The sequence below is a fragment of the Streptomyces sp. ASQP_92 genome, assembly GCF_025399895.1.
Lineage (GTDB): Bacteria > Actinomycetota > Actinomycetes > Streptomycetales > Streptomycetaceae > Streptomyces.
This window is the reverse complement of the sequence record NZ_JAODUA010000008.1, coordinates 1-55,415: the sequence shown is the minus strand read 5'-3', so window position 1 is coordinate 55,415 and position 55,415 is coordinate 1. Positions and strand designations below refer to the sequence as shown.

Sequence of the window (55,415 nt, the reverse complement as noted above, 5' to 3'; positions counted from 1 at the left end):
GCCTCGGTCTGACCCTCGCCTGGGCCGTCGGCGCGCTCGCCGGGGTGCCGCTCGGACAGCTCGCGGACCGGCGCGGACCGCGCACCGTGGCCGTCCTGCTCGCCACCGCCACCGGCGCCTCGGTCGCGGCCTTCCTCGTCGTCCGGGGCTTCCTCCCCTTCGTGCTCGCCGCCTGCTGCTACGCGACCGCCCAGACCGGCCTCGCCGCCGCCCGCCAGGCGCTCCTGGCCGCCCTCGTGGACCGCACCGACCGCACCCATGTCCTCGCGCACCTCCAGTCCACGCTGAACGCCGGACTCGCCGTCGGCGCCGCGTTCGGCGGGGTCGCGCTGCACTACGGCACCCGGACCGCCTACCTCACGGTGTTCGCCCTGGACGCGGCCGCCTTCCTGCTCTGCGCGCTCGTCCTGCTCCGGTTGCCCGTGGTGCCGCCGAGGGCGGCGACCCCGAACCGGGGCCCTCGGTTCGCGGTGCTGCGCGACCGGCCCTACGCCCTGGTCACCCTCCTCAACACGCTGCTCCTGCTGCGGATGCCGCTGATCAGCCTCGCCATCCCGCTGTGGACCGTGACCCGCACCGACGCGCCCGGCTGGCTGGTGTCCGCCCTGCTGGTGCTCAACACCGGCGCCGTGATGCTCTTCCAGGTCCGTACCGCGTCGGCCGTACGCGACCTGCCCAGCGCGGCGCGGACCGTGGCGCGTGGCGGGGTCCTGATGCTCGCCTCCTGCGCGGTGTTCGCGCTGAGCGCGGTCGGGGCGCCCGGCTGGGTCGCCGTCCTGGTGCTGCTCGTCGCGGGCGGGCTCCAGGTGGCGGGCGAGATGATGCAGTCTGCGGGCGCCTGGCAGATCGGCTTCGACCTCGCCCCGGCCGACCAGCAGGGCCAGTACCAGGGCTTCTTCGGCATGGGCGTGCCGCTGGCCAGGATGCTCGGCCCGCTGCTGCTCACCGCGCTCGTCATCGACTGGGGCGTCCCCGGCTGGCTCTTGCTGGGCGCCCTGTTCCTCGCCGCGGGCCTCGCCCTCGGTCCCGCGGTCCGCTGGGCCGAGCGCGACAACTCGGCCGTGCTGACCGTCAGTTGAGGGCTCGCTCAGGCGGGCACGATGCGATCGACGATGAGACGTACGAGCCGGGTGGTCTCGGGGTCGACCACCTCGACACTCACCAACTCGCCCTCCGACAGGCCCTGTTCGTCCCCCTCCGCTCCCACCGCGCCGAACATTCCCGGCAGCGTGAAGGTCTCGACGAGCAGCCCGTTCACGGCGAGGTACAGCAGCCGGACGGTGTCGGCGTCGCCCGGCAGGCCGGACTCCACATGGAACTTGATGTTGGCCTCCAGGTCCGCGCGCAGGGCGCGGGTCAGCTCCGCCCGCAACGCGGGCCGACGAGTGGCCTCCAGGCGCAGCTCCAGCATGGCCAGACAGCCGGTGCGCTCGGCGGTCATGCGCCGCACCACCCAGTGCGTCAGCGAGGCGACCAGCTCGCGCGAGGGCCCCGGCCGCATCACCTCGGCCACCTCGGCCGGATCCGGCGCCATGCGGACGTGGATGTGCCGGCCGGCCTGGGTGAACAGGTCGTCCCGGCTGCTGAAGTAGTTGGACGAGGTGCCCGCCGGGACGCCCGCCTCCGCGTCGACGGCGCGAAAGGTGAGGCCACGCGCTCCTTCGCGTGCGAGCACTTCGATCGCCGCGTCCACGAGGGCCGTTCGCCGTTCGGGGTTTCTGACCACGCCGGAACTCCTCTGCCGGAAAAGGGGGTTGCGCAACCACTACACCTGAAGCACTATAACTGTCGTGGTCAGCGGTGAAGGCCACGCCCCCGAGCCCAAGAGGTCAGTTTGCGCAAGCTCTCGTATTTCATCGGCATGTCCCTCGACGGCTTCATCGCGGGCCCCGATGGCGAGATCCAGTTCCTGTTGGACCAGCTGTCCCCGGCGTACCTGGAGTACCTGAAGGCCGCATGGCCGGAGACGCTCGCCACGCCCGGCCGGCGGTACTTCGGCTGCGACGACGCCGAGAACACCCACTACGACACCGTCCTGATGGGCCGGGCCACCTACGCTCTGGGGCTCAAGGACGGCCTGTCCAATCCGTACGCCCATCTCGCGACATATGTCTTCTCCCGGAGCCTCACTCAACCCCCGCACCCGGACGTCGAGTTGGTGGCCGGCGATCCCGTGGCCAAGGTGCGCGAGCTGAAGCGACAGGACGGCCTCGGCATCTGGCTGTGCGGCGGCGGCGACCTCGCCGGTCAGCTCGCCGAGGAGATCGACGAGCTGGTCATCAAGACCTATCCGGTGCTGGCGGGCGCCGGAATCCGGATGGTGTCGGGTGAATTCGCCGCCCGGCAGTTCGAGTTGACCGAGTCGCGATCGTTCGACAACGGGGCGCTCGTGGCGAAGTACGCAAGGAAGCGGTAACACCCATTTCGGTCACCCCCTGTGACGAACAGCAGGGTGCGCCGCTAATCTCCGCCCATGACACCACAGTCATGGGCGGGTTGGTATCGGGACCGCCTAGGATCAGAAGCGCTGACGATCACCACTGACGGGACGCAACTGCGGACCCGGATCAGGGGGGTCGACTTCGCCGGAGCGAGCTTCGACTCGCTCGGCCCGGTACCGGGGATACCGGCGGAGAGCGGCACGTTCGCGCTCGACGGCGGGAACCTCCGTGACTTCGTACTCGAATGGGACATGCCCGTGCCCATCGCCTCCGACGACGGCGCGGTCCAGCAGGCCACCCTCAGCTGCCTGCTCTCCCTGAAACCGCCGGAGCCCGACCTCGGGGTCGCCCTGCACTACGGGGGAGCGGTGTACGCCAGCGGGCGCGCCGAGCTGGACTTCGGGTCCGTACTCGACGACATCCGGCGCCAACTCCCTTCCGGCTCACGCCTCCAGCCGTCCCTCCTGGACGCCATCTGACCTTCACCGTCCCCGTTGTGTTCCTCCCGCGGCCGTCGTGCGGCGGGGAGTCCTCAGGGCTCCCCGCCGCACGACGGCCGCTCTGCGTCCCCCGGGCTTTCGGGGCCGGCCCCTAGTACGTCTGGAGCTCCACCAGATTCCCGTCCGGGTCCAGGATGTGCGCGGCCCGCAGTCCGGGGCCCCACTCGGGCAGGTCCCGCGCGGGTTCGGCCACGGTGCCGCCCGCCTTCACGCAGAGCGGGACCGCGGCGTCCAGGGCCTCCCGGGTGGCCAGGTGGATCACGAGGGACGCGCCCCCGCTCGGCACCCGCTCCCGGCCGAGCGCGGAGACCATCGCGGCCCGGGTGAACAGCGCGAGCGCGGTCCGGCCGTCAGGGGCGTCCCAACTGGCGTATCCGGACGTGGAGTTGCCGCGTGCGAGGGTGCAGCCGGTGAGCCCGGGCAGTATGGCCTCGTAGAAGCGGAACGCCGCTTCGTAGCGGTCGGCGAGAAGCCGGGGGTACGGAGGCTCCAGAGATTCCATGCCCTCGAAGCTAACCCGGAAGGCGACCGTCCGAGGCGTCCCCTCCGTCACGCCTCCCGACCACGAGCCCCGCGTACGTGCTGCGCGTACCGCTCGGCGATCAGCAGGGCACAGGCCATGGGCTCTCTGGCGGCCGAGTCGACCTCCATGTCGTAGCCCACCCCGAGGTGGACGGACTCGGCCTGGGCGCGGGCCATGCCGGGGACCCGGTCGCCGCGCGCGGCCTCGCGGCCGGCCGCGGTGTCGGGGTCGCAGCGGACGCCGACCCAGAGCGCGTCGAGCCCGTCGAGCGCGTGCAGCCAGCGCTTCTGCCCGCCGGCGCCGTCGAGGAAGACCTCGTCGAGCACCACGTGGGCGCCGGCCCGCACCATCGCGGCGACGCCGAGCGCCCAGGCGTCCGAGAGCCGGCGGTACTCGGGGCCGACGCCCACCGACCCGTCGGGCCGTATGTCGAGACCGCCGTCGCCCTCGCGCAGCGCAGCGGGCATGGCCGCGTCCAGCGAGTCCACGCCGAAGGTGAGCCAGGCCCCCGGCAGCACGTCCTGGAGGCACCGGGCGATCCCGGACTTGCCGGAACTCGACCCTCCGTTGAGCACGATCACCCGGCAGCGGGGCGTACGCATCCGATCCGTCACGGACGCCACCGTAGAACGGGCGCCCCCGCCCGGCCAACCGGATTCCCGCGCCCGTACGGCGACAGCGAGAAGGGCCCGGCCGGCGAACCGGTCGGGCCCTTCTCGCTGTGCCGGGACCGAGGCGATCGGGGATCGCGCACGGCCACGCGGACTCGGCCCGGGTCAGGCCTTCTTGGTCTCCCAGAAAATGCGGTCGATCTCGGCGATGAGGTCGAGCGCCTTCTGGCCGGTCGCCGGGTCGGTCGACGCCTTGGCGGCCGAGAGGGCCTTCAGGGTGTCGTTGACCAGCTGGTGCAGCTCCGGGTACTTCTCGAAGTGCGGGGGCTTGAAGTAGTCGCTCCACAGCACCGAAACGTGGTGCTTGGCGAGCTCGGCGCGCTGTTCCTTGATGACCACGGCACGGGCACGGAAGTGCGCGTCCTCGTTGGCCTGGAACTTCTCCTGCACGGCCTTGACCGACTCCGCCTCGATGCGGGCCTGGGCCGGGTCGTACACGCCGCAGGGCAGGTCGCAGTGCGCGCTGACCTTCACCTTGGGGGCAAACAGGCGGGAAAGCATTGAGCTGTCCTTCCTCGTGATCGTCTTCTCAGGTGGGACATTACTCGGTGAGAGACGGGATTTCGCGGGTGCCCCCATGGGCTTAGGTCAAAAGTCCAGGGTCGTCCTCGGACCCGTGGCGGAACGTACCGTGGGAGTGGCGGCGGGGTGCCGGTGGCCGGGAGGTGGGTGACGTATGACGGATGAGGGGCGGGAGCCGAGCGCGCTGTTGGGGATCGCCGAGGTCCTGGGGACCTCGATGGTTCCCACGCTGCTGCACGGGGACCAGCTACTGGTGCACTACGGGGCCGAGTTGCGGGCCGGGGACGTGGCGGTGCTGCGCCACCCCCTGCAACAGGACCTGCTCATCGTCAAGCGCCTGATGGAGCTGCGCGAGGGCGGCTGGTGGGTGCTCGGGGACAACACCGACGACGAGGCCGTGGACAGCAGGGCGTTCGGCACGGTGCCGTTCGACCTGGTGCTCGGCCGGGTGCGCGGACGGTTCCGGCCGATGACGGCCGGACGCCGGCGCACCCTCGGCTACGTGGCGTCCTGGGCGCTCTCCTCGGTGCGGCCGGTGCTCTCCGACCGGTCGGTCTCCAGGCGTTTGCGGGCCCGGTAGGCGGCCACATTGGCCCGGGTCGCACAGCGGTCCGAGCAGTAGCGGCGCGAGCGGTTGGTCGAGGTGTCCAGGTAGGCGTTGCGGCACGGCGCCGCCTGGCACAGGCCGAGCCGGTCGACCCCGTACTCCGTGAGGTGGAAGGCGAGCCCCATGGAGGCGATCGCCGCGTAGCCCGCCGTGGCGTTCGAGGGGTGGTCGGCGAGGTGCATGTGCCACAGGGGGCGGTCGTCCTCGTCGCGGTGCTCGTGGCCCGAGACCTGCGGGCTGACGGGGAATTCGAGGAGCAGCGAGTTGAGCAGGTCCACCGCCTGGACCTCCTCGCCCCGGTCGGCCGCCTCGAAGACCGCCCGCAGCCGGGCCCGGACCGAACGGAAGCGCGTCACATCCGCGTCCGTGGCCCGGCGGGCCGCCGACTTGTTGCCGCCGAACAGTTCGCGCACCGCGTCGACCGAGGTCAGGGCGTCCTTGTTGCGGGCCGGCTCCTCGGTGTTGACCAGACGCACGGCATAGTCCGAGTAATAGGCCAGTTCCACTTGTAGTCCTTACGGCGGCGGTCTAGGGTCTGGAGTGTTCGCAGGTAACGGCTGTATGCCCTTTGAGGGTATTACAGGTGGCTTTCTTGGGAGGGATCACGGTGTCGGAGACTGGGGCGGAAGCCGGGACGAGCACCGACTGGCGGGGCTGGCAGGACAGCTGGGACCGCCAGCAGGAGTGGTACATGCCGGACCGGGAGGAGCGCTTCCGGATCATGCTCGACATGGTCGAGGCCTGCGTCGGTCCCGCGCCGCGCGTGCTCGACCTCGCGTGCGGTACGGGGAGTATTACGGACCGGCTCCTCAAGAGGTTCCCGGACGCCGTCAGCACCGGGGTGGATCTGGACCCCGCGCTCCTCGCCATCGCCGAGGGCACCTTCGCCGGGGACGACCGGGTCACCTTCGTGACGGCCGACCTCAAGGACCCGCACTGGGCCCGGTCGCTCCCGTACGACTCCTACGACGCCGTGCTCACCGCGACCGCCCTGCACTGGCTGCACAGCGCTCCGCTCGCCGCGCTGTACGGACAGATCGCCGAACTCGTCCGCGACGGCGGTGTGTTCATGAACGCCGACCACATGATCGACCCCGCGACCCCGCGCATCAACGCGGCCGAACGCGCCCACCGCCACGCCCGGATGGACCGCGCCCAGGCCGACGGCGCCCTCGACTGGGCCCAGTGGTGGGCGCTGGCCGCGAAGGACCCGGCCCTCGCCGAGCCCACCGCCCGGCGGTACGAGATCTACGGGGAGCACGCCGACGGCGACATGCCCTCGGCGGGCTGGCACGCCGAGGCGCTGCGCGCGGCCGGATTCGCCGAGGCCCGCCCGGTATGGGCCTCGCCCTCCGACACCCTGCTCCTCGCCCTCAAGTAGCCCATGGAAAAAGGGGGGTTACAGGCCAGAGCCCGTAACCCCCCTTCCGTCGGGGCGAGTTACAGCACCTTCGACAGGAACGACTTCGTGCGGTCGTGCTGAGGGTTCGTCAGAACGTCGCGCGGGTTGCCGGCTTCGACCACCACGCCGTCGTCCATGAAGACCAGCGAGTCGCCGACCTCACGCGCGAAGCCCATCTCGTGGGTGACCACGATCATCGTCATGCCGTCCTCGGCGAGACCCCGCATGACGTCCAGGACGTCACCCACCAGCTCGGGGTCGAGCGCGGACGTCGGCTCGTCGAAGAGCATCAGCTTCGGCTGCATCGCAAGCGCACGGGCGATCGCCACGCGCTGCTGCTGGCCGCCGGAGAGCTGCGAGGGGTAGTTGCCCGCCTTGTCGGCGAGGCCCACCCGGTCGAGCAGCTTCAGGGCCCGCTCACGGGCCACCGCCTTGGACTCCCGCTTGACCTGGACCGGCGCCTCCATGACGTTCTCGACGGCCGTCATGTGCGGGAACAGGTTGAAGCGCTGGAAGACCATGCCGATGTCCCGCCGCTTCAGGGCGACTTCGCTGTCCTTGAGCTCGTACAGCTTGTCTCCCTTCTGGCGGTACCCGACCAGATCGCCGTCGACGTAGAGCCGCCCGGCGTTGATCTGCTCCAGGTGGTTGATGCACCGCAGGAAGGTCGACTTCCCGGAACCCGAGGGGCCGATGAGGCAGAACACCTCGCCCTCGGCCACCTCCAGGTCGATGCCCTTGAGGATGTGGGCGGGGCCGAACGACTTGTGGACGCCCTCCGCCTTGACCATCGGTTGTGCAGTCATGGGGTCACCGCCGCCACTGGGAGAGGGAGAGCAGGTTCGACTTGATGCGCTCCAGCGGCGTGGGCGGCAGGGCGCGCAGCGAACCGCGGGCGAATCGGCGCTCCAGGTAGTACTGGCCGACGCTGAACACACTGGTCAGAGCCAGGTACCAGATCGAGGCGACGAAGAGCATCTCCATCACCGCGAACGAGGTCGCGGCGACGTCCTGGGCGCTGCGCAGCAGATCCTGGTACTGGACGGCGACGACGAGCGACGACGTCTTGAGCATGTTGATGAACTCGTTGCCCGTCGGCGGGATGATCACCCGCATCGACTGGGGGAGCACCACGCGGCGCATGGTCTGCATCTGCGTCATGCCGAGCGCGTGCGAGGCCTCGGTCTGGCCCTCGTCCACCGACTGGATGCCGGCCCGGACGATCTCCGCCATGTACGCGCCCTCGTTGAGGCCGAGGCCGAGCAGGGCGGCGAGGAACGGAGTCATGACCGCGGTCATGTAGTCCTTGTAGAACCCCAGGTTCAGGATCGGGAAGATCAGCGCCAGGTTGAACCAGATGAGGAGCTGTACATAGACCGGGGTGCCGCGGAAGAACCAGATGTACAGCCAGGCGACCGAGCTGGTCACCGGGTTCTTCGAGAGCCGCATCACGGCGAACAGCACGCCGAGGATCAGACCCACGGCCATCGAGACGACGCTGATGAGCACGGTGTGCCACAGGCCGGTCAGGATGCTGGTGTCGAACAGCTTGTCCGTCACGGTGGCCCAGCGCACATTGCCCTGGGCGAACGCGTACCCGAGCGCGCCGAGCACGGCGACGACGACCACGGCGCTGATCCAGCGGCCGTAGTGGCGCACCGGGATGGCCCGGATGACGTCCGGGGGGACCTGCTCCGGCGCGGCGTCCGCCGGGCCGGAGGGGGTCTTGTCGAGCTTGTCAGTCACAGCGACTGCCCTTCAGTGGTGCGCGGGTCAGGAGCCGCCGTTGATGGCTGCCTTGGTGACGGCGCCCTGTGCGCCGCCCCACTTGTCGATGGCCGTCTTGTAGGTGCCGTCCGCGATGATCGCGTCCAGCGCCGCCGAGAGGGCGTCCCGCAGCTGGGTGTTCTTCTTGTCGACCGCGATGCCGAAGGGGCCCGCGTCCGACTTGTTGGCGACCGCCTCGAAGTCGGCGCCGCCGCCCGCGGTCTTCGCGATGTACGCGGCCACCGGGGAGTCGTTCAGGTCGGCCACCGCGCCGCCGGCCTTGACACGGGTCTGCGCCTCGGCGTCGGTGGCGTACGGCTCGAAGGCCAGCTCGCCCTTGCCGTCCGTCTTGCACTTGGCGGCGAGGTCCTTGGCGGCCTGCTCGTAGGTGGTGCCGCGCTGCACGGCGATCTTCTTGCCGCACAGGTCCTCGGTGGACTTGATGCCCTCCGGGTTGCCCTTCTTGACCAGGATGCCGGTGCTCGCGGTGTAGTAGTCGACGAAGTCGACGCCCGTACCGGTCTTCTTGCCGTCCTTGTCAAGGCCCTGCTGGCGGGCCTTGGTGTCGCTCACCGAGGACATGACCGCGTCGTAGCGGCCGGTCGGCAGCGCGCCGAGCAGGGTGTCGAAGGTGCCGCTGGTGAACTCGAACTTCACACCGAGCTGCTTGCCGAGGGCCGCGGCGATGTCGGGGTCGATGCCGACGATCTTCTCGCCCTCCTTGAACTCCATGGGGGCGTACGTGGCGTCCGTACCGATCTTGATGACGCCGGCCTTCTGGATGTTCGCGGGGAGCTTGGAGAAGAGCGGGGCGGACTTCGAGGCGCCGCCCGAGGACTCGGGGGCGGAGCCCTTCTTGGTCTGGTCACCGCAGCCGGTGACCAGCAGGGCGCCCGCGACCGCGATCGCGCCGACCGCGGCAATCCGGGACTTGGAGGCGGTCGTACGGCGGGTGGTGCTTGCGGTCATGGTCGGGTTCCTCCGGCAGATGTTGAGTGGAGTGGCCATGGAGTGCGTGCGGCGACGAACGCACAGGTCCTGGCGGTGGTCGTGCACGCATCCTCGGGTGTCGCGACCGCGGTGTGAACCGCGTGTGAAGTCGCATCTTGCCATTCGGACCTCGGAAATCGGCGTCGCAGCCATGTCAAAATCGGATAACGGGTCACCCCCCGAACCCGACAGGCCGAGATACCAAGGCCCCACGGGCCGGACCATGTGCGGGAACCGCCCCCGGCGGCCGGAAAATCTCCGGTTCATCTCGCGTTGTGGACACGTTTCACGCCGCGTATCGGAAGTGTCGTGACATCACGCCAAGAGTCGTGTCACGGTACGGAGGCCGCTTGCGACGGAGCGTCGGCGCTGGGCCAATATGGACTCGTCGGCGGACGTCACTGTCCGGTAAGAAGGATCCTTACACCCCTCATCCGGGGCTCAGGGCGCGTGTGCGGCGCGCCCGCGCGTACGTACCTCCTCCCCGCGGGGCGGGCCAACCGCCCTCAGCGGGGCACGTACGCGGGTCCGCCCACCCCTCCTCAACAAGGAGTGGCCACCCTCAACTGATGAAGACTTAAGGGGTACAACAACATGGCAGCGGAGATCGTCAATCCTCGCAGCGACAGCAGCCCGGAGGCCTACGGAGATTCCGTCGACGCCTTCGATCCGGCCTTCGCGCTCCACCGCGGCGGCAAGATGGCCGTGCAGGCCACCGTGCCGATCCGCGACAAGGACGACCTGTCCCTCGCCTACACGCCGGGCGTCGCCAAGGTGTGCAGCGCGATCGCGGAGAACCCGGAGCTGGTCCACGACTACACCTGGAAGTCGCAGGTCGTCGCCGTCGTGACGGACGGCACCGCGGTGCTCGGGCTCGGTGACATCGGCCCGGAGGCGTCCCTCCCGGTCATGGAGGGCAAGGCGATCCTCTTCAAGCAGTTCGGCGGCGTCGACGCGGTTCCGATCGCGCTCGCGACCACGGACACGGACGAGATCATCGAGACCGTGGTCCGGCTCGCCCCGTCCTTCGGTGGGGTGAACCTGGAGGACATCTCCGCCCCCCGCTGCTTCGAGATCGAGCGCCGGCTCCAGGAGGCCCTGGACATCCCGGTCTTCCACGACGACCAGCACGGCACGGCCGTCGTCACCCTGGCCGCCCTGCGCAACGCGGCGAAGCTCACCGGACGCACCCTCGGCGATCTGCGCGCGGTGATCTCCGGCGCCGGCGCGGCCGGTGTCGCCATCGCCAAGTTCCTGCTCGAAGCGGGCCTCGGTGATGTGGCGGTCGCGGACCGCAAGGGCATCGTCAGCAGCGACCGCACCGACCTCACGGACGTCAAGCGCGAGCTCGCCGAGCTCACCAACAAGGCGGGCCTGAGCGGCTCCCTGGAGACGGCGCTGGCCGGCGCCGACGTCTTCATCGGCGTCTCCGGCGGTACGGTCCCCGAGCCCGCGGTCGCCTCCATGGCGCCGGGCGCCTTCGTCTTCGCGATGGCCAACCCGAACCCCGAGGTGCACCCCGACATCGCGCACAAGTACGCCTCGGTCGTGGCCACGGGTCGCTCGGACTACCCGAACCAGATCAACAACGTCCTCGCCTTCCCCGGCATCTTCGCGGGCGCCCTCCAGGTCCGGGCCTCCCGGATCACCGAGGGCATGAAGATCGCCGCGGCGAACGCGCTGGCCGACGTCGTGGGCGACCAGCTCGCCGCGGACTACGTCATCCCGTCCCCGTTCGACGAGCGGGTCGCCCCCGCGGTCACGGCGGCGGTGGCGGCCGCGGCCCGCGCCGAGGGTGTGGCGCGGCGGTAGCGGTACGGGTTCCGCCGGTAGCCGGTAGCCGGTAGCCGGACGTGCCGGGCTTCCCTTGCGGGGAGCCCGGCACGGCTGTTTTCGGGGCGGGGGTTCCTCGTGCCACCGCGGCGTGCGGGGCGTCACAGCCGTGGGAGGTTCCGGCGGCCGGGCCGCGCACCCTAGGGTCAGGGCCATGTTCGCCGCATACGCCGCCCGCATCGACCGTGACCAGCCGCTCAGCGGCCTTGAGTTGGGGGAGCGCCCGGCCCCCGAGGTACGCCCCGGCTGGAGCCTGATCGACGTACGGGCCGCCTCCCTCAACCACCACGACGTCTGGTCGCTGCGCGGGGTCGGCCTCAGCGGGGACAAGCTGCCGATGATCCTCGGCTGCGACGCGGCCGGAGTCGACCAGGACGGCAACGAGGTCGTCCTGCACTCGGTGATCGGCCAGAGCGGCCACGGAGTCGGCCCCACCGAGGGCCGCTCGATCCTCACCGAGAAGTACCAGGGCACCTTCGCCGAGCAGGTCACCGTGCCGACCTGGAACGTCCTGCCCAAGCCGAAGGGGCTGAGCTTCGCGGAGGCCGCCTGTCTGCCGACCGCGTGGCTGACGGCGTACCGGATGCTGTTCACCAACGCCGGTGTCCGGCCCGGGGATTCGGTCCTGGTGCAGGGGGCGGGCGGCGGCGTCGCCACGGCCGCGATCGTGCTGGGCAAGGCCGCGGGCCTGCGGGTCTTCGCCACCAGCCGCGACGAGAACAAGCGCAAGCGGGCCGTGGAGCTGGGCGCGGTCGAGGCGTACGAGTCCGGTGCGCGGCTGCCGCAGCGCGTGGACGCGGTGATCGAGACGGTGGGGGCCGCGACCTGGTCCCACTCGGTCAAGTCGCTGCGCCCCGGCGGCACTCTGGTCATCTCGGGCGCCACCAGTGGCGACCGCCCCGCGCACGCCGAACTGACCCGCATCTTCTTCCTCGAACTCAAGGTCGTCGGCTCGACGATGGGCACCAAGGACGAGCTGGAGGACCTGCTGGCCTTCTGCTCGGCGACGGGAGTACGCCCCGTGATCGACGAGGTGCTCCCGCTGGACCGGGCGCGGGAGGGCTTCGAGAAGGTGGCGGCGGGGGACGTGTTCGGGAAGGTGGTCCTCACCACGGGCTGAGACCGGTTCCCCGAAGTTCCGTGGCCGCGGCCCCGCGTGTACGAAGACGCGGGGCCGCGGCCTTTCGCTTGGGAACCTTTGCCCCGCCCTTGTCAACGTTGGTTGACAGGAGGGTCATGTCAACGTAAGTTGACACGCATGACCGAGGCCACCGATCTCGCCGCACGAGCCGGCGATCGCGACCCCAGGATCGGGCTGCGAGCCGTCGCCGCGCTGCGCCGACTCCTTGAACAGCTCGAATCCGTACAGGTACGAAGCGCCCGCAATCAGGGCTGGTCATGGCAGGAGATCGCCACCGAGCTGGGGATCAGCCGTCAGGCCGTCCACAAGAAGCACGGGAGGAATTGATGTTCGAGCGATTCACGGTGGACGCGCGTGGTGTCGTGACGGGTGCGGTCGAGCACGCCTCGCGGGCCGGGTCCCCGGTGGTGACCGAGGAACACCTGCTCCTGGCCCTGCTCGACCGCGAGGGCACCAAGGCGGCCTTCGCGCTCGCGTCCCTCGGGGTCACCGCTCGCCGCGGCGAGGTGGTCGAGGCCTTGGCCGCCGCGCGGCGGCGGGGCGGCCTGTCCAAGGCGGACACGGCGGCCCTGTCCGAACTCGGCATCTCCGTCGAGGAGATCGTCACGAAGGTGGAACAGACCCATGGCCACGGCGCGCTGGCCGACGCCCCCCGGGGCAAGGCGTGGCCCTCGGGCCGGCCCTCCTTCACGAAGGAGGCGAAGAAGGTCCTGGAGAAGGCGTTGCGCATCGCCCTGGCACACAAGCAGAAGCACATCGGGGACGAGCACCTGCTGCTCGCGGTGGCGGCGGGGCCGGGGGTGGTGGGGGAGGTGCTTGCGGAGTTCGGGGGGACGTATGGGGGTGTGGAGAGGGTGCTGTTCGCCTCGACGGGGTGAGTGGTTGCCGGTGCTTGCGCCTGGGGAGTGCGGGGTTGGGTGTCTGGTACGTCGCACCCTTGAAACCCGCTGTCACGTGCGGGTCGTGGTCGCTTTTCGCGCAGTTCCCCGCGCCCCTGTGGCGCGTTGGGTGCTGAGGGGCCGGGGTGGTTCTGGCGTGTTCCGCGTGCCCCTGACACCCGCTGCACTACGGGGGTTCGGGGCGGGTCTGTGCAGTTGCTCGCGTCCTTGCACAGTTGAGCCCGTGCCCGCCTGGGGGCGTGGGCGCTGCATGCGCGGTTCCTCGCGTCCCTGAAACCCGCTGTCACGTGCGAGTCGTGGTCGCTTCTCGCGCAGTTCCCCGCGCCCCTATGGCGCGTTGGGCTCTGAGGGTGTCAGTTCCTCGGGTCGCTTGGGCGAATGGTGCTGGGTGGCATGTTCAGCCCGTCCGGCGTTTGAGGACGAGCGCCGTTCAGGCGCGATGGGGGTTCGGCGGCGGAGCCCCTGAGGGGGTGCGTGCGGGAACCCCAGCGTCCGTTGGGGTTCGAGGGGCGGCGACCCTCCGGGGGCCTGGGGCGCGGGCCCCCGGGGCTCAGCTTTCCCCAACGCGCCGCATGGGCGGGTGGGTGGGCGGCTCCCTGGGGGGCTGGGGCGCAGCCCCAGGGTTCAGCTTTCGCGGCGCGCCGCACGGGCGGGTGGGTGGGCGAACCCCCCGGGGTTCGGGGCGGAGCCCCGAGGGGTGGGTCCGTCAACCCCTTGTACCTGGGGGCCCGGGGCGGAGCCCCCGGAGGTTTCCCTACGCCCCCGGGGGCCGCAACGCCCCCCCGATGCGGACCGCCGCCTCCGCCAAGTGGCGGCGCGCCTCCAGGAGTTGGGGCGGGGTCACCCCGTGATCCCGGGCCGCATCCCGAATGTCGTCCCGGAAACGATCGAGCAACCGGTCGAGATCCCGCGCCGGGTTCCCGGACGGCTCCTCCCGCGCCCACTCCGGCTCCGCCCCACCCTCGGCCTCCACCTTGCCGAGATCCACCCGCTCAACCGTGACATCGGCCGCCGAGGACGCACCCGCCTCGGAACCCGGGGCCGGGGCCGGGGCGGGGCCGAACCCGAACCGGCCCAGCTCCTTGGTGATCTCCGCCAGCCCCTCGCGCACACCCGTCGGCCAGTCCCCCCGCGCGAAGTGCTCCTGCACCTGGCGCTGCACATCGCGCGCGACCCGCTGCATCTCCTCGCGCGCCTTCTCCTGCGCCTCCTTGGCCTGCCGACGTGCCTGCTGGGCCTCGTCGCGGGCCCGCCGGGACTCGTCCTTCGCCCGGCGCGCCTGCTCCTTCCACTCCTGCTTGGCCCGCTTGAACTCCTCCTTCGCCTGCTGCCAGGCCTCCCCGTCGCCCCACGCGCTGTCGAAGAAGTCGGACGCCTCGGGGAACCCCTTCCGGGCACCTCGGCCGGCGCCGGCCGAGGCCTGCCCCGTACGGGCTTCGCGGGCCGCGCGGCGCATGTCCTCGCGGAGGCTGCCCGCCGCGCCGCGTACGTCGTCGCGGATCTCGGCGGCGAGTTCGGAGACGGACTCGCGGATCTCCAGCTCCAGATCGGCGAGTTCACCGCCCCGGCCCGCCAACTCCGCGCGGCCGGCTTCGGTGATCGAGTAGACCTTGCGGCCGCCCTCGGTGGTGTGGGTGACGAGCCCCTCGGCCTCCAGCTTCGCGAGCCGCGGGTAGACCGTGCCGGCGCTGGGCGCGTACAGCCCCTGGAAGCGCTCTTCGAGCAGCCGGATCACCTCGTACCCGTGGCGCGGCGCCTCGTCGAGCAGTTTGAGGAGGTAGAGACGGAGGCGGCCGTGGGCGAAGACGGGGGGCATGTCAGAGCACCTTCTTGGTGGGGTCGGTCGAACTGCCGGCGCTGGGCGACGTGGGCGATCCGCCGGGCGGCGGCGATCCCTCGTCGCCCGCCCCTGCATCCGTCGACTCCGTCGCCTCCGCTGCGTCCACCGGCTCCGTCGGCCTGCGCAGCAACGCGATGGCTCCGGAGACCGTCGTCGCCCTGAGCGTCCCGTTGCCCGCCCCCAGCGTGCCGGTGATCTTCTTCGTACCCCACTGCCCGCTGATCCGCAGGTCCTCGAACGCACTGGAGACGGTCCCGCTCGTGGTGTTCGCCTCGACCCGCGCGTCGGCCGGGTGCGGCAGCCGGATGGCGACCTCGCCGGAGACCGTGGTCAGCCGGATGTCGGTGGCCTTCGTCCCGGGGTCCAGGTCGAGCAGCATGTCACCGCTCACCGACTCCGCCGCCACGCGGCCCCCGGCCCCCTCGACGACCGTGAGATCGCCGGAGACCGACTTGAAGCGGAGCTCGCCGGTGACCGCCTGGGCCTCCAGGTTGCCGGTGACGCTCTCGGCCTTGATCGGGCCCGCGAGCTTGACGAGGGTGGTGTCGCCGCTGACGCCGCGTACCTCCGTACGTCCCCGGATCCCGGAGACCACGGAACCCGCGCCGACCGTGCCGACCTCGACGTCCGCGTCGGCCGGCACGGCGAGCGAGACCACCGCGCTGCGGTTCCAGGCCTTGCGGTCGAGCCACTTCAGGAAGCCGCGCCAGGGCAGATCCTCGTAGGCGACGGTGAGCGTGGAGCCGTCGCGCGTCACGATCAGCGGCGGTCCCTCGATCGAGGAGACCTCAAGGCGGGCGGAACTTTCCTCGGTCCCGACGACGTTCACCGTTCCGTTGACGATGCGCACCTGGAGCTTCGTCACCGGACCGCCGTGGCCGCCGTCCCCGCCATCACCGCCCTGCTCGTCGTGCCCGTCAAAGGTGAGCTTCCGCGGCTCTGGGACGGTCCACGTGGACTCGGACATCTGCTGACCTCCTGGCGCTGCGACCGGGTACTGCAAGACGCAACATATCGCGTCTCTGGCTAGACACGATATATCGCGCTCGCCGGAAGTCAAGACGGCGGCGATGCGATGCCCCACGAGTGTCGATTCGTGTACGAATAAGGGGAAATCGGGCCATACATGGCCTAGCGTATGGATCATGCCCGTCCCCGATGCCGCCGCCCCCGGCGCCCTGCTCCTCTGCCGCGCCGAACCCCCGATGGTCCGCCCGGTCGCCCATCTGCTGCGCGAGCGGATGCTGCTGGCGCCGGCCGGGACCGGCTGGAGCGTGATCGTTCCCGCGGACAAGCCCTGGCAGGCCGGTGCGGGCCCCGTCGAGGAGGTGCTCGCGGGCTGGGCGGGCGCGCTCACGATCGGGGTCGGCGCGCCCGCCATCGCCCTGTGGTGGGACGACTCCCAGGCCGGCTACACCCTGGCGTCGGGCTTTCGCCGTACGGTCGGCTACGTCTGGCTGGCGGACGGCACGCCGGTCGGTGAGGGGGAGGCCATGCGGACGTTCGCGGCCCGGCTCGGCCTGGATCCCGTACACGACAGGGAGGCACTGGACGCCCTGACCCTGCCCGACCCGGCCGCCGACGCCCGCGCCCGGCTGTTCGGCCTCATCGCGGTCCTGGCCCGCACGGGAGTGACTCTGCCCGCCGGACTCACTCCGGGCGAGCCCACCGACCGGCTGCGCTCGGTGGCCCAGGCTCTCGGTGCCGAGCCGATCGCATGGTCCGGCTGGCGCGATGCCGTACGCGCGGAGCTCGACGTGGTCGAGGACAGCCCGCTCGGCCCCTGGGTGCGCGGCCCCAAGGCCCGTCTGCTCGGCGCCGCCCAACTGGCCGCGGGCCTCCCGCTCACCGCCTGGGGCCTGTCCCGCCGCAGCGGCGGCTGGACCGCGGCGGGCGCGATCCTGGTCGCCCACGGCGCCCTCGGCCTCGTCTACGACCGGCTGCGGACCAGCACCACCGGCTGACGCGTATTACGCGTTCCCGCACCGGCCCCGCCATCCCGGCCCTGACGCCGGGGTCCGGCTCACTCCTCGTCGTCGTCCTCGTCGTCGAGCCGGGCCAGCCAGGTGGCGAGCCGCTCGACCGGGACCTCGAAATCGGGGTTGAGGTCGACGAAGGTGCGCAGCTGCTCGGCGAGCCACTCGAAGGTGACCTCCTCCTCGCCGCGCCGCTTCTCCAGCTCCTCGATGCCGCGGTCGGTGAAGTACACAACGTGCTCCTGTGAGGGCGTACCGGATGTTCGCCCTTCAGCGTATCCGGCGGCCGCCGCCGACGATGACCGCCCTTTGCGTCCCCTTGGGACTCGTCGTGCCGACCATGTGACCCGCCCCCAGCGGGCCCCCGCGCCGTGCTTCGCCGGACGGGTGCGGGGTACCGCGTACTCACCGTGCCCGAGCGGCCCGGCGGCGCCCACCGGACAAAGCCGATGGGCGTTACGGGATGCGCCGGGCGCCGTACGGCGTTGTGCGGATACGGGACGGTCGACGGAGGTGGTCACGGATGTTCGGTGGGCTCGACGAGTTCTTCGCGCCCGCGCGGCGGCACACGGAGGAGGAGCGCCGGCGCCAGGAGCTCACCCTCGACGAGGTGGGTGACTCCGACCCCGGGCGCGGCCCCATAGACCTGGCCGGCGGCAGCGTGGTCATACGCGTACCCCCGCCGGCCCATCGCGACGACGGCGACGCCGATCGCGACGACGGCGACGCCGATCGCGACGACGGCGACGCCCATCGCGACGACGACGAGAGCTGACACCCGCGCCGAAGGGCCCGGCATCCCCGTGAAACCGGGGGTGCCGGGCCCTTCGTGTGCGTACTGCGGGAGCCGGGCGAGCGGCTCGGGGAGGTCCGGGAGCGCGGCCGACCGGGCCCGCGCTCCCGCGGCGTGCTTACGCCTCGAAGACCTCGTTCACCAGCTGCTCCTGCTCCTGCTCGTGACGCTTCTTCGAGCCCACCGCCGGGGACGAGCCGTGCGGGCGCGAGATGCGGCGCAGGCGCTCGCCGTGCGGCACGTCCGCGCCGACGGCCAGGTCCAGGTGGTCGATCAGGTTGAGCGCGATGAACGGCCAGGCACCCTGGTTCGCCGGCTCCTCCTGGGCCCACAGGTACTTCTCGGCGTTCGGGAACTTGGCGATCTCCGCCTGGAGCTCGGCACCCGGTAGCGGGTACAGGCGCTCGATGCGGATGATGGCCGTGTCGTTCGCGCCCCGCTTGTCGCGCTCCGCGGCCAGGTCGTAGTAGACCTTGCCCGCGCAGAAGACGACCTTGCGGACCGCGTTCGCGTCCACGTGCTCGTCGCCGATCACCGGGCGGAAGCCGCCACTGGTGAACTCCTCGGCCTTCGACGCCGCCGCCTTCAGACGCAGCATCGACTTCGGGGTGAAGACGATGAGCGGCTTGTGGTGCGGGTTGTGGACCTGCCAGCGCAGCAGGTGGAAGTAGTTCGACGGCAGCGTCGGCATGGCGACCGTCATGTTGTTCTGCGCGCACATCTGGAGGAAGCGCTCCGGGCGGGCGGACGAGTGGTCCGGGCCCTGGCCCTCGTAGCCGTGCGGCAGGAGCAGGGTGACGCCGGAGGTCTGGCCCCACTTCTGCTCGGCCGAGGAGATGAACTCGTCCACGACCGTCTGGGCGCCGTTGACGAAGTCGCCGAACTGCGCCTCCCACATCACCAGGGACTCGGGACGGGCCAGCGAGTAGCCGTACTCGAAGCCCATCGCCGCGTACTCGGAGAGCAGCGAGTCATAGACGTTGTAGCGGGCCTGGTCCTCGGACAGGTACATCAGCGGGGTGTAGTCCTCGCCCGTCACCTGGTCGACCAGGACCGCGTGGCGCTGGCCGAAGGTGCCGCGGCGGGTGTCCTGGCCGGAGAGCCGGACCGGGACGCCCTCCATGAGCAGCGAGCCGATGGCCAGGGTCTCGCCCATGCCCCAGTCGATCGTGCCGTCGTCGACGGAGGAGGCGCGGCGCTGCATCTGCGGCATCAGACGCGGGTGGACGGTGATCCGCTCCGGGATGTTCACCTGCGACTCGGCGATGCGCTTGACGGCCTCCTGCGAGACCGCCGTGTTGACCGCGACCGGGAACTCCGCCTGGTGGTCGGACGAGTGGATCTCGCCCGGCGCCGAGGTGGCCTCGCGGACCTCCGCGAACACCTTCTCCAGCTGGCCCTGGAAGTCCTGGAGCGCCTGCTCGGCCTCTTCCAGGGTGATGTCGCCGCGACCGATGAGCGACTCGGTGTAGAGCTTGCGCACCGAGCGCTTCTTGTCGATCAGGTTGTACATCTGCGGGTTGGTGAACTGCGGGTTGTCGCCCTCGTTGTGACCGCGGCGGCGGTAGCAGATGAGGTCGATCACGACGTCCTTGTTGAACGTCTGGCGGAACTCGAAGGCGAGCCGCGCGACGCGGACCACGGCCTCCGGGTCGTCGCCGTTCACGTGGATGATCGGCGCCTCGATCATGCGGGCCACGTCGGTGGCGTACATGGAGGAGCGCGACGACTCCGGGGCGGCGGTGAAGCCGACCTGGTTGTTGATGACGATGTGCACCGTGCCACCGGTGCGGTAGCCGCGCAGCTGCGACATGTTCAGGGTCTCGGCGACGACACCCTGGCCGGCGAAGGCCGCGTCACCGTGCAGGGCGACCGGCAGGACGGTGAAGTCCGTGCCGCCCTTGTTGATGACGTCCTGCTTCGCGCGGGCGACACCCTCCAGGACCGGGTCGACCGCCTCCAGGTGCGAGGGGTTCGCGACGAGGGAGACCTTGATCTGCTCGCCGTCCAGGCCGGTGAAGGTGCCCGACGCGCCCAGGTGGTACTTCACGTCGCCGGAGCCGTGCATCGACTTCGGGTCGAGGTTGCCCTCGAACTCGCGGAAGATCTGCGCGTACGACTTGCCGACGATGTTGGCCAGCACGTTCAGGCGGCCGCGGTGGGCCATGCCGATGACGACCTCGTCAAGACGCGACTCGGCGGCGCTGTCGATGACCGCGTCGAGCAGCGGGATGACCGACTCGCCGCCTTCGAGCGAGAAGCGCTTCTGGCCGACGTACTTGGTCTGGAGGAACGTCTCGAACGCCTCGGCCGCGTTCAGGCGGCGCAGGATGCGCAGCTGCTCCTCGCGCTCCGGCTTGGAGTGCGAGCGCTCGACGCGGTCCTGGATCCACTTGCGCTGCTTGGGGTCCTGGATGTGCATGAACTCGATGCCGGTGGTGCGGCAGTACGAGTCGCGCAGCACGCCGAGGACGTCGCGCAGCTTCATCAGGGTCTTGCCGGCGAAACCGCCGACCGCGAACTCCCGCTCCAGGTCCCACAGGGTGAGGCCGTGCTCGGTGATGTCCAGGTCGGGGTGCTTGCGCTGGCGGTACTCCAGCGGGTCGGTGTCGGCCATGACGTGGCCGCGGACCCGGTAGGAGTGGATCAGCTCGAAGACGCGGGCGGCCTTGGTGACGTCGTCGTCGTGCGAGGCGTCGATGTCCTTGAGCCAGCGGACCGGCTCGTAGGGGATGCGCAGCGCCTCGAAGATGTCGTCGTAGAAGCCGTCGTCGCCGAGCAGCAGGTTGGCCACGATGCGCAGGAACTCGCCCGACGCGGCGCCCTGGATGACCCGGTGGTCGTACGTCGAGGTGAGGGTCATCACCTTCGAGATGCCCAGCTTGTTCAGGGTGTCCTGCGAGGTGCCCTGGAACTCGGCCGGGTAGTCCATCGAGCCGACGCCCATGATGACCGACTGACCGGGCATCAGACGCGGCACGGAGTGCACGGTGCCGAGGCCGCCGGGGTTGGTCAGCGAGACGGTGACGCCCGTGAAGTCGTCCATCGTCAGCTTGTTGTTGCGGGCCCGGCGGACGATGTCCTCGTACGCCTGCCAGAACTCGAAGAAGTTGAGCGTCTCGGCCTTCTTGATGCCCGCGACGACGAGCTGGCGGTCGCCGTTGGGCTTCACCAGGTCGATGGCGAGGCCGAAGTTCACGTGCTCCGGCTTGACCAGGGTCGGCTTGCCGTCCTTCTCGACGAACGCGTAGTTCATCGACGGCATGGCCTTGATCGCCTGCACCATCGCGTAGCCGATGAGGTGGGTGAAGGAGACCTTCCCGCCCCGGGCGCGCTTGAGGTGGTTGTTGATGACGATGCGGTTGTCGAACAGGAGCTTCACCGGGACGGCGCGCACGGACGTGGCCGTGGGCATCTCCAGCGAGGCGTTCATGTTCTTGGCGACCGCGGCGGCGGGGCCGCGCAGCGTCACGTACTCGGGGCCGGCCGGGGCCTCGGTCGCCGGGGCGGCCTTGGCGGCGGGCGCGGCGGCGGCCGCGGGCTTCGCCGGAGCCGGAGCCTTCGCCTGGGCGGCGGCCGGAGCCGGAGCCTTGGCCGCTGCCGGGGCTGCCGGGGCTGCCGGGGCGGCGGGGGCCGGAACGGCCTGGGCCGGGGCGGCGGGCGTGGCCGGAGTGGCGGCGGCAGGCGCAGCCCCCGCGGCTGCGGCTGCGGTGGGAGCACCCTGGACAGGGTTGTCCGCCGTGCCGGTGGCTCCCGGCTTGTAGTCGGCGAAGAAGTCCCACCAGGCACGGTCGACCGAATTGGGGTCCTGGAGGTACTGCTGATAGATCTCGTCGACGAGCCACTCATTGGCACCAAAGCCGGCCGCAGGGTTCTTGCCCTGCCCGTCTTGGTCGGTCGAGACGCTCGAATTACTGGGGGACTGAGACGACACGGCGGTAACCGCCCTCTTCCGCTTCACAAGGTGATGGACAGCGGAAATAAAGGCTACGCCTCCCTGGCCTGGACGTGCAGACCGGGCTTGCCACAGTCGCGTAAGTCACACCGGAACCCTGGTTTCAGGGCAGGAAATGGCGGGAAACAAGCGTGGTTCCGCTGCTGCGCGACCCGCTCCGGGTACGCGGCAGTGCGAGTACGGCCCATTGGCCCGTACCCCTGAACGACCGCTTCCACCGAAGACCACGCAGAACGGCCGCTTCCGGTTCGAACTTTACGTCAACTTTGCTGGCGGGGGATCCCCGGGAGGGTGACCTGGATCCGGCAGCCGCGGGCGGATTCGGCCACTCCGATCCGGCCACCGTGCAGATCCACCGCCCAGCGCGCGATGGCCAGGCCGAGCCCGGTGCCGCCGTCGCTGCCCGGGCCGTGCGGGGAGGGCGCGGTGCCGCGGTTGAACCGCTCGAACACCCGGTGCCACTCCGACTGCGGTATGCCCGGCCCCTCGTCCAGGACCTCCAGGTCCAGCGACTCGGGCTGCGGTCCCCGCCGGGCCCGAACGGTGACGCGGCCGTGCGGCGGGGAGTGCTTGACGGCGTTGTCGATGAGATTCGCCACGACCTGGTGCAGGCGCTCGGCGTCCGCGTGCGCGGTCAGCTCCGGCGGTGAGACGTCCAGGTGGAGGTGGACGTCGGTGCGCTGGTGGTTGCCCGAGCCGGAGGAAAGACCCCGCTGGGCGGCCGCCAGGTTGGCCTCCTTGAGGACGCCCGACAGATACGGCCACACCTCGAAGCGGTGGGCGCGCAGCGTCACCACGCCGTTGTCGAGGCGGGACAGGTCCAGGAGGGTCTCGACGAGGCGGCCCAGGCGCTCGGTCTGCTTGAGGGCGGTGCGCATCGTCTCCGGGTCGGCCGCCGAGACGCCGTCCACCACGTTCTCCAGGACCGCCCGCAGCGCCGCGATGGGCGTGCGCAACTCGTGCGAGACATTCGCCACGAGTTCCTTGCGGTGGCGGTCCACGGCCTCCAGGTCGTCGGCCATGCGGTTGATGGTGCCCGCCAGATCGCCCAGTTCGTCCCGGCGGTCGGCGCCGCGCACCCGGCGCGTGTAGTCCCCGTGCGAGATGGCGCGGGCCACGGTGTTCATCTCGTCCAGCGGGGCGGTGAGCCCGTGCGCGACGAACTGGGTGATCAGCAGGGTCGCTATCACCGAGAAGACGGTGATGAAGCGGAGCTCGGTGCGCGTTTGCAGGGCGACCATGAGCAGCCCTGTGGTGATGAACACGGAGACCACGACGAGCGTGCCCAGCTTGGTCTTGATCGATATCGAGACCGACCGCAGCCCGGCCGCTATCCGGCCGCGCAGCCCCCGGGTGGCCCGGGCCCAGCCGCCGCGTCGGCCCGGTTCGTCCCAGCCGGGCCGCTCACCGCTGCCGCGGAGCTGTCGGGCCCGGTCTCCGGCCCGGCTCATGGCGCCGGGGTCTCCAGCGCGTATCCCACGCCGTGGACGGTACGGATGCGCTCCGCGCCGATCTTGCGGCGCAGCGCCTTGATGTGGCTGTCCACGGTGCGGGTGCCGGACGCGTCGGCCCAGTCCCACACCTCCGCGAGCAGCTGCTCGCGGGAGAGCACGGCGCGCGGCGTGTTCGCCAGGCAGCTCAGCAGGTCGAACTCGGTCGGCGTCAGGTGGACGTCCTCGCCGCGCACCCGGACCCTGCGCTGTGCGTGGTCGATCTCCAGCTCGCCGAGGCGGAGTATGCCCGTGCGCGGCGTGGTGGCGGCCAGCGCGGCCCGCTCCACCCGGCGCAGCAGGACGTGCACGCGGGCCGCGAGCTCGCGCATCGAGAACGGCTTGGTCATGTAGTCGTCCGCGCCGACGCCGAGCCCGACCAGCATGTCGGTCTCGTCGTCGCGGGCCGTCAGCATGAGGACCGGCACGGGCCGGCGGGCCTGGACCCGGCGGCAGACCTCCAGGCCGTCGAAGCCCGGCAGCATGATGTCGAGGACCATCAGGTCCGGCTGCCAGGCCTCGGCCGTGTCGACGGCGGCGGGGCCGTCGAGGGCCGTCTGCACCTGGAAGCCCTCGGCCCGCAGGCGGGCCGCGATGGCATCGACGATCGTCGTGTCGTCCTCGACGACCAGCACCCTGCGCTGGGCGCCGGGGGTCGCCGCGACGCCGTTGTGGCCGGTGTGTGTCTGCTCCATCGGTTTGCCCCGCCCTGACTGTGCTCGCCCGGGGATCCGTGGGGTGATCCCCTGTGTCGCTCAGAGACTAGAGGCACTTTCCGTATCTCGGCTACGCAGGGCGAACGCCGAGATGGACCACGTCAGGGACGCCCCGGGCAACTCGGACCTCTTTGGTATGTACCCCAGTGAACCCGGCATTCCGCAGGGCCTGCTCGAAGGCGGGGGAGGGCTGGGCCGACCAGACGGCGAGCACCCCGCCGGGCCTCAACCGCCGTACGCAGTGGGCGAGTCCGGCCGGTGAGTACAGTCCGTCGTTGCCCTCGGTGACGGTCCAGTCGGGTCCGTTGTCGATGTCCAGGCAGAGCGCGTCGAAGGTGTCCTCGGCGGTACGTACGTAATCGACCAGATCGTCCTGGATGATCCGGGTGCGTGAATCGGACAGGGCCGGGCCCGAAATGGCGCCAAGTGGACCCGTGCGATGCCAGTCGATGATGGCCTGTTCCCTCTCCACCACGGCGATTTGGCCCCAGCGCGGGTCCTGCGCCGCGTGGACGAGGGAGAAGCCGACGCCCAGCCCGCCGATGAGCAGGGAGGGCCGGGTGGCGCCCGGCGAAAGTGTGGCGTACGCCGCATCGATGAGCAGGCGTTCCGAGCGGCCGTCCGAAGTGTCCATGAGGAAGCACCCGTTGGCGATGATCTCGAAGTGCGCGCCGCGCTGCCGCAGCACGACTTCCCCGTGCGGTCCCTGGCGCCGGTCGAGGGTGGCGATGTCGTTCATGACGGTGAGGATGCCGTGTCCGGGGGTGCCGCGCACGCGAGTTGAGGTGTCGGCGACGGGGGTGCGGGGTACGCCCCTGACGCTCGGGGCGGGTCAAAGGTTGTCTCATGTGGCGCACGTCATAGACGGGGCCGGAGTCGATCACGGAAGGTGGGCCGTTGTAGGGCACGTAAGCGAGAACGGAACACGGCCGAAGAACGCGGGCGTGGCTTGATTCGGGGAGCGCCCGCGCTGCCCGGGGAAGGGGCCTCTCCCGGTGCACCCGCTCGAAACCCACACGATCCCCGTCGCCGTCCCGCCGCTCGACGTGCTCCCGCCCCCGCGCCCGGAGCCGGCCCCGGCGAACGGCTCCGCCGCGCGGGCGGCCTCGCCCGGGCTCCCCGGAGCGATGGACACCCTCGGCCCTGCTCCGGCGGGCGGCCCGGATTCCGGCTCCGGCCCCACGGGCGCAGCGGCCTGCGTGCCGCTGAGCGCCCCCGCGGTGCGGGCCGCTCTGCTGAGCGCCGGACGGCTGCTGCCCTCCCCGCGCTCCACCCCGTTCGCCTTCGGCTACGTGGTGCTGCTGCTGGCCACTTCGCTCTTCAGCGAGTACGGCGATCCGGACACCGTGAGCGCCCTGCTGCGCGGGTCGAGCACCGATGTGGCCCACCTGTCGACGACGCCGGTCCTGACGATCTTCGCGAGCGCGCTGTGGATAGCCGGGGGGATGGCCTCCCCGTACGCGATGGTCTTCCTCTTCGTCCTGGCCGCCCTGGAGCGCCGTATCGGCGGCTGGCGCACGGCCGGGGTCTTCCTGCTCGGCCATGTGGTGGCGACCCTGGCGACCGAGGGCCCGGTCGCCCTGTCGGTCCTGGCCGGGCATCTGCCCGAGAGCTCCCTGCACCGCCTGGACTACGGCATCAGCTTCGGCCTGATGGCCACGGTCGGCGCGCTGACCGGACTCCTCGCACCGTTCTCGCGCTGGACGGCCCTGGCCGTGGTCGGCGTCCTGCTCGTCCAGGACCTCGTCGAGATGGTGGAACCCCTGGCGGCCTGGGGTCACCCCGTCGCCCTCCTGGTCGGCGTGGCCTGCTGGCCGGCGGTGCGGCGCGTACGCGTCCTGCCGTACCGGCCCTGATCCGCCCTCGGGCCCGCGCCCTCAGCCCTCGGACGGCTTGAAGTACAGGCTCGCCATGGGGGAGCGGGTCACCCAGCCCAGGGCGGAGTACAGGGCCTGTCCTTCGGGGGTGCCGACCAGGATGCCGGTGGTGGCGCCCGCCTCGTAGGCGGTGTTCTGGAGCGTGCGCATCACCAGGCTGCCCAGGCCCCGGCGCCGGTGGTCGGGGGAGGTCTCGATCTGGTCGGCGACGGCGTTCGGGCCGGTCGGGGCGATCTGGCCGCGGGCCGCGAAGTGGCCCTCGGTGGTGCGGACCAGGACCCGGGTGGTGCCGCCCCGAGTCCACGAGGTGAGGGTGTAGCCGGCGGGTACCTCGGGCCGCTCGGCGGTGAGCGGGGCCGTCATCAGGAAGCCGGGCAGGTCGAAGTGCCAGCCCGCACCGATCCAGGGCCGCACGGTGTCGTCGTCGGCGAACAGCTTCAGCCAGGTGCCGGGCGCGCTCGTGGCGGCCACGAGCGCGCGGACGTCGTTTTCGGCGGGCTCGGGAAGGACGTGGCGCGAGACGTGGTGGGCGGTGCCGGCGTCGATGGTCCAGCCCCAGGGCCGGTCCATCGGGTCGGAGGTTCCGCGCGACACGATCCAGCCGTCGATCCAGGCCCGCACCAGCGCGCGGGTCACGGCCCCGTCCGTCCGGTCCTGCGCGGCGGTGGTTGCCTCCGCCGTCGTCGTCGCTGTCATGACCGCCCCCGCTGGTAATGGATGAAATGGCAAAGAGAACCTTACAAGTTTCGGTTCGTCCTGTCTGCATCCCGGGGGTCGGTGATGCGCGGGACGGTGATGCGCGGTACGGCGTGGGCCCTCGCTCGTCGGCACCTTCGGTCCGGCGATGGGGGGCGTCGTCGTGTGCGTCCGAGTCCCGCCGCGTTCCTGGTCACGGGGGTGTGCCGGGTGATCGCTCAGAGCGAACAGCGCTCGGGGAACATTCCTCGACTCACATGCATTGAGTCGGCATAGCTCAACTTGACTGCCGAAGGGGAGATCATGGCTACCGAGTCCACGGCGAACACACCGACCGCCCTGCCCGTGCTGCCGCTCGACGACGAGGTCGTGCTGCCCGGCATGGTGGTTCCGCTGGACCTGTCCGATGCCGAGGTACGGGCCGCCGTCGAGGCCGCTCAGGCCGCCGCCGGGGCCGATGCCGGCAAGCCGCAGGTCCTGCTGGTGCCGCGGATCGACGGTACGTACGCCGGGACCGGCGTGCTCGGCACCGTCGAGCAGGTGGGACGGCTCTCCGACGGTGACCCGGGCGCCCTCATCCGCGGTCGGCACCGCGTACGCATCGGCGCCGGGACCACCGGACCCGGCGCCGCGCTGTGGGTCGAGGGGGCCCGCGTCGAGGAGGCGCTGCCCGAGCCGCTGCCGGGCCAGGTGACCGAACTGGTCAAGGAGTACAAGGCGCTCGCCACCAACTGGCTGAAGAAGCGCGGGGCCTGGCAGGTCGTCGACCGCGTCCAGCAGATCGAGGGCGTCTCCGCGCTCGCGGACAACGCGGGCTACTCGCCGTTCCTCACCACCGCCCAGAAGGTCGAGCTGCTGGAGGCCAACGACCCGGTGGCCCGCCTCAGGCTCGCCACCGAGCAGCTCCGCGAGCACCTCGCCGAGCAGGACGTCGCCGAGGCCATCGCCAAGGACGTACAGGAAGGCGTGGACAAGCAGCAGCGCGAGTTCCTGCTGCGCCGCCAGCTCGACGCCGTGCGCAAGGAGCTGCGCGAGCTCAACGGGGAAGGCGGCGACGAGGACGAGAGCGACGACTACCGCGCCCGCGTCGAGGCCGCCGACCTCCCCGAGAAGGTCCGCGAGGCCGCCCTCAAGGAGGTCGACAAGCTGGAGCGCGCCAGCGACCAGTCGCCCGAGGGCTCCTGGATCCGCACCTGGCTGGACACCGTCCTCGAACTCCCCTGGAACGAGACCACCGAGGACGTGTACGACATCCGGGGCGCGCGTGAGGTCCTGGACGCCGAACACGCGGGCCTCGCGGACGTGAAGGACCGGATCACCGAGTACCTCGCGGTGCGCAAGCGGCGCGCCGAGCGCGGGCTCGGGGTCGTGGGCGGCCGTCGGGGCGGCGCCGTGCTCGCGCTTGTGGGCCCGCCCGGAGTCGGCAAGACCTCGCTCGGCGAGTCCGTGGCGCACGCCATGGGCCGCAAGTTCGTGCGCGTCGCGCTCGGCGGCGTACGCGACGAGGCCGAGATCCGCGGACACCGGCGCACCTATGTCGGCGCCCTGCCCGGCCGGATCGTACGGGCCATCAAGGAGGCCGGGTCGATGAACCCGGTCGTGCTGCTCGACGAGATCGACAAGGTGGGCTCCGACTTCCGGGGCGACCCCGCCGCCGCCCTGCTCGAAGTCCTCGACCCCGCGCAGAACCACACCTTCCGCGACCACTACCTGGAGGTCGAGCTCGACCTCAGCGACGTGGTCTTCCTCGCCACCGCCAACGTCCTGGAAGCCATCCCCGAGGCACTGCTCGACCGCATGGAACTGGTCAGGCTGGACGGCTACACCGAGGACGAGAAGGTCGTCATCGCCCGCGACCACCTGCTGCCGCGCCAACTGGAGCGGGCCGGGCTCGAAACCGGTGAGGTCGTCCTGGAGGACGCCTCGCTGCGCAAGCTCGCGGGGGAGTACACCCGGGAGGCGGGCGTGCGGAACCTGGAGCGCTCCATCGCCCGGCTGCTGCGCAAGGTGGCCGCCGAGCACGAACTGGACCAGCGCGAGCTGCCGTTCACCATCGCCCCCGAGGACCTGCGGGCCCTGATCGGGCGCCCGCACCACGTGCCGGAGTCCGCCCAGGACCCGGCCGAGCGGCGCACCGCGGTGCCGGGTGTGGCCACCGGCCTCGCCGTCACCGGGGCGGGCGGCGACGTCCTGTTCGTCGAGGCCTCGCTCGCCGACCCGGAGACCGGCGCCGCGGGCCTGACCCTCACGGGCCAGCTCGGCGACGTGATGAAGGAGTCCGCGCAGATCGCGCTGAGCTTCCTGCGCTCGCACGGGGCCGAACTGGAGCTTCCCGTAGGGGACTTGAAGGACCGGGGGGTGCACGTCCACTTCCCGGCGGGCGCGGTCCCCAAGGACGGTCCGAGCGCCGGCATCACCCTGGTCACCGCGCTGTCCTCGCTCCTGTCGGGACGCCTGGTCCGCACCGACGTGGCGATGACCGGTGAGGTGTCGCTGACCGGGCGGGTGCTGCCGATCGGCGGCCTCAAGCAGAAGCTGCTCGCCGCGCACCGCGCCGGGATCACCACCGTCGTGATCCCCAAGCGCAACGAGGCGGACCTGGACGACGTCCCGGCGGAGGTCCTCAAGACGCTGGAGGTCCACCCCGTGACCGACGTCCGCCAGGTCCTGGAGATCGCGCTCGCCCCGGCGGAGGTCGCGGTGGCCGCGGCCGCCTGACCGGACCCGGCCGACCGGCCGCGCTAGGCCCGAGTGGCCCGCTCGTACACCGAGCGGGCCTTCGCGTCGAAGAGGGCGGCCGTCGACTCGACATCGGTGTCGCCGCCGCTCAGGACGCCGACGATCCGGCCGAGCCGGTCCGGCCCCCGGTAATCCACCAGCCAGGGGCTGCCGCTGGTGCCGACCCAGAAGCCGGCGCACTCCATCCGCAGCATCGCGGCCTCGTCGGGGTCGCGGTGGACGTCGGTGGTGCACATGACCGGACGGTTCTCGGGGTTGTGCTCCTCGTCGGGATAGCCGACGACGGTCACCCGCTGGTCGGGGCCCGCCCCCCAGTCGGGCGCCGAGGAGCCGACCACGCTCTGCACGCTGCGGCCCTGGGCGTCCGGCTCCACCGTGAGGAAGGCGTAGTCCGCCGCGTCCTCGTGGTCGGCGGTCCACCGCTCGTCGACCTGGACCGACCGCACCTTCCACTTCCCGTACGGGAACGTCCCCTTGCCCGCCCCGGAGAAGCCCGGCGCGAACTCCACCGAGTCCGGCGGAAGTCCGGTCGCGCAGTGCGCGGCGGTGGCGACGACGTTGCCGCGCGGGCTGTCCACGACGCTGGCCGTGCAGGTGTGGTCGTCGCCGTTGACCAGCACGCCGACCGACGCCACCTTCCCGGCCGGCACCGCGCTGCTGCGGGTCCCGGGGGGTGGCGCCGCCGCGTCGGGTGTCCCCTCGGCCTGCGGCGAGGACGCCGCGGACCAGCCGCAGCCCGCGCCGCAGGCCGTGACGACCATGATCAGGGCGACCGCCCGGCCCACTGCTCCCAACCTGCGCATGGCCCCATCCTTACGCATGCCGCGGACGGCAGGGGGTCAGGTGTGCGAGTGGTGTTCCGTACGGGGGACGCGGAAGGGCCCCCGGCCACGCGGCGCCGGGGGCCCCTCGGGACGACGGGAGGCAGTCAGCCGTTGGCGAGCGCCTGCAACCGGTCGTACGCCCCGTTGAAGCGGGAGTGGTCGCCGACCGTCGGGCCGGACGAGGTGTACTGCCACATCGTCTGGTAGTCCCAGCCGGCCGGAAGGGTGCCCGGGTCGGTGTTGTAGCGGGCGATCCACAGCGGGTTGGAGCCGCCGAACGCGGCCGAGTCGCCGGTGCACTGGGTCCACCAGCTGGTCGCGGTGTAGATCACCGCGTCGCGGCCGGTGCGGGCCCGGTACTGGTTGAGGAAGTCGTGGATCCAGGCGACCATCCCGGCCGCCGACTTGCCGTAGCAGGCCGCGCCGTACGGGTTCCACTCGATGTCCAGCGCGCCCGGCAGGGTCCGCCCGTCGCGCGACCAGCCGCCGCCGTGGTCCACGAAGTAGTTGGCCTGGGAGGCGCCGCTCGCGGTGTCCGGGGTGGCGAAGTGGTAGGCGCCCCGGATCATGCCGACGTTGTACGAGCCGTTGTACTGCTGGGCGAAGTACGGGTTGGTGTAGTACGTGCCCTCGGTGGCCTTGACATAGGCCCACTTCACGCCGCTGTTCCACAGCGTGGCCCAGGCGACGTTGCCGTTGTGGCTGCTGGTGTCGACGCCCTCCGTCTGCACGGTGCGGGTGTCACGGGGCAGCGGGCCCACCCCGTCGTGCCGCGCGACGCCCATACCCAGGCTCGCGGAGCCGCGCTCCGGGGTGTCGGCGGCCCCCGAAGTGCCGGTGAAACCGAGGACGAGGGCGAGGGAGGAGAGGAGGATCCCGGCCGCGGCGATGGGGCCGCGGCGGGCCGTTCCGGATCTGTGCACGGGCATTGCGTGCCTCCGAAAGGCTCGGTGGAGCTTGAGACGTGACGGCCTGGGTCGACATGACGACGTATCGCTGTGGACATGTCAGAGACGACGCTACGCACGTAGACCCGTGGCGCGAAAGAGCCTTCAGGTTATGCCGATGGTTCAGACCTGTGGTGGGGGCGACACGCTGCGGGAACGGCGTGGCCCGACGGAAACTTTCAGCCGTGGCCGGTCCCGGCGCCATCCGGGATGCCGGTGGCGGGGCCCGCTGGGAAATACTGTGCCGTCACGACACACCTACGGCATGGGAGCCGATGTGCACGGTCCGGACCAGGAGTTCCTCGCGCTCGAACGCGAGCTGGCCGTCTTTCTGCGGCGGGCCAGGGCCTCGTCCGGCGAGATGGCTCGCGAGGTCCATCCCGATCTCGAACCGGCGGCGTACGGACTGCTGGTACGCCTCGACGAGGTCGGGCCGCAGCGGGCGACCGAACTCGCCGGGTACTTCGGCGTGGGCAAGGCGACGATGAGCCGTCAACTGCACGCCCTGGAGGACCTGGGCCTGGTGGCCCGCGAGCCCGACCCGGCGGACGGCCGTGCCTTCCTGGTGCGCATCACCGAGGAGGGCACGGCGAGGTTCGGCCGGGTCCGCGACGCCCGCCGCGAACGCTATGTGCGCAAACTGGCCAACTGGGACCGCCGGGAGATCTCCGAACTGGCCCGCCTGCTGCACCAGCTCAACGTGGCGGCGGAGAGTTAGAGCCGCCGTTCCGGGCCGGGCGGGGGGTCACACCTCCGGGAGCCGCACCTCCGGGGCCACGCCTCCGGGAGTCGCACCTTCCGGGCCACGCCTCCGGGAGCTACACCTCCCGAGCCGCACCTCCGGAGTCACACCTCCACCCACACCGCCGTCGCGTCGTCGTGCCGCTTGCTCCTCCCGAGGAACACCCGCTCGCCGTCGGCCGCCTCCAACTCCCGCACCCGCTCGACCAACCCGTCCACCCCCGCCTTGCGCACCAGCGCCAGGCAGTCCTGCCACGAGCCCTCGCGGAACTTCTCGACCCAGCGCGTCGCCCCGTCCGTCAGGGCGAGCACCGAACGCACCCGCGCGAGGGGCTCGCGGCCGGTCACGGCGAGGGCGGCGACCGCCGGGTCCGCCGCCGCGGTGAAGAAGCCGCCCTCCTTGTTGCGGGCGAGGGAGTCGGCCACGGCGTCGCTGACCAGACAGGCGCGCGGCACCCGGTCGAGCCGGTCGTCCAGGACGGCCCGGACCGTGCCGTCGGCCGCCTCCAGGAGCAGAGCCGAGTCCGACAGGACGAGATACTCCAGCTCCGCCGTGTCCCACCGCGCGAGCACCACCGTTGCCTGAGGCGTACGGGGGTGAGAAAGGTCACAGGTGTCCCGATGGGCGTCGGCGGTGCGCCGGATGGCTTCGGCGAGGACCTCGGTCAGCGTCATGTCCCGCCGCGAAGCCGACAGTTCGGTCAGCGCGCCGCCGAGCCGCGCCGTGAACCAGGGCACGTCGTGCACACAGTCCCCGTTGCCGGGCAGGGGCGTCACCCCGTCGAGGACGACGAGCAGTCCGCCCAGGCCCGAGGCGGGCAGCGCGGTGGCCGCCCAGTCCTCATTGGGGCGGGCGGGGTCTCCGGGCGCGGTGGTCGACTGGATGCGCATGTCCGCCAGTCTGCACGAGGCCTCCACGACACCTTCATGGCGGCGGCGGGCGCGGCGGACGCCCCGTCAAGGGGGGTGCCGGGGCGCCCCGACCGTGTGGTCCCGGGGGGAATGAGCCACTCCGCCGAGCTGTGGGCGGGCATCCTGCCAAAGCCCGCGCGGAAGTTCCAGCCGACCCTCCACCGGAGCGGGGCCGGGCATTCCGGGGGAGTTGATGGTCAACTCCGAAGTGATGTTCACTCGTTCAGGTGGCCGAGCAGTGACTACTCGTCATGACCAGTCGTCACCTTGGCTTCCTTGGTGGACTGGCAAACACGAGTGAAGATTGAGAGCACCGGTGCAGAACAAGCGGCCTCGGGGCAACGACGGCACACGCGCACAGCGCACCGTACGGGTGCGGAGCCGCCTGGTCGTCTCCGTCGCCGTTGTCTCCCTCATCGTGCTCGGAGCCGGTGCGCCCACCCTGTTCGCGGCCTCCGCGGACCTCACGGACTCCCAGCACCTGGTCACCCTCGCCCAGCTCGACCAGCAGGCGCTCGGCCTCGCCCACGCGCTGGGTGACGAGCGGGACGGTGTGACGCGCTACGTCGCGGCGGGCCGGCCCGCCGGCAAGGACGCGGCCCTCAAGGAGCCCGCCGCCCGGGTCGACCGCAAGATCGACGAGCTGCGCGCCACCGCCCCCGCCGGACTCGCGCGCGACCTCGCCACTGTGCCGGCCCTGCGCCGCACCGCGCTCACCGGCAAGGGCACGGCCCTGGAGGCGCAGAAGGCGTACTCCGACGTGATCGCCACGCTGCTCGCCGTCGCCGACGAGCTCGCCGACCGCACGCCTCCGCACGCCGCCGAGGCGGTCCGGGCGCCGGGTGCGCTGGGCCGGGCCGTCGAGCAGGCCTCGGCCACCCGGGGGCTGCTGCTCGGCGCGCTCTCGGTGCCGCCGGGCCAGGCCTCCCGGGTGTTCGACCCGATCACCGGCAAGTACGTGCAGAAGGAGAAGGACGACGGCGACGCGGCCCGTGCGCGGGACGCGCTGAGTACCGCCGCCCAGCAGGCGCACGTCCGCGAACAGGCCGCGCTCGCCGACTTCGACCAGGCCGCCGGGGCCGACGCCCGCGACAAGGTGGCCACCACCGTCACCGGGCCCGAGGTCGAGGCCGCCGACGGCTTCCTCACCCGCCTCACCGACCAGCCCCAACTCAGCGCCGCCGACCGCAAGTCCGACCCGGACGTGGTGGACGCCGCGCTCTCCGCCCGGATCGACCGCATGCGGGGCGCCGAGGCCGCCCTCGCCACGGCACAGGTCAAGCGGTTCGAGCAGCTGCGCGACGACGACGTGAACGCCCTGGAGATCCGGGTCGGCCTCATCGGCGCGCTGCTGCTGCTCGCCATCGGCGTCAGCGCCGCCACCGCCCGCAGCCTGACCCGGCCGCTCGCCGTGCTGCGGCGCGGCTCGGCCCGGCTCGCGGAGGCGCCCGAGAGCGAGGAGTCGGTGCGCTTCACGGGCCGCAACGACGAGTTCGCCCAGGTCGTCCGGTCCCTCAACGAGCTGCACGAGAAGTTCGGCGAGCGCCACGCGCGGGCCGCCGAGCTCGACGAGGACCTCGTCAAGCAGCGGGGCCGGCTCGCCCGGCTGGCCGCCGAGAAGGAGGAACTCCGCTCGCAGGTGCGCGAGTTGAGCGCCGAGCTGGAGCGCGCGCACGGCACCGTCAAGCACGCCTTCGTCAATCTGGGGCTGCGCAGTCTCGGCCTGATCGAGCGTCAGCTCTCCGTGATCGAGGGTCTGGAGGAGCGCGAACAGGACCCGGACCAGCTCGGCGTGCTCTTCAAGCTCGACCACCTGGCCACCGTGATCCGGCGCCACGGCGAGAACCTCCTGGTCCTGGCCGGCACCGAGCACCACCACAACCACCCCGGCCCGGTCCCGCTCGTCGATGTCATGCGGGCCGCGGTCAGCGAGATCGAGCGGTACGAGCGCGTCGTCATCCAGGCTTTGCCGCCCCACGCCCAGGTGGCCGGATTCGCCGCCGACGACCTGAGCCACCTCGTCGCCGAGCTCCTGGAGAACGCCACCTCCTTCTCGCCTCCGGACTCCCAAGTGCAGCTCTCTGGCTGGCAGTTGGAGGGCGGCGACATCATGCTCTCGGTCCAGGACGAGGGCATCGGCGTACCCCCCGAGCGGCGGGCCGAGCTGAACCGGCGCCTCGCCGACCCCTCGTCGTACGAGCCGGGCGAGCCCGGCACCGAATCCGGCGGGCTCGGGCTGCACGTCTCGGCGCTGCTCGCGCACCGGCACGGGGTGCGGATCGAGCTGCGCGAGCAGAAGCAGGGCGGTGTCGCGGCGGTCGTGGTGCTGCCCGGGGCGATCCTGCCCGCCGCCCCGCCGGCGTCCGCGCCGCACCTGATGACGGCGCCGGACGACGCCCCGCGCTTCACGCTGCCGGGCGCGCTCGCCGAGGCCAACTCCAATGTGCTGCCGGAGCGTACGGAGCGCTCGGGCGAGATGGCCAGGCCCGCCCCGCCCGAGCCGGCCGCTCCGTCCGAGCCGGCCGCTCCGTCCGAGGCCGAGCCGGTTCGGGCCGCCACCCCGGCCGGATCCGCCGAGCCCGCCGAGCCGACCCCGTCCGCCGGGGCGCGCCTCGACGAGCCGACCTTCGAGATGCGGCTCCCCGGCCCCCGGACCCCGGCCCCCGACCACGACGCGGCACCGGAACCCGCGCCCGCACCCGAGCCGGAACCCGCGCCCGAGCCCGCCCCGGAACCCGCACCGCGGCTGACGGACAAGGGGCTTCCCAAGCGCACCCCCAAGGTCGTCCAGGCGGGCTCCGCCGCGGCGCGGGAGCGCAAGGGCGGCACCGACGCCGCCGAGGCCCTGCGCCGCAGGCTCGGCGGTTTCCAGCAGGGCGCGATCGAGGGCCGCCGCGATGTGGCGGCGGAACTGGAAGACACCCAACAGCAGGCAGACACGGACACGGGGGAGACAGTCGAGGAGGTACGCAGATGAGTGCGACCGGCACCGGTATCGGCAGGCCCGGCAGCACGACGTCCGGCACCGGCACGATCGGAGTGAGCACCGAGGCCCGCAATCTGCGGTGGCTGCTCGGGAACCTGGTCGAGGAGGTACCGGGGATCCACTCCGTCGCCGTCGTCTCCTCGGACGGACTGCTGCTGCTCTCGTCCGACCCGGAGCAGCGCCAGGCCCCCGTCGCCCAGCAGGGCCCGCGCGGTTCCAGCGCCGACCTCGCCACCATCGTCTCCGGCATCGGCAGCCTCACGGTCGGGGCGGCCCGGCTCATGGACGGCGGTGGCGTCAAGCAGACGATGGTCGCGATGGAGGAGGGCAGCGTCTTCGTCATGTCCATCAGCGACGGCTCGCTGCTGGGCGTGCACGCCACCCCGGACTGCGACATGAGCGTGGTGGCGTACCACATGGCGCTCTTCGTGGGCCGCGCCGGACACGTCCTGACCCCCGAAGTCCGCAGTGAGCTGCGCCAGTCGATGGAGGCCGCCCAGTGACCCCGCCCGCCGAGAAGTCCGCGCGGCTCCCGATACGCGGAGCGGACCGGAAGCCCGCCCGCGTCCGTCCGTACTCGCTGACCGGCGGCCGTACCCGGTTCGGCCATGTGCTGCTCGTCGAGACGTTCGTCGCGGCCATCGAGGCCCCGCCGGAGCGCAAGGAGCTCGGCGGCCGCACCCACCGGGTCATGCCGGAGATGCTGGCCATCGTGGAGATCTGCCGCGCGATGCGTACGGTCGCCGAGATATCGGCGCTGCTCAAGATGCCGCTCGGCGTGGTGCGCGTACTGCTCAGCGACCTCGCCGACCAGGGAAGGATCCGTGTGCACGGGACCGGGCGCAGCCCGGGTCAGCCGAACCGCGCACTGCTCGAAAGGGTGCTCAGTGGACTCCGCCGCCTCTGAACTTCTCGTCCCCGACGAGGAGTTGCTCCCCTGGCAGCAGGATCGCAGCAAGGCCCCCATCGCGACGAAGGTCGTGGTCGCGGGCGGCTTCGGCGTGGGCAAGACCACGTTCGTGTCGGCGGTCTCCGAGATCACCCCGCTCCAGACCGAGGCGGTGATGACCCAGGCCAGCGAGGCCACCGACGACCTGTCGGCGACCCCGGACAAGGTGACCACCACCGTCGCCATGGACTTCGGCCGCATCACCCTCGACGACGACCTCGTCCTGTACGTGTTCGGCACGCCCGGACAGCAGCGGTTCTGGTTCATGTGGGACGACATCGTGCGCGGCGCGATCGGGGCGATCGTGCTCGCCGACACCCGGCGCCTGTCGGACTGCTTCCCCGCGCTCGACTACTTCGAGAGCTGCGGGCTGCCGTACATCGTGGCCGTCAACCACTTCGAGGGCACCGAGTCCTTCGAGCCCGAGGACGTGCGCGAGGCGCTCACCGTGTCGCCGCACATCCCGGTGGTGATCATGGACGCGCGCGACCGGTCCTCGGTGATCGAGTCCCTGCTCGGCCTGGTGGCCCACGCGCTGGAAGCCTGCCCCGAATAGACCCCGCCCCCCACGGCTCGCTACGCACTCAACGGAGAACGTCCCGCATGCGGAGAATACTCATCGTCGGAGCCGGCCAGTCCGGTCTCCAGCTCGCCCTCGGACTTCAGGCGCAGGGGTACGAGGTCACCCTGATGTCGAACCGCACCGCGGACGAGATCCGGTCCGGCCGGGTCATGTCCACGCAGTGCATGTTCCACACCGCGCTCCAGCACGAGCGCGACCTCGGGCTGAACTTCTGGGAGTCCCAGGCCCCGCGCATCGAGGGCGTCGGTGTCTCGGTCGCCGCGCCCGACGCCACCCGCGCCATCGACTGGGTGGGCAGGCTCAAGGGGTACGCGCAGTCCGTGGACCAGCGGGTCAAGATGGCCGGCTGGATGGAGACCTTCGCCGAGCGCGGGGGCCAGCTCGTCATCCACGGCGCGGCCGTCTCCGACCTCGACTTCTTCGCCCGCACCTACGACCTGGTCCTGGTCTCCGCGGGCAAGGGCGAGCTCGTCTCGATGTTCGGCCGGGACGCCTCGCGCTCCCCGTACACCGAGCCGCAGCGCGCGCTCGCGGTGTCGTACGTGCACGGGCTCGGCCCGCGTCCCGAGCACCCCGAGTTCGACGCGGTGCGCTGCAACCTGGTGCCCGGCGTGGGCGAGCTGTTCGTGATGCCGACCCTGACCACCTCGGGCCGCGCGGACATCCTGTTCTGGGAGGGCGTGCCCGGGGGCCCGCTGGACGTGTTCAACGGCGTGACGGACCCCGCCGAGCACCTCTCGCTCACCCTGGAGCTCATGGAGAGGTTCCTGCCCTGGGAGTACGCCCGGGCCACCAAGGTCGAACTGACCGACGCGGGCGCCACCCTGGCCGGCCGCTACGCGCCCACCGTCCGCAACCCGGTCGGCCGGCTGCCCGGCGGTGGCCTGGTCCTCGGCGTCGCCGACGTCGTCGTGGCGAACGACCCGATCACCGGCCAGGGCTCCAACTCGGCGTCCAAGTGCGCCGCTTCGTACCTCTCCTCGATCGTCGAGCACGGCGAGAAGGAGTTCGACGAGGCGTGGATGCGGTCGGCCTTCGACCGGTACTGGGACACCGCCCAGCACGTCACGAAGTGGACCAACGCCATGCTCGGGGCGCCTCCGGAGCATGTCCTGAACCTGATCGGCGCGGCCGGGCAGCTCCAGCCGGCCGCGGACCGCTTCGCCAACGGCTTCGACGACCCGGCCGACTTCGAGAACTTCTTCTACGAGCCCGAGAAGACGGCCGCCTACCTCGCCGAGGTCGCCGGCGGCCGGGCCTAGGCCGGCCCGGACTCGGCCGAGTACCCCGTGTCCACCCCCTGCGCCGCTCCCTCGGGGAGCCTCGGGGGGTGGTACGAGGACAGCGGGTCCGCCGCCGGGTCCGGACGGACCGCGCCGAGCAGCGGGTTGGCGGCGATGGGGGAGACCTTGACGCGGCTGCCGGGGCGCGGTGCCTGCACGACCAGGCCGTCGCCCAGGTACATCGCCACATGGGTGGCCGTCGGGAAGTAGATCACCAGGTCGCCGGGGCGCAGCGAGGTCAGCGGGACGCGGGGCAGTTCGGCCCACTGCTCCTGGCTGGTGCGCGGGATCGCGCGGCCCGCGTGCGCCCACGCCTGCGAGGTGAGACCCGAGCAGTCGTAGGACTCCGGCCCCTCCGCGCCCCACACATACGGCTTGCCGATCTGCTCGACGGCGTAGGTCAGCGCCCGGTCCCCCTCCGCCGAGGGGGCCCGTGTCCCGCTCAGCGCCCCCGAGGCGAGCAGGGACTGCTGGGCCTTCTCGGTGCCCTGCGCTTCGAGCCGGGTGAGCTCGGCGAGCTGCTCGGGCGAGAGGTCGGCCAGCAGCTTCTCGACCTCCTTGAGCCGGAGTTCGACGTCGTCCTTGGCCCGGCGCTGCCGTTGCGCGAGCGCCTGCTGCTCGTCGAGGGCCTGGCGCGCGGCGCGGGCGAGGTCGGCGGCGCGCTGCTCGCCGCGGGCCAGCCGGTCCACCGCGGCCTGCCGTTCACCGGCCGCGCGGTCCAGGACATGGCGCTGGTCGAGCGCGCTCTGCGGGTCCCGGGCCAGCAACAGGCGCAGATACGTGGAGAGTTCGCTGCGCCCCTGGTACTGCTCGCGGGCCAGTCGGCCGGCCTCGCCGCGGCTGCGCGCGAGCGCGGCACGGGCGGTGGTCAGCGAGGCGGCGAGCTTCTTGTCCTCGTCCTCGCGGCGCTTCAGCTCGACATCGGTGGCGTTGTAGGCCTCCGTCGCCTCCTCCGTCTGCCGGAACAGCGTCTGGAGCCGGCTCAGCAGGGCCGAGGCCGAGGTCTCGGGAGGCCCCGCGGGCAGCACGGTGGAGGACTCGCCGGGCGGCTGGGGCGCCGCCACCGCGAGCGGGCCCACCGCGGCCGTCGCCAGGGCCGCCGCGACGGCCATCGCGCACACCGAGCGCACGCGAGCTGACATGTGCTCACCTCCGGTCCGGAGCCGGTCCCTCCGGCCCCCACCGGATCGTGGCACGCGGCCTCGTCACAATCCCGGTGGGAGAAGTGAACGGGCTATTCGGCTCACTCGTGCGGCGGCACACCGGTGCGGGGGCTTGCGCCGCCGCCCCTCTTCGTCCATGGCCAGCGGCGCGGCTCCCGGCCCTCGGGTACGTAGGTGTACTTCCAGCCGCGCGGCAGCCCGAGCCGCTTGGTGTGGGAGGCCGGCTCGAGGCGGTAGGCGTACACCGTCGCCGGGCCGCCCCCGGCGTCGGGCACGGGCACCTCGTACCACCGCGGCGGCTTGCCGGTCGGGCCGGTCAGTACCGGCAGGACGCGCCCGTCGAGGGGGCCGCCCACAAAGAGGGTGTTCTCGCTTCGCACCCCCCAAGTCTCACAGCAGGTGGGCCGCCTCGCTCACGACGGGTATCACGCGACGGGCGAGCACCCCGGCCGCGCCCTCGGCCGACTCGTGGGCGAGCGCGCCGCGCACCGCGGCCGCGGTCTGCTCGTCGGTGGCGGCCGTGACGGTGAGCAGCGCCACCAGATGGTCCACCAGCCAGTCGCGCAGCTCGGCCAGCGGCGGCTGCTTGTCCTCGTCCAGCCAGATCAGCGAGGCCGCCTCGACGGCCGCGATCCAGGTGCGCACCATCATCCGGAGCCGGGGGCCCGGCTCGGCCACCTCCAGATGGACCAGGATCTGCTCGGCCGCGGCCCGCCGCACCTCGTCCACGATCGCCGTCGTCCGGGACGTCTCGGCCATGCTGCCGCCCTGGAGCAGCGCCGAGAACCCGGCGTCGTGCTCGTCGACGAACGCGAGGTAGCGGTCCAGGACCCGGGTGAGCCGCTGGGTGAGCGGACCGCTCTGCGCCTCGGCGAAGCACAGCTCCAGCTCGTCGGCGGCCGAGCGCAGCGCGGCCTCGTACAACTGCTGCTTGCCGCCCGGGAAGTAGCGGTAGACCAGCGGCCGCGAGACGCCCGCCGCCTCGGCCACGTCGTCGAGCGACACGTCCTCCGGCGCCCGGTGCGCGAAGAGCGACAGGGCCGCGCCGAGGAGCTGGACGCGACGCTCCTCGACGCTGAGCCTGCGGTACGCGGGGGTGGCGGCGGGGGAGGTCATACAGGCAGCGTAATCCCCCTGAACGGGCTTTACGCCAGGAGTCCCGAGCTCTTCCACAGCCGCCGGCTGACCCCGTTCATCACGCCTATGTCGTCGAGGAATTCGGTCAGGCGGCTCGCGCCGCTCTGCATCACCTCGCGGCGGTGGCAGCTCGCCTTCACCTGGGCGACGGCCTCGCGCCGGTCCAGGCCGACGTTCTCGTACACCTGCGGGTTGACGAAGCAGGTGGCGAAGACGCGGGCCGCCTCGCCGCAGCTGAGCCGGGTCAACTCCCGTTCCCAGCGCGGCGCGGAGACCATCTGGCGCCTCAACTCCTCGCGGGCGTACCGGACATGGCGCGCCTCCTCGACGACGTGGATGCGGGTGACGCCGCGCACGATGGGCTGGATGCGCTCGTCCGGGAAGGTCAGGCGCTGCATCCAGTCCAGGATCTCCTCGCCGAGCAAGGTCGCGGCGAACGAACCAGGCGTGGTGGAGACGGTCTTCAGGACGCGCGCGAGGTTGTGGTAGACGCGCGGCACCTGGTACGTCGGCGCCCCGCCCTTCTTGATCATGCGGGCGAACATCATCGAGTGGCGGCACTCGTCGGCTATCTCGGTGAGCGCGTACCGGACGTGGTTGCTGGTGAGCGACTTGTCGTAGATGTGCCGTACGAGGAGCTGCATCAGGATGATCTCGAACCAGATCCCGAGCGAGGCGAGCGAGGCGGCCTCGTGGCGGGCCAGGTCCATGCGCTGGTCCTCGGACATCCTGCGCCACAGCGGGGTGTCGTACAGGGACAGGAGCTCCGGCGGCCAGAACCACTTCCCGTCCTCGACGGGCGCGTCCCAGTCCAGCTCCTTGTCGGGGTCGAAGGAGTGCTTGGCGGACGATTCGAGCAGCCGCTCGGCGACCTGCTCGCGGTCCCTGAGCAGGCCGAGTGCGTCGCGGAGCACTTCGCGTTCGGTCACGGTTGTCATGGCGACGGGCACCTCGTGGCTGGGTTACCTGGGGTCACTCGTTATGAGACTCCCTGTCAGCAAGCTCGTCAATCCCTTGCGCGCGACTTGTTGACCCCGCGTCTACCGCCGTGTGAACCTGCCAACTGCACAACGGTGTGCAGTAGTTGAGTCGCCGGACGACGCCGTCCGCGAGGCGAAGGAGCCGCACGTGTCGACGCACGACCTCTATGTGAAGGCCCCGCAGGAACCCCACTGGCAGGTGCCGGCCTCCGGCTCGGCCCGCTTCAGCTGGGACTACGACGACGGGCGCGACCGGCTCCTTGCCCTCTACCAGAAGGGCAAGGACAAGCAGTGGGACGGCGCCAAGCGCATCGACTGGTCCCTGGAGGTCGACCCCTACGATCCGCTGGGCACCCCGGACGAGGCGATGACCCTGTACGGCACCCCGTACTGGGCCAAGATGACCGACCGGGACAAGGGCGAGCTGCGTCTGCACTACACCTCCTGGCAGTTCAGCCAGTTCCTGCACGGGGAGCAGGGCGCGATGGTGTGCGCCGCCCGCATCGTGGAGTCCGTGCCCGACCTGGACGCCAAGTTCTACTCGGCCACCCAGACCATGGACGAGGCCCGGCACGCCGAGATCTACGGCCGCTTCCTGCACGAGAAGCTCGGCATGCTCTACCCGATCAACGACAACCTCCAGGCGCTGCTCGGCGACACCCTGCGCGACTCCCGCTGGGACATGCCCTACCTCGGCATGCAGGTCCTCATCGAGGGCCTGGCGCTCGCCGCCTTCGGCATGATCAGGGACACCACGGACAAGCCGCTGCCCAAGCAGATACTGGCGTACGTCATGCAGGACGAGGCCCGGCACGTGGCCTTCGGCCGCATGGCGCTGCGCGACTACTACCAGCAGCTCTCCGACGCGGAGCTGAAGGAGCGCGAGGAGTTCGTCATCGAGGGCTGCTACTTGATGCGCGACCGGCTGCGCGGGGTGGAGGTCCTGGAGAACTTCGGCATCCCGAAGAAGGAGGCCGAGCGGCTCAGCGAGGAGAGCGAGTTCCTGCACCTGTTCCGCAAGCTGCTCTTCAGCCGCATCGTGCCCTGCGTCAAGGACATCGGCCTGTGGGGCGAGCGCCTTCAGAAGGCCTATCTGGACATGGGCGTCTTCGACCTCGGCGACTCCAACCTGGACCTCCTGATGTCCCAGGACGAGGAGATCGCCGAACAGCTCGACAAGGAGCGCTTCGCCGAGGAGGAGGCGGCTCGGGTGGCGGAGGTGGAAGGGGCGATCGCCGAGGGCGCCGCGTCCTGACGGCGGGGTGCGCCGGTCGCGGCGGGCGGCGTCCCCGGCGCGACCGGGCGTCGCAGGCGCCCCTTTGGACGCGATCGGCTCCGGCCCCCCGGCGGGCACCGGCCGGGCCCGGGATCACGGCGTGCCCGCCAGCGCCGCCTCCATCACCGCCTTCGCGATCGGCGCCGCGTCGCCGCCGCCGCTGATGTCGCCCCGGTTCGCCGACGCGTCCTCGACGACCACCGCGACCGCCACGGCCGGGCGGACCGCGCCCTCCGCCTGGGCCCAGGAGATGAACCAGGCGTACGGGCTGCCGATGTTGCCGACGCCGTTCTGCGCGGTGCCGGTCTTGCCGCCGACCGTCGCCCCCGCGATCGCCGCGCTGGTGCCGGTGCCGGTCCGCACCACGTCGATCATCATCTGCCGCAGCCGCATCGCCGTTGCCGGGTTCATCGCGCGCTGATAGGTCCGCGGCCGGGTGGTGGACACGGTGGTGCCGCGCGAGGTGGTCGTACGGTCCACGAGATAGGGGTACTTGAGGTCCCCGCCGTTGGCGACCGCCGCCGAGACCATCGCCATCTGGAGCGGGGTGGCCGTCGTGTCGAACTGGCCGATGGAGGACAGGGCGAGCTGGTCGGGGCTCATCCTGGTGTCGAAGTTGGACTTGGCGACCCCCGAGGGGATCCGCAGTCCCGTGTCGTTGAAACCGAACCTGCGCACCGCCTCCAGCATGTGGGGCAGCCCCACCTTCACCCCGAGGTTCGCCATCACCGTGTTGCAGGAGACGGTGACCGCGTACGCCAGCGACGCGTTGCCGCAGCCGCTCGCCTCGTTGGGGAGCGTGGTGCTGGTGTTCGGCAGCACATAGGGATCGGGTGTGTCGGTCGGCGCGTCCACATCGGTGACCACCCCCGCGTCGAGCGCGGCCGCCGCCGTCACGATCTTGAAGGCTGAGCCGGGCGGATACGTTCCCCGGATCGCCCGGTTCAGCATGGGCTGATCGGCGTCCCTGGTCAGCCGCGACCAGGCGCTCTCCACCGCCCGGCCGGTCCCGGACAGCACGCCGGGCTCGTAGGAGGGGCTGCTGACCAGCGCCAGGATTTTGCCCGTCGCGGGTTCGAGAGCCGCGACCGCGCCCTTCTTGCCGCCCAGGCCCGCGTAGGCGGCCTGCTGCATCGACGCCTTGATGGTAGTGACGGCCCGCCCGCCGGAGTGCCGCCCGCGCGTGAGGTCGTTCCACAGCGGGAACACCGACAGGAGCGAGGAGGTGCCCGACAGGACGGCGTCCTCCGCGTTCTCCACCAGCGTCGTGCCGTACGTCTGCGAGGCGTATCCGGTGACGGGCGCGTACAGCGGCCCGTTCTTGTACGTCCGCTCGTACCGCAACTGCTGGCCGCTGTCCCGCGAGCCGGTGACGCTCTCGTCCCCGACCACGATGGCGCCGCGCGGCTGGTGGTAACGGGCAATGGCCAGGCGGCGGTTGGCGGGATTGGCGTCGAGCGCGTCGGCCTCGAAGACCTGGACGCGCGCCGCGTTCACCAGGAGCGCCACGAGCAGGACGAGACAGAACGCGGCCGCCCGACGGATGTACCGGGTCACTTGACCGTCCCCTCCACCGACGCTTCGGGCCGTGCGATGACACCCGTCTCGACCACGGGCAGGGGCCGGCGGGCGGAGTCGCTGATCCGGATGAGCAGCGCCACGATGATCCAGTTGGTGACCACGGACGAACCGCCCTGCGCCAGGAACGGCATCGCCATGCCGGTGAGCGGGATCAGCCCCATCACGCCGCCCGCGATCACGAACACCTGGAGCGCCAGGATCGAGGCGAGCCCGATGGCGAGCAACCGCCCGAACGGGCTGGGCAGACTGAGCCCGGCCCGGTAGCCGCGGGCCACGAGCAGCGCGTAGAGCAGGAAGATCGCGGTCAGCCCGGACAGGCCGAGCTCCTCGCCCGCGGTGGCCAGGATGAAGTCGGACTTGGCGGCGAAACCGATCAGCACCGAGTGGCCGAGGCCGAGGCCCGCGCCGAGGGTGCCGCCGGCCGCGAAGGCGAACAGCGACTGGGCCAGCTGGCTGGGGCCGAGGCCCGCCTCGATGGTGGCGTACGGGTTCAGCCAGTCGGTGACCCGGGCGTGCACATGCGGTTCGAACAGGGCGACCGCGGCCGCGCCGGCCGAGGCCAGCAGCAGGCCCACCGCGATCCATCCGATGCGCCCGGTCGCCACGTACAGCATGATCACGAAGAGCCCGAAGAAGAGCAGCGAGGTGCCCAGGTCGCGTTCGAGGACCAGGACGCCGACGCTCAGGAGCCACACCGTCACGATCGGGCCGAGCACCCGTCCGGTGGGCAGTTGGAGCCGCCAGATCCGGCGGCCGGTGTACGCCAGCGCGTTGCGGTTGGCCGCGAGGTGGGCGGCGAAGAACAGGGCGAGCAGGATCTTGGCGAACTCCGCGGGCTGGAAGGAGAGGCCGGCCGCCCTGACCCAGATCTTGGCGCCGTTGACCGGGGGGAACAGGATCGGTACGAGCATGAGGACCAGGGCCGCCGCCATCGAGAGATAGGCGTAGCGCTGGAGCACGCGGTGGTCGCGCAGCACCAGGACGACGACGAGGAACAGGCCCACCCCCAGCGTCGACCAGACCAGTTGGGCGGGGGCCGCCCGGCTGCCCGGCGTCGCGAGGTCCAGGCGGTAGATCAGCACCAGGCCGAGCCCGTTGAGCAGCACCGCGATCGGCAGCAGCAGCGGGTCGGCATAGGGGGCGCGGAAGCGGACCACGAGGTGGGTGAGGAGCGCCAGCAGACCGAGCCCGGCCCCGTACCGCGCGGCGTCGGGCGGCACCGTGCCGGTGCGGGCGAGCCCGACGTCCACATAGCCGAGCACCACGACCAGGACGGCACCGACGAGCAGGAAGAGTTCGACGCCCCGCCGCTTGGGGAGACGGAGCTCGGGCGGGAGGGCGTCCGCCGCCGACGGTGCGGTCATGCCACGCAACGTAGCAAGCCGGGCGCTTATGTCGGTGTATGTCGTGAGGTGCCGGGCGGAATCGATGACGGCCCGTCAAACCCGCTGCGCGCGGGCCGTGTCATGACGCGCGGCCGCCGCCCCGCCCGCGCTTCGGCCGCGCACGGGGTGCCGGCGCGGGACGGCCGGGTTCGCGATCGCGATCCCGGCCCGCGGTCGGCGGCGGCTCAGCACCAGCGCGGCACGGCCCCGATGTTGTCGATGTAGTAGGCCGAGCCCCACGCCCAGGTGCCGTCGGTGAGCAGGTACCAGCGGTCGTTTCCGTTGACCCGGTCGCCGCCGGTCTTGCAGAAGATGTGCACGATCGAGCCGTACGCGGCCTTGCCGACGATCCTGCTGCCGCGGGTGGGCCGGTCGCGCAGGATCAGGCCGCCCTTGGCGGTGACCCGGCCCTTGTACTCCTGGTGTGCGGACTGATCGGCCGCGGCGGGGGAGGTGGTGGCGAGAACGGCCGCGGCGCCGGTGGCAACGCAGAGGGCGAGTGCGGCAAGGGGGGAACGCGGGAACATCGTGCCTCCTGGAACGGGGCGGGGCCGCGGGTGAGCGACCCTCAGTTCGCTTGCCTCACACTAAATTCGCGCGTTGTGGACCGCAAAGCGTGACGAGGTGTCACGCGCCGTGCGGGGCGCCTTCCCCGGTGGGCGTTTCCAGGTCGGCGTACTCGGGGAGTTCGAGCCGGGCCACCGCTCCGCCGTCCGGGGCGTTGCTGAAGGTGAGCTCCGCGCCGATCACGGCGGCCTGGCCCACCGCGATGGTCAGTCCGAGGCCGTGTCCCTTGCTTCCGGCATCCGTGCGAAAACGCTGCGGCCCGTGGTCGAGGAGGTAGTCCGGATAGCCGGTGCCGTGGTCGCGCACCGTCACGACGGGGCCGTGCACGGTCAGCTCGACCGGGGCCTTGCCGTGCCGGTGGGCGTTGGCCACCAGATTGCCGACGACCCGCTCCAGGCGGCGCTTGTCGGTCTCCACGCAGGCATCGCGTACGACCGTCACGGTGGTGTCCGCCTCGGCGGTCCCCGACGCGACGGAGGCGCGCACCACCCGCTCGACCACCGGGGCGAGCTGCTGGAGGTCGAGGTCGACCGTCTCGCTGCCCGCGTCCAGGCGGGATATCTCCAGGAGGTCCTCGGTGAGCGAGCGCATCGCCCGCACCCGGTCCCGTACGAGCTCGGCGGGCCGTCCCTCCGGCAGCAGCTCGGCCGCCGCGTGCAGGCCGGTCAGGGGGGTGCGCAGCTCGTGCGCCACGTCCGCGGTGAAGCGCTGTTCGCTGAGGAGTTTGCCCTGGAGCGTGGAGGCCATCGTGTCCAGGGCCCCGGCGACGGTGGCCACCTCGTCCTGGGGGCGCGAGGGGTCCTTGGTCCGGGGGTCGTTGACGCGGGCGTCGAGGTCGCCCGCGTCGATCCTGCGGGCCACCGTCGCCGTCTGGTGCAGCCGCCGGGTGACCCGGGTGACCGCGAAGACGCCGACCAGCAGGGTCGCGCCGATGGCCAGGATGGACGAGCCGAGGATCGCCTTGTCCAGGCCGTTGATGGTGCGGGCGCTCTGGGTGTAGTCGATCTCGGCGGCCAGCGCCTTGCCGTCGGCCGGGCCCGCGGCCCACATGGTGGGGCGGCCGTTGTCGTCGTCGACCAGGGTGCCTCGCTTGCCGGAGAGGGCGAGGGCGCGCAGCGAGGCGGGGAGCTGGGGCGGGTCGAGGCCGGAACCCGGCGGCAGCTGTTCGCCCGCCTCGTACATCAGGGTGACGTCCGTGAGCCGGTCGAGTGCCTTGCCGCGGGCCTCGCCCACGGTCTGCCGGGTCACCGACACATGCACCAGGACGCCGAGCAGCGCGGCGAGCGCGCAGCACATCACGGTGATGAACACCGCGGCCTTCCAGGTGAGGGTGGCGGTCCAGGCGGGCAGCGGCAGCCGGGGCGTCCGGGGGAGTCTCATGGTGCGTCCGCCGTGGGGGTGGCCGACGGGCTCGCCGTCGACGGCTTCTTCTTCGGCGACGGCGGTATCTGCCCGGCGCCGGTCGGTGCGGGGTGCTTGCCGCCCGGTTTGTTCCGGACGATCTCGTCCCGGGTGGGGAGCATCGCCTGCTGGTGGTCGTCCCAGGACCACGCGGTGCGGTACTCGTACCCCGACATGCCCGTCGCGACCGACCGCAGGATCACGTCGCGCCCGGCCAGGTCCACGCTGATGATCTGGTCGACGGTGGACATGATGCGGATCAGGCCGCCGTCCTTGGCCGGCATGTAGCAGCGCACCGCGAGGTTCTGGTCCGGCATCCGGATGCCGAGGATGAGCTCGTCCCTGCCGTCCCCGGTCAGGTCCCGGTAGTACGGCTTGAGGACCGGGCAGCCGGCCGGCTTCTGCTTGCAGGTGGCGAGCTGGCGAACCGTTTCGTCGTACAGGCCGTCCTCGCCGCTGTAGGTGTTCGGGTGCGCCTTCACCTCGGCCTGCACCACGGCGACGGGGTTCAGCTTGTGCACGTCGCCGCCGGTCACCTTGATGCCGGGCACCTGCTCGGTGTCGGTCTCGCCGTAGTCGTTGGGCGTCGCGGTCGCGGGCGGCAGGCCCGGCCACAGGTGGATGGGCCCGACGGCGGTCGGCGTCGCGCCCGAACTCTCCAGCTGGCCCGCGCCGCCGCAGCCGGACAGCACCAGGGCACCCACTGCGGTCAGCAGGGGTGCCAGGAGGGCGGTGCGGCGCTGGCGGATCAAGGTGCTCCTGTCGTGCGGGAACCCCAGGTTATTTCACCGTCCGCCGGGGCTCCGCCGGAGCCCCGGCGGTCTGTCGGGCCTCGACGAGGTCGGCGTAGAAGATGATGCGTAGTGCGCGACCAGCACCGCGGCCCCCTTCTCGCCCGGGGTGACGCTGCCGGTGTACCAGCCGGCCTGCTCGGCCCGGTCCACCGGCGGCACCTCCAGCTCCCGCGCCGAGTCCACCCCGAGCCGCAGCACCGGGCCCGCGTCGACCCCCGCGGACGGGATGACGAGCCGGGTCGGCTCGGCGGCCGCCATCGGGCCGACGGCCGTCCTCGCCCTCGGGGCGGCGGCATCGCGCACCTGGATGTCGGGCGTCTTGGCCACCGGCTCGGGGGCGCAGGCCAGCAGTCCGCCGCCCAGGGCGAGCGCGAGCGCGGAGGAGACCGCGAGCCCCGCCGTGCGGGGTCGTGCGGTGCGGGTCCGTGCGATGCGCGGCGGGGTGGGCGTCGTCATGGGTATGACGCTGAATGTCCGCTGTTGCGGCCTTGCCGCGCCCGGGTGACAGCTCGCCGTAGAGGAGCGGGCGATGCTGTCACCGCGCGCTGGACCGCCGTGCGGCCCGTCCTACTGCTGGTACGGGTTCTGGCCCTGCATCTGGCCGGGCTGCGGCTGCTGGCCGTACGCCTGCTGCGGCGCGACCGGCTGGGCGAGGAGGCCCTCGGCCTGCTCCTTGGTGATCTGCTGCTCAAGACCGCAGAACGTGCACTGCGTACGGAACTTCGTCGAGAACGGGAACAGCGGAACGAAGAACAGCGTGAACTTCGTGACGTACTTGCGCAGCGAGTGCGCGGAAGGATTGCCGCAGTTTCCGCACACGAGCGTGAGCATCGCGAGCTGGTAGAGATAGCCGCGGGTGCCAAAGATGATCATTGAGTGTTTCCCCTCCCGGAATGCCTGGTCTTCGTCGCGCGTAAGTGTCGTGGTCATGACCGCCCTGCGTCCATCGCGTTGTGAGACGCCCCCACGACTTATTGCCCTCACGGGCACGGGCTGTTCCCATGGTCGGGGTGGGGTGATGGGGCTATGGCAGGACTGCGGGTCACACCGGTACACCGGCACGGACAGGCGCGACTGTACGTCAGCCTCCCGGACGGGCGCAGCGTCGCCTGGTACGACCGCGACACCGGACGCGTATCGCTGCTGCTCGACGACCACCGGGACGAGGTGCTCGCCGCGCTGCGCCCGTACGTGGTCGGGGAACCCCTCGTCGGGCCGCCACCCGTGCCGACCGCCACCGACCTGGCCCGGCTCGGCCTGCACCCCGACGACGACCTCGCGCCCAACCGGCCGGCCGAGGCCCTCCTCGGCGAGCTGGAGCGGAACGGGGGCGCCCACCGGCTGCGGGCCGATCCGCGCCGCCGGGACCTCGCCGCCCAACAGGCCACCGGGGCCGCGCTCGACCGGCTCGACGGCGCGGGCTGGCGGGTCCTGCACTCGGTGCCGCTGCCCGGCAACGCCACCCTCCACCACCTGCTCATCGGGCCCGCGGGCGCGCTCGCGGTGCGCTCCCTGCACGCCCGGCGCCACCGGGTGCGGATCGCCGACCCGCTGGTCGCGGTGGGCAGGGCGGCCCCGTCACCTCTGCTGCGCACCGCCCGACACGACGCCGAACGCGCCTCCCTGGCCCTCGCGGCGGCGGTGCGCGCGGTCGTCGTCCTGGTCGGCGCCGAGCGGGTGGAACGCGGCCCGGCGCCCGACGTCAGTGTCCTGAGGGACACCGAGATTCCGGACCTCGCCCACCGCGGCGGCGTCCTCAAACCGGCCGACGTGGAGTCCCTGTACTGGACCGCCCGGGACCGCAGGACCTGGCTGCGCGCCTGAACGCCCCTGGACCGGCACCCGCCCCGGCTCAGCCCCCCGCCCCGCGCAGCCGCAGGACCACCGCCCCCACGTGCCGCGTCGTCGCCCACTCCACCTCCGCGAGCAGCCCCGGGCCGACCGCCCGGTAGTCCACCTCGCCCAGACCCGCCGCCACCGCCGTGCCGCCGCCCTCGGCCACGAGCGGGGCGAGCGCACGGCCCGCCTCCGCGCGCAGGGCGGCCGGCAGCGGACTCGACACCACCGGCACGTCGTCGCCGGGCAGCACCAGGACCAGCGCGGCCGGGCGGGCCGGGCTGCCGGTGTGGCCGATGACCACCGCCTCCCGGGTGTCGGTGTGCCGCACCTTGCGCCAGGCGCGGTGCCCCGACCGGTACGGGGCGTTCAGACGCTTGGCGACCAGCCCCTCGATCCCGCTCGCCGGCAGCGTCTCGTACCAGGTCAGCGCCGTCTCCACCGAGGTGGTCATCGGCACCGCCTGGAGCGGCGGTCCCAGCGGGCCGAGCACCTCGACGAGCCGGGCCCGCCTCACCTCGTACGGCTCGGCCCGCAGATCCCGGCCCGCCTCCGCGAGCAGATCGAAGGCGGCGTACGAGGCGGGCAGGCGGCGGGCCAGCAGAGGAGCGCGGGCCGGGGTCGCGGCGGCCCGGCGCTGGACGGCCGCGAAGTCGGTACGCCCCTGCGTCCACACCACCACCTCCCCGTCCAGCACGGTCCCCGGCGCCAACTCCCTTGCCGCGTCGGCCAGATCGGGAAAGGCGGCGGTGATGATCCGCCCCGAGCGGGCCTGGAGCACCACCCGCTCCGCGGTGCGGAACACCACCATCCGGTGACCGTCGAACTTCGGCTCGTACGCCCAGCCCGCCCCGCGCGGCAGCGTGCCCACCGCCTCGGCGAGGGCGACGGAGAGCGGCGGGCGCGGCGCCTCGGCGCTCATGGCAGCCGGCCCGCTCCGTCGGGGTCGGAGAGGGGGGCGAGCAGATCACCGTCCCGCTCCAGACGGGGGCCGATGTCACCGATCAGAAACGCCAGCTCCGCAGGGTCGGTACACGCCTCGACCTCCGCCCAGGACACCGGCGCGGACACCGTCGGACGGTCCTTGGCGCGCACCGTGTAGGGCGTCGCCGTCGTCTTCGCCGCCGCGTTCTGGCTGAAGTCGACGAACACCTTCCCGGGCCGCAGCGCCTTGGCCATCTTGTGCGTGACCAGCCCGGGCAGCTCCGCCTCCGCCTCCCTGGCCAGCTTCTTCGCGTACGCCGAGACCTGCGCGGAAGGGGTCGGCTCCAGCGCCGAGAGCAGGTGCAGCCCCTTGGACCCCGACGTCTTGGCGTAGGCGCTCAGCCCGTCCGCCGCGAGCCGGTCCCGCAGCCACCGCGCCACCGTGCAGCACTCGACGATGCTCGCGGGCTCTCCCGGGTCGAGGTCGAGCACCAGCCGGTCGGCCTGCCCGGGAGCCCCGGCCCGCCACTGCGGGGTGTGGAACTCCACCACGAGGTTCGCGGCCCACATCAAGGTGGCCAGATCCGACACCACGACCTGGCGGGCCGCCTTGTCCTCGGTGCGCGGCACCTCGGCGGTCTTCACCCACGTGGGGGTGCCCGGCGGCGGATTCTTGGTGAAGAAGCGCTGGCCGCCCGGACCGTCGGGGAAGCGCAGGAACGACACGGGACGATCGTCGAGCTGGGCCAGGAGCGGGCCCGAGACCGAGGCGCAGTAGTGCAGCAACTCGCCCTTGGTGGTGCCGGTGGCCGGGTAGAGCACCTTGTCCAGGTTCGACAGGGCCACCCGCCGCCCCTCCACCTCCGTGATCGGCGTCATACGATGAGAGTCCCACGAACCACACGAACCACACTCTTCGGGGGCGAAGAGGAGAAAACGTGCGATCCATCTGGAACGGTGCGATTTCGTTCGGCCTGGTCAGCATTCCGATCAAGCTCGTCAACGCCACCGAGAACCACTCGATCTCGTTCCGCCAGATCCACACCGAGGACGGCGGCCGGGTCCGCTACCGCAAGGTGTGCGAGCTGGACGGCGAGGAGCTGAGCACCGACGAGATCGGCAAGGCGTACGAGGACGCCGACGGCTCGATGATCCCCATCACCGACGCCGACCTGGCCTCGCTGCCGCTGCCCACCGCCAAGACGATCGAGATCGTCGCGTTCGTACCGGCCGACTCGATCGACCCCCTCCAGATGGACGCCGCGTACTACCTCTCCGCCAACGGGGTGCCGGCCGCCAAGCCGTACACGCTGCTGCGCGAGGCCCTCAAGCGCAGTCGGAAGGTCGCCATCGCCAAATTCGCGCTGCGCGGACGTGAGCGGCTCGGCATGCTCCGGGTGGTGGACGACGTGATCGCGATGCACGGGCTGCTCTGGCCGGACGAGATCCGGGCCTCCGAGGACGCCGCCCCCGAGGCCGACGTCAGCGTCCGCGAGGCCGAACTCGACTTGGCGGACGCCCTGATGGACACCCTCGGCGAGGTCGACATGTCGACCCTGCACGACGACTACCGGGCCGCCGTCGAGGAGCTCATCGCGGCCAAGGCCGACGGCGCGGTCCCCACGGCGGAACCCGCTCCCGCCGCCAAGGGCGGCAAGGTCATCGACCTGATGGCCGCCCTGGAGAACAGCGTCAAGGCCGCGAAGGCCGCCCGTGGCGAGGACGGCGGCGAGAGTGGGGAAGGGCAGGGCGACGGCGAGGCGGACGGTGACGAGGTCGCCGAGGTCACCGAGCTGAGTTCGCGCAAGGCGACGTCGCGCAAGTCCGCGCCGGCGAAGAAGACGACGTCCAGGACCACGGCGAAGAAGTCCTCGGAGTCCAAGTCGGCCCCGGCGAAGTCCACCCAGAGCAAGACCTCACAGACGAAGACCGCACCGGGCAGAGCCACGCAGACCAAGACCTCACAGGGCAGGAAGAGCACCGCCGGCAAGGCGACCACCGCCGCCAAGAAGTCCGCCGCGGCGAACCCCAAGTCCACCGGCGCGAAGAAGTCCACCTCCACCACCGCGAAGAAGACGGCCGCCAAGAAGACGACCCCCCGCAAGCGCGCCAGCGCCTGACCTTCGCGGCGGGCGCGCGGCCTCGATTCGGTAACGGAAGGGTTGCGGCGCACCCCTGATGGCGAAATGGATGCCCAAGGGTGTGAAAGGGGTGCGGCCATGGTGCGCAGAACCGTCGAAGGCCACACCCGTACCGAGGAGCAGGCCGTCCCCGACGTCCTGTGGGTGCTGCCGTACGCGGTGATGGCGCTGGTCGTCGTGGCCAACCTGATCGCGGGCCCCACCGTCGGACTGCTGCCGCTGGTCTCCCTCGGCCCCGCCTTCGCCGGCCTCGTCGGAGGCTGGCGGCGCACCGTCCTCGTCGGGCTGATCGCGCTCGTGGCCGGGGTCGGGCTCGGGATATACAGCCAGCTCTTCGAGGAGCGCCGGGGCTATGCGTCGCTCGCCGCCGTCGCCGGGGTGACCGCCGTGGGCGTGGCCGGCAGCGTGATGCGCCAGCGCCGCGAGGCCGAACTCGCCGGCATGCGCTCCATCGCCGAGGTCGCCCAGCGCGTCCTGCTGCGCCCGGTGCCACGCAGCGCGGGCCATCTGCGCGCGGCGGTCTCGTACACCTCGGCGGTCGCGGAGGCCCGGATCGGCGGAGACCTGTACGAGGTGGTGTCGTCGCCCGAAGGAGTACGGGTGATCATCGGGGATGTGCAGGGCAAGGGCCTCGAATCGGTGGAGACGGCGGCCGTGGTCCTTGGCGCGTTCCGGGAGGCGGCGCACGACGAACCGGACCTGAAGGGGGTCGGCGCGCGCATCGAACGGGCGGTGGGCCGGGCCCTTGAGGGCGAGAAGTTCGTCACCGCGATCATCGCCGAACTCGACCCCGCGAACGGGGCGGTGTTCCTCAACTACGGCCATCCGCCTCCCCTGTTGGTACGCGCCGACGGCTCGGTGTCCTTCCCCGAACCCGACCAGTACGCGCTGCCGCTCGGCCTGGGACTCGGCTCGGGAGAGGGCCCGAGGCCCTTCCGGGTCGCCTTCGCCCCCGGCGACCAGCTCCTCCTCTACACCGACGGCGTCACCGAGGCCCGCGACCGCACCGGCGCCTTCTACCCCCTGGGCGCCCGCACCCTCTTCCTGAAGGACCCCGACCCCGAGGCCGCCCTCGAGGCCCTGAGGCGCGACCTCATCCTCCATACGGAGGGCCCCCTGCACGACGACGCGGCGATGCTGCTGCTCCGCCATCGCGAGTAGCGGGGCCCCTCGCGAGTAACGGCCCGGCCTCGGTCGGCAACCGACCCGGCCCCGGTCGCGGGGCGCCCCCGGGGCTCACGGCGGACCTGGGCGGCGAGCACCGGCTCCGCTTCCTCCCATGGGGGCGTTCCCGCGCCGGGGGAGCCGTCGTGTAGTGTTCTCCGAGTTGTCGTGCAGCCGGGACGGTTCCGCGACGACCATCCGCCGCAGAGAATTCTGCGGCACCCCCCAACTCAGCTAGACCCCCGGCCGGGGTGAATTCGGCATGCCGAATTCCCTTTATGGCCGGTCCGGAGACTCGATTACGAATCACCGGAAGGTTCCGCTAGAGTTCGGGACGTCGAAACGGCCCAACCGCCGGGAAGACAACCCGATTTCGACCGGGAATCAGGCCCGAAAGGATCTGATAGAGTCGGAGCCGCCGGAAAGGGAAACCCGAGAGGGAGAACCGGAAAGGCGCCGAGGA

The 55,415-nt window shown here is 71.7% G+C and carries 54 protein-coding genes and 1 pseudogene (1 of these 55 running past the window's edge); 23 read left to right on the top strand and 32 right to left on the bottom strand.

Annotated elements, in window-relative coordinates:
- A protein-coding gene (locus tag N4G70_RS18910; protein ID WP_261713839.1) for an MFS transporter crosses the window boundary here: on the top strand, positions 1–1,079 show its 3' portion. The gene continues 145 nt to the left of window position 1, outside the view; only the last 1,079 of its 1,224 coding nucleotides appear in the window; its start codon lies beyond the left edge, outside the window; its stop codon occupies positions 1,077–1,079.
- Between the two features lie 8 nt (positions 1,080–1,087).
- Here the strand turns inward: N4G70_RS18910 and N4G70_RS18905 are convergent, their stop codons facing one another.
- Complete coding sequence (locus tag N4G70_RS18905; protein WP_261713838.1) at positions 1,088–1,726, bottom strand: TetR/AcrR family transcriptional regulator; 639 nt, start codon at positions 1,724–1,726, stop codon at positions 1,088–1,090.
- Between the two features lie 108 nt (positions 1,727–1,834).
- On the opposite strand from N4G70_RS18905, the gene N4G70_RS18900 reads away from it, so the two are divergent.
- Complete coding sequence (locus N4G70_RS18900; RefSeq protein ID WP_261713837.1) at positions 1,835–2,416, top strand: dihydrofolate reductase family protein; 582 nt, start codon at positions 1,835–1,837, stop codon at positions 2,414–2,416.
- A gap of 57 nt (positions 2,417–2,473) precedes the next feature.
- Positions 2,474–2,920, top strand: a complete 447-nt coding sequence (locus N4G70_RS18895; protein ID WP_261713836.1) for a DUF6304 family protein — start codon at positions 2,474–2,476, stop codon at positions 2,918–2,920.
- A 112-nt stretch (positions 2,921–3,032) separates the two neighbouring features.
- Here N4G70_RS18895 and N4G70_RS18890 read toward each other — a convergent pair whose 3' ends face one another.
- The 3 genes from N4G70_RS18890 to sodN all read right to left on the bottom strand — a co-directional run bounded on the left by N4G70_RS18890 (position 3,033) and on the right by sodN (position 4,636).
- The gene (locus N4G70_RS18890) at positions 3,033–3,443 is read right to left on the bottom strand and encodes a VOC family protein (RefSeq protein WP_261713835.1); all 411 of its coding nucleotides are present in this window, start codon (positions 3,441–3,443) and stop codon (positions 3,033–3,035) included.
- 47 nt (positions 3,444–3,490) lie between these two features.
- On the bottom strand, positions 3,491–4,045 hold the full coding sequence (gene cpt / locus N4G70_RS18885) for a chloramphenicol phosphotransferase CPT (protein ID WP_261714026.1): 555 nt from the start codon (positions 4,043–4,045) through the stop codon (positions 3,491–3,493).
- A gap of 195 nt (positions 4,046–4,240) precedes the next feature.
- The gene (gene sodN, locus N4G70_RS18880; protein WP_053730656.1) at positions 4,241–4,636 is read right to left on the bottom strand and encodes a superoxide dismutase, Ni; all 396 of its coding nucleotides are present in this window, start codon (positions 4,634–4,636) and stop codon (positions 4,241–4,243) included.
- Between the two features lie 175 nt (positions 4,637–4,811).
- Between sodN and sodX the strand changes: the two genes are divergently transcribed.
- On the top strand, positions 4,812–5,237 hold the full coding sequence (gene sodX, locus N4G70_RS18875) for a nickel-type superoxide dismutase maturation protease (RefSeq protein ID WP_261713834.1): 426 nt from the start codon (positions 4,812–4,814) through the stop codon (positions 5,235–5,237).
- Here sodX and N4G70_RS18870 read toward each other — a convergent pair.
- Entirely contained in the window at positions 5,156–5,770 is a 615-nt protein-coding gene (locus N4G70_RS18870) for a CGNR zinc finger domain-containing protein (protein ID WP_261713833.1), read from the bottom strand. The two genes, sodX and N4G70_RS18870, sit on opposite strands and share 82 nt — an antisense overlap.
- A 185-nt stretch (positions 5,771–5,955) precedes the next feature.
- Between N4G70_RS18870 and N4G70_RS18865 the strand changes: the two genes are divergently transcribed.
- The gene (locus N4G70_RS18865; RefSeq protein WP_261714025.1) at positions 5,956–6,645 is read left to right on the top strand and encodes a trans-aconitate 2-methyltransferase; all 690 of its coding nucleotides are present in this window, start codon (positions 5,956–5,958) and stop codon (positions 6,643–6,645) included.
- Between the two features lie 59 nt (positions 6,646–6,704).
- Here N4G70_RS18865 and N4G70_RS18860 read toward each other — a convergent pair whose 3' ends face one another.
- The 3 genes from N4G70_RS18860 to N4G70_RS18850 are packed head-to-tail and all read right to left on the bottom strand — an operon-like array spanning position 6,705 to position 9,402.
- Positions 6,705–7,472, bottom strand: coding sequence for an amino acid ABC transporter ATP-binding protein (locus N4G70_RS18860; protein ID WP_053730660.1), 768 nt, complete (start codon positions 7,470–7,472; stop codon positions 6,705–6,707).
- A gap of 4 nt (positions 7,473–7,476) precedes the next feature.
- Positions 7,477–8,412: an amino acid ABC transporter permease gene (locus N4G70_RS18855; protein ID WP_261713832.1), complete on the bottom strand. Its 936-nt coding sequence runs from the start codon at positions 8,410–8,412 to the stop codon at positions 7,477–7,479.
- A 27-nt stretch (positions 8,413–8,439) separates the two neighbouring features.
- Positions 8,440–9,402: an ABC transporter substrate-binding protein gene (locus N4G70_RS18850; RefSeq protein WP_261713831.1), complete on the bottom strand. Its 963-nt coding sequence runs from the start codon at positions 9,400–9,402 to the stop codon at positions 8,440–8,442.
- 615 nt (positions 9,403–10,017) lie between these two features.
- Between N4G70_RS18850 and N4G70_RS18845 the strand changes: the two genes are divergently transcribed.
- The 4 genes from N4G70_RS18845 to N4G70_RS18830 all read left to right on the top strand — a co-directional run bounded on the left by N4G70_RS18845 (position 10,018) and on the right by N4G70_RS18830 (position 13,275).
- Positions 10,018–11,235, top strand: a complete 1,218-nt coding sequence (locus N4G70_RS18845) for an NADP-dependent malic enzyme (RefSeq protein ID WP_120721426.1) — start codon at positions 10,018–10,020, stop codon at positions 11,233–11,235.
- Positions 11,236–11,410: 175 nt separating this feature from the next.
- The gene (locus N4G70_RS18840; protein WP_261713830.1) at positions 11,411–12,376 is read left to right on the top strand and encodes a zinc-binding dehydrogenase; all 966 of its coding nucleotides are present in this window, start codon (positions 11,411–11,413) and stop codon (positions 12,374–12,376) included.
- 138 nt (positions 12,377–12,514) lie between these two features.
- A complete protein-coding gene (locus N4G70_RS18835; RefSeq protein WP_120721424.1) occupies positions 12,515–12,724 on the top strand; it encodes an HTH domain-containing protein in 210 nt (69 codons plus the stop codon).
- The gene (locus N4G70_RS18830; RefSeq protein ID WP_261713829.1) at positions 12,724–13,275 is read left to right on the top strand and encodes a Clp protease N-terminal domain-containing protein; all 552 of its coding nucleotides are present in this window, start codon (positions 12,724–12,726) and stop codon (positions 13,273–13,275) included. The genes N4G70_RS18835 and N4G70_RS18830 overlap by 1 nt, the downstream gene beginning before the upstream one ends.
- A 775-nt stretch (positions 13,276–14,050) precedes the next feature.
- Here the strand turns inward: N4G70_RS18830 and N4G70_RS18825 are convergent.
- Both N4G70_RS18825 and N4G70_RS18820 read right to left on the bottom strand, forming a co-directional pair.
- Positions 14,051–15,112, bottom strand: a complete 1,062-nt coding sequence (locus N4G70_RS18825; RefSeq protein WP_261713828.1) for a PadR family transcriptional regulator — start codon at positions 15,110–15,112, stop codon at positions 14,051–14,053.
- Between the two features lies 1 nt (position 15,113).
- Positions 15,114–16,103 (bottom strand): DUF4097 family beta strand repeat-containing protein, encoded by a 990-nt coding sequence (locus N4G70_RS18820; RefSeq protein WP_261713827.1) that lies wholly within the window; start codon positions 16,101–16,103, stop codon positions 15,114–15,116.
- Positions 16,104–16,281: 178 nt separating this feature from the next.
- Here N4G70_RS18820 and N4G70_RS18815 point away from each other — a divergent pair, with 178 nt between their 5' ends.
- Positions 16,282–17,100 (top strand): hypothetical protein, encoded by an 819-nt coding sequence (locus tag N4G70_RS18815; protein WP_261713826.1) that lies wholly within the window; start codon positions 16,282–16,284, stop codon positions 17,098–17,100.
- Positions 17,101–17,159: 59 nt separating this feature from the next.
- Here the strand turns inward: N4G70_RS18815 and N4G70_RS18810 are convergent, their stop codons facing one another.
- Positions 17,160–17,345: a DUF6104 family protein gene (locus N4G70_RS18810; protein WP_037674049.1), complete on the bottom strand. Its 186-nt coding sequence runs from the start codon at positions 17,343–17,345 to the stop codon at positions 17,160–17,162.
- 290 nt (positions 17,346–17,635) lie between these two features.
- Here N4G70_RS18810 and N4G70_RS18805 point away from each other — a divergent pair, with 290 nt between their 5' ends.
- Complete coding sequence (locus N4G70_RS18805; protein ID WP_261713825.1) at positions 17,636–17,887, top strand: DUF6191 domain-containing protein; 252 nt, start codon at positions 17,636–17,638, stop codon at positions 17,885–17,887.
- Positions 17,888–18,023: 136 nt separating this feature from the next.
- Here N4G70_RS18805 and N4G70_RS18800 read toward each other — a convergent pair whose 3' ends face one another.
- The 4 genes from N4G70_RS18800 to N4G70_RS18785 all read right to left on the bottom strand — a co-directional run bounded on the left by N4G70_RS18800 (position 18,024) and on the right by N4G70_RS18785 (position 24,805).
- Entirely contained in the window at positions 18,024–21,839 is a 3,816-nt protein-coding gene (locus tag N4G70_RS18800) for a multifunctional oxoglutarate decarboxylase/oxoglutarate dehydrogenase thiamine pyrophosphate-binding subunit/dihydrolipoyllysine-residue succinyltransferase subunit (RefSeq protein WP_261713824.1), read from the bottom strand.
- Positions 21,840–22,120: 281 nt separating this feature from the next.
- Positions 22,121–23,311 carry a HAMP domain-containing sensor histidine kinase gene (locus N4G70_RS18795; protein ID WP_261713823.1) on the bottom strand — a complete coding sequence of 397 codons (1,191 nt, stop codon included), beginning with the start codon at positions 23,309–23,311 and terminating at the stop codon, positions 22,121–22,123.
- The gene (locus tag N4G70_RS18790) at positions 23,308–24,045 is read right to left on the bottom strand and encodes a response regulator transcription factor (RefSeq protein WP_120721417.1); all 738 of its coding nucleotides are present in this window, start codon (positions 24,043–24,045) and stop codon (positions 23,308–23,310) included. The genes N4G70_RS18795 and N4G70_RS18790 overlap by 4 nt, the downstream gene beginning before the upstream one ends.
- Positions 24,046–24,136: 91 nt before the next feature.
- Positions 24,137–24,805 carry a spermidine synthase gene (locus N4G70_RS18785; protein ID WP_261713822.1) on the bottom strand — a complete coding sequence of 223 codons (669 nt, stop codon included), beginning with the start codon at positions 24,803–24,805 and terminating at the stop codon, positions 24,137–24,139.
- Between the two features lie 256 nt (positions 24,806–25,061).
- Between N4G70_RS18785 and N4G70_RS18780 the strand changes: the two genes are divergently transcribed.
- Positions 25,062–25,922, top strand: coding sequence for a rhomboid-like protein (locus tag N4G70_RS18780; protein WP_261713821.1), 861 nt, complete (start codon positions 25,062–25,064; stop codon positions 25,920–25,922).
- A gap of 21 nt (positions 25,923–25,943) precedes the next feature.
- On the opposite strand, the gene N4G70_RS18775 is transcribed toward N4G70_RS18780, so the two are convergent.
- Complete coding sequence (locus N4G70_RS18775; RefSeq protein WP_261713820.1) at positions 25,944–26,639, bottom strand: GNAT family N-acetyltransferase; 696 nt, start codon at positions 26,637–26,639, stop codon at positions 25,944–25,946.
- A 303-nt stretch (positions 26,640–26,942) separates the two neighbouring features.
- Here N4G70_RS18775 and lon point away from each other — a divergent pair, with 303 nt between their 5' ends.
- On the top strand, positions 26,943–29,357 hold the full coding sequence (gene lon, locus N4G70_RS18770) for an endopeptidase La (protein WP_261713819.1): 2,415 nt from the start codon (positions 26,943–26,945) through the stop codon (positions 29,355–29,357).
- A gap of 23 nt (positions 29,358–29,380) precedes the next feature.
- On the opposite strand, the gene N4G70_RS18765 is transcribed toward lon, so the two are convergent.
- Positions 29,381–30,181 (bottom strand): serine protease, encoded by an 801-nt coding sequence (locus N4G70_RS18765; RefSeq protein WP_261713818.1) that lies wholly within the window; start codon positions 30,179–30,181, stop codon positions 29,381–29,383.
- Between the two features lie 125 nt (positions 30,182–30,306).
- On the bottom strand, positions 30,307–31,131 hold the full coding sequence (locus N4G70_RS18760; RefSeq protein WP_261713817.1) for a lysozyme: 825 nt from the start codon (positions 31,129–31,131) through the stop codon (positions 30,307–30,309).
- A 283-nt stretch (positions 31,132–31,414) separates the two neighbouring features.
- Between N4G70_RS18760 and N4G70_RS18755 the strand changes: the two genes are divergently transcribed.
- Positions 31,415–31,867 (top strand): MarR family winged helix-turn-helix transcriptional regulator, encoded by a 453-nt coding sequence (locus tag N4G70_RS18755; RefSeq protein WP_261714024.1) that lies wholly within the window; start codon positions 31,415–31,417, stop codon positions 31,865–31,867.
- A gap of 128 nt (positions 31,868–31,995) precedes the next feature.
- Here the strand turns inward: N4G70_RS18755 and N4G70_RS18750 are convergent, their stop codons facing one another.
- Positions 31,996–32,781 (bottom strand): hypothetical protein, encoded by a 786-nt coding sequence (locus N4G70_RS18750; RefSeq protein ID WP_261713816.1) that lies wholly within the window; start codon positions 32,779–32,781, stop codon positions 31,996–31,998.
- 337 nt (positions 32,782–33,118) lie between these two features.
- On the opposite strand from N4G70_RS18750, the gene N4G70_RS18745 reads away from it, so the two are divergent.
- Genes N4G70_RS18745 through N4G70_RS18725 form a run of 5 tightly spaced genes read left to right on the top strand, consistent with a single transcriptional unit; the run spans position 33,119 to position 38,582 of the window.
- On the top strand, positions 33,119–35,779 hold the full coding sequence (locus N4G70_RS18745) for a nitrate- and nitrite sensing domain-containing protein (protein ID WP_261713815.1): 2,661 nt from the start codon (positions 33,119–33,121) through the stop codon (positions 35,777–35,779).
- Positions 35,776–36,291 (top strand): roadblock/LC7 domain-containing protein, encoded by a 516-nt coding sequence (locus N4G70_RS18740; protein WP_261713814.1) that lies wholly within the window; start codon positions 35,776–35,778, stop codon positions 36,289–36,291. Before N4G70_RS18745 ends, N4G70_RS18740 begins: the two co-directional genes overlap by 4 nt.
- Positions 36,288–36,695: a DUF742 domain-containing protein gene (locus N4G70_RS18735; RefSeq protein ID WP_261713813.1), complete on the top strand. Its 408-nt coding sequence runs from the start codon at positions 36,288–36,290 to the stop codon at positions 36,693–36,695. The genes N4G70_RS18740 and N4G70_RS18735 overlap by 4 nt, the downstream gene beginning before the upstream one ends.
- Complete coding sequence (locus tag N4G70_RS18730) at positions 36,676–37,293, top strand: ATP/GTP-binding protein (protein ID WP_261713812.1); 618 nt, start codon at positions 36,676–36,678, stop codon at positions 37,291–37,293. The genes N4G70_RS18735 and N4G70_RS18730 overlap by 20 nt, the downstream gene beginning before the upstream one ends.
- A gap of 47 nt (positions 37,294–37,340) precedes the next feature.
- Positions 37,341–38,582, top strand: a complete 1,242-nt coding sequence (locus N4G70_RS18725; RefSeq protein ID WP_261713811.1) for a styrene monooxygenase/indole monooxygenase family protein — start codon at positions 37,341–37,343, stop codon at positions 38,580–38,582.
- Here N4G70_RS18725 and N4G70_RS18720 read toward each other — a convergent pair.
- The 4 genes from N4G70_RS18720 to N4G70_RS18705 form a co-directional block, all read right to left on the bottom strand.
- Entirely contained in the window at positions 38,579–39,745 is a 1,167-nt protein-coding gene (locus N4G70_RS18720) for a C40 family peptidase (RefSeq protein ID WP_261713810.1), read from the bottom strand. The genes N4G70_RS18725 and N4G70_RS18720 overlap by 4 nt on opposite strands.
- A 101-nt stretch (positions 39,746–39,846) precedes the next feature.
- Positions 39,847–40,146: a hypothetical protein gene (locus N4G70_RS18715; protein ID WP_261713809.1), complete on the bottom strand. Its 300-nt coding sequence runs from the start codon at positions 40,144–40,146 to the stop codon at positions 39,847–39,849.
- Between the two features lie 10 nt (positions 40,147–40,156).
- On the bottom strand, positions 40,157–40,882 hold the full coding sequence (locus N4G70_RS18710; protein WP_261713808.1) for a TetR/AcrR family transcriptional regulator: 726 nt from the start codon (positions 40,880–40,882) through the stop codon (positions 40,157–40,159).
- Positions 40,883–40,911: 29 nt separating this feature from the next.
- The gene (locus N4G70_RS18705) at positions 40,912–41,841 is read right to left on the bottom strand and encodes a diiron oxygenase (protein ID WP_261713807.1); all 930 of its coding nucleotides are present in this window, start codon (positions 41,839–41,841) and stop codon (positions 40,912–40,914) included.
- Positions 41,842–42,031: 190 nt separating this feature from the next.
- Here N4G70_RS18705 and N4G70_RS18700 point away from each other — a divergent pair, with 190 nt between their 5' ends.
- The gene (locus N4G70_RS18700) at positions 42,032–43,138 is read left to right on the top strand and encodes a ferritin-like domain-containing protein (RefSeq protein ID WP_261713806.1); all 1,107 of its coding nucleotides are present in this window, start codon (positions 42,032–42,034) and stop codon (positions 43,136–43,138) included.
- Positions 43,139–43,252: 114 nt separating this feature from the next.
- Here the strand turns inward: N4G70_RS18700 and N4G70_RS18695 are convergent, their stop codons facing one another.
- From N4G70_RS18695 to N4G70_RS18665, 7 genes and pseudogenes are all read right to left on the bottom strand, one after another.
- Positions 43,253–44,716, bottom strand: a complete 1,464-nt coding sequence (locus tag N4G70_RS18695) for a penicillin-binding transpeptidase domain-containing protein (protein WP_261713805.1) — start codon at positions 44,714–44,716, stop codon at positions 43,253–43,255.
- Positions 44,713–46,104 carry an FtsW/RodA/SpoVE family cell cycle protein gene (locus N4G70_RS18690; RefSeq protein WP_261713804.1) on the bottom strand — a complete coding sequence of 464 codons (1,392 nt, stop codon included), beginning with the start codon at positions 46,102–46,104 and terminating at the stop codon, positions 44,713–44,715. The genes N4G70_RS18695 and N4G70_RS18690 overlap by 4 nt, the downstream gene beginning before the upstream one ends.
- Positions 46,105–46,310: 206 nt before the next feature.
- Positions 46,311–46,544: pseudogene (locus tag N4G70_RS18685) on the bottom strand (SH3 domain-containing protein); the annotation flags it as partial.
- Between the two features lie 208 nt (positions 46,545–46,752).
- Positions 46,753–48,072 (bottom strand): HAMP domain-containing sensor histidine kinase, encoded by a 1,320-nt coding sequence (locus N4G70_RS18680; protein WP_261713802.1) that lies wholly within the window; start codon positions 48,070–48,072, stop codon positions 46,753–46,755.
- Complete coding sequence (locus N4G70_RS18675) at positions 48,069–48,845, bottom strand: hypothetical protein (RefSeq protein WP_388723479.1); 777 nt, start codon at positions 48,843–48,845, stop codon at positions 48,069–48,071. Before N4G70_RS18675 ends, N4G70_RS18680 begins: the two co-directional genes overlap by 4 nt.
- Positions 48,846–48,878: 33 nt before the next feature.
- A complete protein-coding gene (locus N4G70_RS18670; protein WP_261713801.1) occupies positions 48,879–49,343 on the bottom strand; it encodes a hypothetical protein in 465 nt (154 codons plus the stop codon).
- Between the two features lie 111 nt (positions 49,344–49,454).
- A complete protein-coding gene (locus N4G70_RS18665; protein WP_261713800.1) occupies positions 49,455–49,760 on the bottom strand; it encodes a zinc ribbon domain-containing protein in 306 nt (101 codons plus the stop codon).
- 153 nt (positions 49,761–49,913) lie between these two features.
- Between N4G70_RS18665 and N4G70_RS18660 the strand changes: the two genes are divergently transcribed.
- Positions 49,914–50,711 carry an NERD domain-containing protein gene (locus N4G70_RS18660; RefSeq protein WP_261713799.1) on the top strand — a complete coding sequence of 266 codons (798 nt, stop codon included), beginning with the start codon at positions 49,914–49,916 and terminating at the stop codon, positions 50,709–50,711.
- Positions 50,712–50,739: 28 nt separating this feature from the next.
- Here the strand turns inward: N4G70_RS18660 and N4G70_RS18655 are convergent, their stop codons facing one another.
- On the bottom strand, positions 50,740–51,645 hold the full coding sequence (locus N4G70_RS18655) for an ATP-dependent DNA ligase (protein ID WP_261713798.1): 906 nt from the start codon (positions 51,643–51,645) through the stop codon (positions 50,740–50,742).
- Positions 51,642–52,526, bottom strand: a complete 885-nt coding sequence (gene ligD / locus N4G70_RS18650; RefSeq protein ID WP_261713797.1) for a non-homologous end-joining DNA ligase — start codon at positions 52,524–52,526, stop codon at positions 51,642–51,644. Before ligD ends, N4G70_RS18655 begins: the two co-directional genes overlap by 4 nt.
- 59 nt (positions 52,527–52,585) lie before the next feature.
- Between ligD and N4G70_RS18645 the strand changes: the two genes are divergently transcribed.
- Positions 52,586–53,767: a Ku protein gene (locus N4G70_RS18645; protein WP_261713796.1), complete on the top strand. Its 1,182-nt coding sequence runs from the start codon at positions 52,586–52,588 to the stop codon at positions 53,765–53,767.
- A 99-nt stretch (positions 53,768–53,866) separates the two neighbouring features.
- Complete coding sequence (locus tag N4G70_RS18640; protein WP_399035950.1) at positions 53,867–54,949, top strand: PP2C family protein-serine/threonine phosphatase; 1,083 nt, start codon at positions 53,867–53,869, stop codon at positions 54,947–54,949.
- Positions 54,950–55,415: the final 466 nt, after the last annotated feature.

Coding starts and splice junctions, on each gene's coding strand:
- N4G70_RS18895 (WP_261713836.1), top strand. CDS start 2,474: ATGACACCACAGTCATGGGCGGGTTGGTATCGGGACCGCCTAGGATCA.
- N4G70_RS18890 (WP_261713835.1), bottom strand. CDS start 3,443: ATGGAATCTCTGGAGCCTCCGTACCCCCGGCTTCTCGCCGACCGCTAC.
- sodN (WP_053730656.1), bottom strand. CDS start 4,636: ATGCTTTCCCGCCTGTTTGCCCCCAAGGTGAAGGTCAGCGCGCACTGC.
- sodX (WP_261713834.1), top strand. CDS start 4,812: ATGACGGATGAGGGGCGGGAGCCGAGCGCGCTGTTGGGGATCGCCGAG.
- N4G70_RS18865 (WP_261714025.1), top strand. CDS start 5,956: ATGCCGGACCGGGAGGAGCGCTTCCGGATCATGCTCGACATGGTCGAG.
- N4G70_RS18860 (WP_053730660.1), bottom strand. CDS start 7,472: ATGACTGCACAACCGATGGTCAAGGCGGAGGGCGTCCACAAGTCGTTC.
- N4G70_RS18850 (WP_261713831.1), bottom strand. CDS start 9,402: ATGACCGCAAGCACCACCCGCCGTACGACCGCCTCCAAGTCCCGGATT.
- N4G70_RS18845 (WP_120721426.1), top strand. CDS start 10,018: ATGGCAGCGGAGATCGTCAATCCTCGCAGCGACAGCAGCCCGGAGGCC.
- N4G70_RS18840 (WP_261713830.1), top strand. CDS start 11,411: ATGTTCGCCGCATACGCCGCCCGCATCGACCGTGACCAGCCGCTCAGC.
- N4G70_RS18835 (WP_120721424.1), top strand. CDS start 12,515: ATGACCGAGGCCACCGATCTCGCCGCACGAGCCGGCGATCGCGACCCC.
- N4G70_RS18830 (WP_261713829.1), top strand. CDS start 12,724: ATGTTCGAGCGATTCACGGTGGACGCGCGTGGTGTCGTGACGGGTGCG.
- N4G70_RS18825 (WP_261713828.1), bottom strand. CDS start 15,112: ATGCCCCCCGTCTTCGCCCACGGCCGCCTCCGTCTCTACCTCCTCAAA.
- N4G70_RS18820 (WP_261713827.1), bottom strand. CDS start 16,103: ATGTCCGAGTCCACGTGGACCGTCCCAGAGCCGCGGAAGCTCACCTTT.
- N4G70_RS18815 (WP_261713826.1), top strand. CDS start 16,282: ATGCCCGTCCCCGATGCCGCCGCCCCCGGCGCCCTGCTCCTCTGCCGC.
- N4G70_RS18805 (WP_261713825.1), top strand. CDS start 17,636: ATGTTCGGTGGGCTCGACGAGTTCTTCGCGCCCGCGCGGCGGCACACG.
- N4G70_RS18795 (WP_261713823.1), bottom strand. CDS start 23,311: ATGAGCCGGGCCGGAGACCGGGCCCGACAGCTCCGCGGCAGCGGTGAG.
- N4G70_RS18790 (WP_120721417.1), bottom strand. CDS start 24,045: ATGGAGCAGACACACACCGGCCACAACGGCGTCGCGGCGACCCCCGGC.
- N4G70_RS18785 (WP_261713822.1), bottom strand. CDS start 24,805: ATGAACGACATCGCCACCCTCGACCGGCGCCAGGGACCGCACGGGGAA.
- N4G70_RS18775 (WP_261713820.1), bottom strand. CDS start 26,639: ATGACAGCGACGACGACGGCGGAGGCAACCACCGCCGCGCAGGACCGG.
- lon (WP_261713819.1), top strand. CDS start 26,943: ATGGCTACCGAGTCCACGGCGAACACACCGACCGCCCTGCCCGTGCTG.
- N4G70_RS18765 (WP_261713818.1), bottom strand. CDS start 30,181: ATGCGCAGGTTGGGAGCAGTGGGCCGGGCGGTCGCCCTGATCATGGTC.
- N4G70_RS18760 (WP_261713817.1), bottom strand. CDS start 31,131: ATGCCCGTGCACAGATCCGGAACGGCCCGCCGCGGCCCCATCGCCGCG.
- N4G70_RS18755 (WP_261714024.1), top strand. CDS start 31,415: ATGGGAGCCGATGTGCACGGTCCGGACCAGGAGTTCCTCGCGCTCGAA.
- N4G70_RS18750 (WP_261713816.1), bottom strand. CDS start 32,781: ATGCGCATCCAGTCGACCACCGCGCCCGGAGACCCCGCCCGCCCCAAT.
- N4G70_RS18740 (WP_261713814.1), top strand. CDS start 35,776: ATGAGTGCGACCGGCACCGGTATCGGCAGGCCCGGCAGCACGACGTCC.
- N4G70_RS18725 (WP_261713811.1), top strand. CDS start 37,341: ATGCGGAGAATACTCATCGTCGGAGCCGGCCAGTCCGGTCTCCAGCTC.
- N4G70_RS18720 (WP_261713810.1), bottom strand. CDS start 39,745: ATGTCAGCTCGCGTGCGCTCGGTGTGCGCGATGGCCGTCGCGGCGGCC.
- N4G70_RS18710 (WP_261713808.1), bottom strand. CDS start 40,882: ATGACCTCCCCCGCCGCCACCCCCGCGTACCGCAGGCTCAGCGTCGAG.
- N4G70_RS18705 (WP_261713807.1), bottom strand. CDS start 41,841: ATGACAACCGTGACCGAACGCGAAGTGCTCCGCGACGCACTCGGCCTG.
- N4G70_RS18690 (WP_261713804.1), bottom strand. CDS start 46,104: ATGACCGCACCGTCGGCGGCGGACGCCCTCCCGCCCGAGCTCCGTCTC.
- N4G70_RS18680 (WP_261713802.1), bottom strand. CDS start 48,072: ATGAGACTCCCCCGGACGCCCCGGCTGCCGCTGCCCGCCTGGACCGCC.
- N4G70_RS18670 (WP_261713801.1), bottom strand. CDS start 49,343: ATGACGACGCCCACCCCGCCGCGCATCGCACGGACCCGCACCGCACGA.
- N4G70_RS18665 (WP_261713800.1), bottom strand. CDS start 49,760: ATGATCATCTTTGGCACCCGCGGCTATCTCTACCAGCTCGCGATGCTC.
- N4G70_RS18660 (WP_261713799.1), top strand. CDS start 49,914: ATGGCAGGACTGCGGGTCACACCGGTACACCGGCACGGACAGGCGCGA.
- N4G70_RS18655 (WP_261713798.1), bottom strand. CDS start 51,645: ATGAGCGCCGAGGCGCCGCGCCCGCCGCTCTCCGTCGCCCTCGCCGAG.
- ligD (WP_261713797.1), bottom strand. CDS start 52,526: ATGACGCCGATCACGGAGGTGGAGGGGCGGCGGGTGGCCCTGTCGAAC.
- N4G70_RS18640 (WP_399035950.1), top strand. CDS start 53,867: ATGGTGCGCAGAACCGTCGAAGGCCACACCCGTACCGAGGAGCAGGCC.